Here is a 57,671-nt window from a genome sequence, read left to right as displayed (position 1 = left end):
TGCCCTTCGCCCGAGCAGCGCTGGCCGATCTCAAGCCCGGTAACGTTGCGACCAATCTCAACGATTTCGCCTGCGAATTCGTGGCCGGTGATCATCGGCACTGGTACTGTGGCTGCGGCCCAGTCATCCCAGTTCCAGATATGGATATCTGTGCCGCAGATGCCGGTTTTGTTTATGCGGATCAGTACCTCGTCCGGTCCAATCTCGGGCACTGGGGCCTGAACCATCCAAAGACCTTCCTCGGGCTTGGATTTTTCCAGTGCTTTCATCGTGTTGGGTCGCATCAAATCACCCCCAACTCTTTGCCGACTTTGCCAAAGGCCGCGAGCGCGCGATCCAATTCATCCTTTGTTAGAGCCGCATTCATCTGAGTTCTGATCCGCGCTTGACCACGCGGGACGACCGGGAAGAAGAAACCCGAAACATAGACGCCTTCATCAAACAACCGCGACGCCATGTCTTGCGCAAGCGTTGCGTCCCCCAGCATCACCGGGATGATTGGGTGCTCACCGGGCAACAGATCAAAGCCCAGCTTCTCCAAACCGGCGCGCCAGTATTTGGCGTTGCCGAACAGTTGGGCACGCAGCATGTCGCCCTCTTCAACCAGACGGATTGCTTCCATACCGGCAGCGACGATGGACGGCGGCAGCGAGTTTGAGAACAGATAGGGCCGCGCCCGCTGCCGCAGCAGGTCGATCACTGGCTGCGGCCCGGCGATGTAGCCGCCGATTGCCCCCCCAAGTGCCTTGCCCAGAGTTCCCGTCAGAATATCCACGTCAACGCCGAAGTGATCCGGCGTGCCCGCACCGTTTGGCCCCATGAACCCCGTGGCGTGGCAATCATCGACCATGACGATGGCGTCGTATTTGTCGGCCAGCTCGCGTATTTTCGGCAGATTGGCCAGATAGCCATCCATCGAAAAAACGCCGTCGGTGGCGATCATGATATGCCGCGCCCCGTCCTCGCGTGCCTGTTTCAACCAAGCCTCGAGGTCATTCATGTCATTGTTTAGATAGCGATAGCGTTTGGCCTTGCAGAGCCTTACGCCATCGATGATTGACGCGTGGTTCAGACTATCCGAGATGATTGCGTCTTCAGGCCCTAACAAAGGCTCAAATAGCCCGCCATTGGCATCGAAACAGGCAGCGAACAGAATTGAATCATCTTTGTTCAGGAACTTGGCCAGCCGTTGCTCAAGCTCGCGGTGAATATCCTGCGTGCCGCAGATAAAGCGGACCGAGGCCATGCCGAACCCTTTTGGTTCCATGGCGTTCTTGGCGGCGTCGATCAGGGCGGGGTGATCGGCCAGGCCCAGATAGTTGTTGGCGCACAGGTTGATGACCTGCTTTCCGCCCACAGTAATCTCACCGCCCTGAGGCGAGGTGATCATTCGTTCACGCTTGTACAGACCTTCGGATTCGATCTGCTTAAGGGTGTCCGTGATGTGGGACAGGAATGCATCTGCCATGGCGACCTCCGTTCAACTGAGTCGCGTTTCTAACATAACGGACGAATATCCCAAATAGGGGATTTACGAAATTACGGAAAAATATCCGTGAACGCGGATTATCGCTGAGTCAGGCGTTCTTTACAATTAGGAAAACACGCGCAGGGCTGTCGGCAGAAATGGAATGCGCAACGTCAGCGGCATATCGGGCTGTATCACCCTGCCTGAGTTCGCTCACTGCCGCGCCCGAAGTAACTCGAACTGACCCTTCCAACACGGTCAATTGTTCCCGTGCACCGCGCGCATGGGGTTGGCTGTTCAGGGCGCCGTTTTTGTCGAGCTGAATGTCATAGACCTCGTGACCGCCGGCCTCTTCTGGCGGTGAGAGGATCCGGATGCGGCAGTTCTCTCCCATGTTATCGATGCTGGGCACCTCGGAGTTTTTGAGAACCTCGATCTGGTCGGTAGTCTTCGCGTCTTCCAGCAACCCGGCAAAATCCACCTGCAGAGCTCGGGTCAGGTTCCACAGGGTCGAAATTGTTGGGCTGCTTTCTCCCCTCTCGATCTGGCTGACCATGGATCGCGATACGCCGCTGAGATTTGCGACCGCTTCGAGGGAAAGGCCCTGGGCCCGGCGCGCCTCTTTAAGGCGTGTCGGAAGGCGTGTCAGGATATCGTCTGTCTTGTCCGTCATGACGGAATTTCATGCGCCTTGAATCGATAGATGTCAATTCCGTCTGTGACGGGACGTCTCAGGCGACAGAGGGTTTCTGCGGGTGCATACTACGGCCAAACTCAGGAGGAATGATCCATGACCGATATCGTTATTCTGGATGGTGCACGTACTGCCATCGGTACTTTTGGCGGTGCGCTGGCTTCGACAGCGCCGATTGATTTAGCGACCGTGGCGACCGAAGCCGCGCTTGAACGGTCGGGTGTCGAAGGTGGGCAAATCGGGCATGTGGTTTTCGGTCATGTGATCAACACTGAACCCCGCGATATGTACCTTTCGCGCGTAGCAGCGATGCAGGCGGGCATTCCGAATGCGACTCCGGCGATGAACGTAAATCGTTTGTGTGGCTCCGGCGCGCAGGCGATTGTGTCAGCGGTACAGTCTCTGATACTGGGCGATGCCGATTTCGCTGTGGCTGGTGGAGCGGAGAGCATGTCACGCAGCCCCTACATCGTGCCTCAGGCCAGATGGGGCGCCAAGATGGGCGACGTCACCTCACTGGACATGATGTTGGGCGCGCTGAACTGTCCTTTCGGAACCGGTCATATGGGTGTGACGGCTGAGAATGTGGCCGACGAACATCAGATCAGTCGTGAACAGATGGATGCGTTTGCCTTAACCAGCCAGAGCCGAGCAGCTACAGCGATTGACGCTGGATATTTCGAAAGCCAGATCACGCCTGTGCAGGTGAAAGTCAAACGCGAGTTGGTTGACTTTAAAGTGGATGAGCATCCCAAGGCCACCACAGCTGAGGCGTTGGCGGGCCTTCGTCCAGTGTTCAAGAAAGAAGGACGCGTCACGGCGGGGAATGCATCGGGTATCAACGATGGGGCTGCAGCAATGGTTCTGGCGACGGCAGATGCTGCTGACAAGGCCGGATTGAAACCAAAGGCACGGATATTGGGATATGCACATGCTGGGGTGCGGCCCGAAGTAATGGGAATTGGGCCGGTTCCTGCAGTGCAGAACTTGTTCAAGAAGACAGGGCTGTCGGCGGGTGATTTCGATGTGGTCGAGAGTAACGAAGCTTTTGCCGCACAAGCCCTGGCCGTCAATCAAGAGCTTGGATTGGATGTCGCTAAGGTCAATCCGAATGGCGGTGCGATTGCGTTGGGGCACCCTGTGGGGGCAACTGGGGCGATTATCACCCTGAAAGCGCTGTATGAGTTGGAGCGTGTTGGTGGTTCCAAGGCGCTTATCACCATGTGTATTGGCGGTGGGCAGGGGATTGCCATTGCCATCGAGCGGCTCTGATTGAGGTCGAGCGGAGGGGGCTGTCTGCCCCCCATCGCGCCGGTGGCGCGATTCCCCCCGAAGATATTTGTGGCCAGATGAAGCAGGCGGGTTGTTGTTAGCCGAATGTCATCACGACAAGTGTGGCTGCGATTCCAACGGCTGCGCCAATGGCGGCAGGTAGAAGCAACGTTGTCTTGCCGGAAGTTTGCTGGTCATCTTTCGTGGTTTGCGCAATCAGGGCGTTTTCAACCAGCGCAGGCAAGCGTGGGCCGAATCGGGCCAGCACCATTGCGGTCTTTCCAAAATCTCTCAGGGCGGCCCGGGGGCCGATGGAGCTTTTGATATAATCCTCGACGACCGGGCGCGCGACTTCCCAGATATTCATATGATCGTCGAGTGATCGGGCAACGCCTTCGACCACGACCATGGTGCGCTGCAGAAGAATCAGTTCAGTTCGTGTTTCCATGCCGAAGCGCTCGGTGACCTCAAACAAATAGCTGAGCAGTCGGCCCATTGAGATATGGGTCGCGTCCATGCCGAAGATGGGTTCTCCGACTGCGCGCAGGGCGCGGGCGAATTCGTCGACATCCTGGTTGGCAGGGACATAGCCGGCCTCGAAATGGACTTCGGCTACACGTTTGTAGTCGCGGCGGATGAAGCCGAAGAGGATTTCGGCATAGACCCGACGGGTGTATTCGTCGATATGCCCCATGATGCCGTAGTCATAGGCAATAATGTCTCCATTCGCGGCGACCTTCAGGTTCCCTTGGTGCATATCCGCATGGAAATAGCCATCGCGAAGGGCGTGCAGCAGGAAAAGGCGCAACACACGTTCTGCCAGATCGCTGCGATTGTGGCCTGCAGCGTCCAGCGCGTCATTGTCGCCCAGCGGGATTCCATCGGCCCAGCTGAGTGTCATCACCCGGCGTGCGGACAAGGACCAGACGACCGGAGGCAGCCAGAACCCGGAATCATCCTTGGTGTTGGCGGCGTATTCCGAAGCAGCAGCGCTTTCTAGGCGCAGGTCCAACTCGCCGCGGACAACTCCGTCAAAATGCTCGATCACCTCCATAGGGCGCAAGCGACGAGCACCGGGGGCAAACAGGTCGACAATTCGGGCGGCGAAATAAAAGGCGTCTACATCTTTACGGAAGGCGCGTTCAATTCCGGGGCGCAGGACTTTGACGGCAACATCTTCACCCGTGCTGGCCAGCTTAGCTTTGTGGACCTGAGCGATTGAGGCTGCGGCGATAGGCTCACTGAAATCGCTGAACATTTCTGAAAGGGGTTGGCCCAGCTCTTTCTCGACCTCGGCCATGGCTTCGGCCTTGGAGAATGGCGGAAGCTTATCCTGCAAGACACGCAGTTGTTCAGCCAGTTCATTTCCAACCACGTCGGGGCGGGTCGAAAGGACTTGTCCGAACTTGATATAGGCGGGTCCAAGAGCAGTTAGGGCGCGGGTTGCGGGCGGCATCTGGGGATCCCCTTTGTACCCCAGCCACTGAAATGGTTTGCCCAGAACATGTGCGAGAATGCGGATAGCCCGAGGAGCTTCGAACGCGTCTAATACCACGTTCATGGCACCCGTGCGCTCGAGCGTTGCGCCTGTGCGGATCAGGCGGATAATGTTGTGTGGGCCGCGCATCTAGATCTTCCAGCCGGAATGCAGTGCCGCGATACCCATGCTGAGATTGCGGTACTTGGCGTTTTCGAACCCGGCGGCGCGGACCATGGTCAGGAATGTCTCCTGATCCGGGAACTTGCGGATCGATTCCACCAGGTATTGATAGCTGTCGTAGTCATTGGCGATTAGTTTGCCCATGCGTGGAATGACGTTGAAGCTGTAGAGGTCATAAAGCTTTTGCAGTCCGTCATTGGGCAGTTGGCTGAATTCAAGCACCATCAGGCGGCCACCGGGTTTCAGCACGCGATAGGCCTCGTTCAATGCCTCTTGCGGGCGGGTAACATTCCGGATGCCGAAGGAAATTGTATAGACGTCGAACGTATTGTCCTCGAACGGCAGGGACATCGCATCGCCCACCACCCAGTTCAGGCTGTCGGACATCTGGTCTGCCTCGGCGCGCTGGCGGCCTTCGACCAGCATAGGCTCCGTCAGGTCCAGAACCGTGGCATGGCCGTGGCCCGCGCGTCTCAGGAAGCGAAAAGAGATATCTCCGGTCCCACCTGCAACGTCCAGCAACCGTTGACCGGGGCGCGGGGCAAGCCAATCCATCATTGCGTCTTTCCAGACCCGGTGAATGCCCATCGACATGACATCGTTCATCACATCGTATTTCGAGGCGACCGAGTTGAACACGCCCTGTACGCGCCCGGCCTTGTCTGCCTCGCGCACGGTTTCAAACCCGAAATGAGTGGTCTTGTCGCTGTTGTTGGACATTTGCCTTGCCGTTCGTCGAATTTCGCCTCTGTTATAGGGCCATAAGAGGCGGGCACAATGCGGCCCTTTGGAATAGGAACCATCTAATGCCCGAATTGCCCGAGGTCGAGACAGTAAGACGCGGTCTATCCCCGGCGATGGAAGGCGTCGTAATCCAAAGGGCGGACGTAAACCGCCCCGATTTGCGCTGGCCTTTCCCCGAGCGGATGGCTGAACGATTGACTGGGCAGCGCGTCGACCGATTGCGTAGACGATCGAAATACATTCTGGCCGATCTGAACAGTGGAGAAACACTGCTGATCCATCTTGGTATGTCCGGGCGTATGACCGTATCTGGTGATCCTCTAGGGCAATTTGCCCACAAACACCCGATGCCGGAAAAGCATGATCACGTAGTCTTTCATATGGCCAACGGCACCCGTATCACTTTTAACGATCCGCGTCGGTTCGGAGCCATGGATCTGCTGCCGACAGCCATGGCAGAGGATCACAAGCTGCTGTCAGTTCTGGGACCTGAACCATTGGGCAACGATTTCCACGAACAGCACCTCATTGAGGCGTTCAAAGGTAAGAATAGCCCGGTCAAATCCGCGTTGCTTGATCAGGGAATCGTTGCCGGATTGGGAAATATCTACGTCTGCGAAGCGCTTTATCGCGGCAAGGTGTCGCCACGTCGCAAAGCCGGACAGATTTCTGCGCTACGCGTTGCGGCCCTTGTGCCGATCATTCGGAAGGTGCTGCAGGACGCGATTGAAGCGGGCGGGTCATCGCTGCGCGATTTCCGCCAAGCCGATGGAGAACTTGGATATTTTCAGCACAGCTTCGACGTCTATGGCCGCGAAGGCGAGCCCTGCAGAACCGAAGGTTGTGGCGCCGAAATCAAGAGAATCACCCAGTCCGGTCGCTCATCCTTCTATTGCGCGCAATGCCAAAGATAACTTGATCCAGCGAATTCGCGTGGTAAGGAATCGTACTTGAACGGAACAACCGGAAGCTTACACCTCATGGCTTTTGAGACGATCATCGTCGAAATCGAAGACCACGTCGCCCTAATCAAGCTCAACAGACCAGATGCGATGAATGCGCTGAACACCCAGTTACTGGGTGAGTTGTGTGATGCGCTGGAAGAAGCAGACAGCAACGACAAGGTGCGCTGCATCGTCATCACCGGTTCGGACAAAGCCTTTGCGGCTGGTGCGGACATCAAAGAGATGTCCGAGATGAGCTATGTCGATGTCTTCAACATCAACCTTTTTGCCGACGCGAATGACCGGGTTTCGGCGATCCGCAAACCGATCATTGCCGCTGTTGCGGGTTATGCGCTGGGCGGAGGTTGTGAGCTGGCAATGCTGTGTGATTTCATCATCGCGGCGGATACGGCCAAGTTCGGCCAACCCGAGATTAATCTGGGCGTCATCGCAGGACTCGGCGGCAGCCAGCGTTTGACACGATTTGTCGGCAAGTCCAAATCAATGGATATGAACTTGACCGGTCGGTTCATGGACGCGGAAGAGGCCGAGCGTGCGGGGCTGGTCAGCCGCGTCGTGCCTGCCAAGAAGCTGATCGAAGAAGCAACCGGTGCGGCGCAGAAGATCGCTGAGAAGTCGCAGATCACGGCAATCGCGGCCAAGGAAGCCGTGAACCGAAGCTATGAACTGCCATTGAGCGAGGGCATGCTGTTTGAGCGCCGGGTGTTTCATTCGATGTTTGCAACTGAAGATCAGAAAGAGGGCATGGCCGCGTTTCTGGAAAAACGTGCGGCTCAGTTCCGCGACAAGTAACGATAACGGACATTCAGTGAATTCAGGCGGGCTTGGTCCCGTTTTTTTTCTACTGAAGCTCTTGTGAAGAATCAGCTTGGCAAAACCTTTAAACTTGGGTAGAGATCGCCGTCATACATGCGCGTGCGGCCCGCTTGGCCCGACTCACACTCGTGATTTCTGATCCGGTGCGGATATGTCCGTGGCGCGCGACCCTAGATAACCGTACCGAACAAAAGGTCAGAGACACATGGCAAATTCGCCCCAGGCAAAGAAACGCGCTCGTCAGAACGAAAAGCGTTTTGCTGTAAACAAAGCACGCCGTTCGCGCATCCGCACACATCTGCGCAAAGTTGAAGAAGCAATCGCATCCGGTGACAAGGACGCGGCTACCGCTGCCCTGCGCGCCGCTCAGCCCGAGCTGATGCGCGGCGTCACCAAAGGCGTCTTCCACAAGAACACCGCAGCCCGCAAAATGTCGCGCCTGTCGGCACGCGTCAAAGCCCTGGGCTGATTCTTTGGGAAAACGCGTCAAGCGTTGATTTGCGAAAAAGGCGTCGCGCATAGCGGCGCCTTTTTCATTGTTGCCGGAAAGCCGCGTCTTCACGAAGTCGAGAGATTCTTTCGCCCTGAACCCCGAGTCAATATCAGAGTTTCGTTGCCCGGACCCATGGGCTCTTGCTACGACTGAGTCAGCGATTCACTCGCTTGGGGGGACAGGCTGTTCTGGGTATCTGACTGACGGGCATCAGTAGGAATCCGGAACGAATGTTCGAAAACCGGCTTCGGTCGGTTGGACGATCTGCTCTGGGTCTCGGGTTTTCCGATGATCTTGGCCCTGTCGAAAAATTGGATTGTGACGCGCCACCCTGTTTTCGGGGTTGTACCGACCGTTGGACAATGCGGTATCGGATTGCGCTGAACGTCAAAATGACCCGCCAGACCTCGTGGCCTGGCGCAAGGGTATCCTTGTGGGTGGACGCAATAAACCGGTATACCGGACTATTTTGATAAGGCTGACAGGCCAATAAAGAATGGGATGCGTGAGGCGCCGAATGACACAAGAGAAATGGGGACAGTTGCGGAACAAGTTGATGAAGGCTGTTGGTAAGAACAACTTCACGACCTGGATCGAACCTTTAGAGTTTCAGGGATTGCAAGATGGCGTCGCAGTATTTTCTGTCCCGACCAACTTCATGGGAAACTACGTAAGTCAAAATTTTGCGGATCTAATTCTCTATGAACTGAACACGGCGGGCGAGCCTGTTCAGCGCCTTGCCTTCCGCACCGCCGCCAATTCTCCGACCCGTCCGGCGCAGGCCGAGACCCCAAAACCCCAAGCCGTTCCGCAGCCCGCAGTTGTTGAGGCCTCGCATGATGCGCTTGAGGCGTTACAGGCGGCACCGCTGGACGCGCGCTTTACCTTTGACAGTTTTGTTGTTGGTAAGCCGAATGAGCTGGCTCACGCCGCCGCGCGCCGCGTTTCCGAAGGCGGGCCCGTAACATTCAATCCGCTGGTGCTCTACGGGGGTGTCGGCCTTGGTAAGACGCACCTGATGCACGCCATTGCTTGGGAGCTGAAAACCAAGCATCCCGAACTAAACGTTCTGTACCTGTCGGCAGAACAGTTCATGTACCGTTTTGTGCAGGCCCTGCGTGAGCGCCGGATGATGGATTTCAAGCATCTGTTCCGCTCGGTTGACGTGCTTATGGTTGATGACGTGCAGTTCATCGCGGGTAAGGATTCGACGCAGGAAGAATTCTTTCATACCTTCAACGCGCTAGTGGACCAGAACAAGCAGATCATCATTTCGGCCGATCGCGCGCCGGGTGAGATCAAGGATCTTGAAGACCGGGTAAAGTCGCGCCTGCAATGCGGCCTTGTCGTCGATCTTCATCCCACAGACTACGAATTGCGTCTGGGAATCCTGCAGAACAAAGTGCAGCAATACAGCAGCACTTATCCCGATCTGACCATTGCTGATGGTGTATTGGAATTCCTTGCACACCGCATCTCGACCAATGTGCGCGTGCTGGAAGGGGCGCTGACCCGGCTCTTCGCCTTTGCTTCGCTGGTTGGGCGTGAGATCGATATGGAATTGACGCAGGATTGTCTGGCCGATGTGCTACGCGCATCCGAGCGCAAGATCACTGTCGAAGAGATTCAACGCAAAGTCTCGGACTATTACAACATCCGGCTCAGCGACATCATTGGCCCCAAGCGTCTCCGGTCTTATGCTCGCCCGCGTCAGGTGGCGATGTATCTGTGCAAGCAACTGACCAGCCGGTCTTTGCCGGAAATCGGCCGTCGTTTCGGTGGGCGCGACCACACCACAGTCATGCACGGCGTCAAGCGCATCGAAGAGCTGAAGCTGACCGATGGCCAGATCGCCGAAGATGTCGAGATGCTGCGCCGAGCTTTGGAAGCCTAATCTGCGACCGTACTGGAAATGCCCCGCGCCCGTCTGGCCGGGGTATTTTCATGTGCGCAATAATCCACGATTGCGCGCGAACTGGCGGTGGGATGGCCGGTTGGCCTTGACGGTTTGATCATTCCAACCCAGAAATTCACAAAAAATCCTTGTGCCTCAGGGCGGAACCGGTAACTTGCCAGTCCCGCCCATGTACGCACTCAAGTCAGAGGAACTGAGGGTATGAAGATCAGCATCGAACGCGGCACCCTTCTAAAGGCCGTTTCGCAGGCCCAATCTGTTGTTGAACGTCGCAACACCATTCCGATCCTGGCCAATGTGCTGATCGAAGCCGAAGGGGATCAGGCGCTGTTCCGAGCGACTGATCTGGATATCGAGGTTGTCGACAAGGCTCCTGCGCAGGTTGAGAAAGCGGGCGCGACAACTGTCGCCGCCACAACGCTGCATGAGATTGTGCGCAAGCTGCCCGATGGGGCGCTGGTGACTTTAACCGCCGACAGTGCTGCTGGCCGGTTGACGGTTGAGGCCGGTCGGTCGAACTTCTCGCTGGCGACGCTGCCGAAAGAGGATTTTCCGGTTATGGCGTCCTCGGAATACCAATCGAACTTTACGGCGTCGGCTGCGCTGCTGCGGCGGCTGTTCGACAAATCGAAGTTCGCCATTTCTACCGAAGAGACCCGTTATTATCTGAACGGTGTCTACATGCATGTCGCTGATGGTTCTGAGGGCGGCAAGGTGCTGCGCTGCGTGGCGACCGATGGCCACCGTCTGGCGCGCATTGATGCGGATTTGCCGGAGGGTGCGACGGATATGCCGGGTGTAATTGTTCCCCGCAAGACCGTGGGCGAGCTGCGCAAGCTGCTGGATGATGATGAAATGGACATCGCCGTCTCGGTCAGCGAAACCAAGGTGCGGTTTGCAACGCCAGACATCACGCTCACCTCGAAAGTGATTGATGGGACTTTCCCTGACTACACTCGCGTCATCCCTCAGGGAAATACGCGCAAGCTAGAGGTTGACGCTGCCGAATTCGCGCAGGCCGTGGATCGTGTGGCGACCGTTTCGTCCGAACGGTCACGAGCTGTAAAACTGCAACTGGATGCGGACAAGCTGGTTCTGTCAGTGAATGCACCCGACAGTGGTGCGGCTGAGGAAGAGTTGGCTGTCGCGTATGGGGATGAACGTCTCGAAATTGGTTTTAACGCGAAATACCTGCTCGAGATCGCTTCTCAAGTGGACCGCGAGAACGCTGTCTTCATGTTCAATTCCGCTGGTGATCCGACGCTGATGCGCGAGGGCAACGACCAAAGCGCTGTTTACGTCGTAATGCCGATGCGCGTCTGATTGCCCCGACCGGGTGATCTCTAACGAAAGGGAGGGGTCATGGGATTGGCCCTGACCGAGCTTACGGTTTCGCATTTTCGGTCTCATAAGCTGGCGCGGTTGTCCTTGGACGGGCGACCCGTGGCGATCCACGGGCCGAACGGGGCCGGCAAGACCAACATTCTGGAAGCAGTCTCGTTATTTTCACCTGGGCGCGGGATGCGACGGGCAAGTGCCGCCGAGATGACGCGGCGGCCCGAGGCATTGGGGTGGAAACTGTCCGGTTTGCTGGAAGCTCAGGGTCAGCGGTATGAGATTGAAACGTGGTCCGAAGGTGGCGCAGCACGTCAGGTTCGGATTGATGACAAGGCGGCCAGTCAGATTGATCTGGGCAAGTTAGCGCGCGTTGTTTGGTTGATCCCCTCGATGGATCGCTTGTGGATTGAGGGTGCCGAGGGTCGGCGGCGGTTTTTGGACCGGATTGCGCTGAGTTTTGATCCGTCTCATGCCGAAGCCTCACTGACCTATGAAAAGGCGATGCGCGAACGGAACCGATTGCTGAAAGAGCAGGTTCGAGACGCCCATTGGTATGCGGCGCTGGAAGGACAGATGGCAGAGACGGGGCACCGTATCCACGCGGCACGAAGGGCGGCTCTGGAGCATTTGCGCGCGGCTCAGGATCAAGCGGAAACGGCGTTTCCTTCGGCGGAGTTGGAACTTGTCCAGACCGAAGGAGCGATGCCTGAAGCTACGGAAGATTTGCGCGAAGCGTTGAATGAAAGCCGGTTTCGGGATTTGGCTGCGGGACGTACGTTGGTTGGGCCGCATCGTTCAGATCTTTATGGAGTGTTTGCGGCCAAGGGTGTGCCCGCCAAAGACTGTTCCACCGGAGAGCAAAAAGCGCTGTTGGTTTCGCTGATCCTGTCGAACGCGCGGGCGTTGGCGGGCATGGTTGGGGCGCCACCGATTGTGCTGTTGGATGAGGTCGCTGCTCATCTGGACGCGGACCGTCGCGCCGCTCTTTACGATGAGATTTGTGCGCTGGGCGCTCAGGCCTGGATGACGGGCACCGGGCCTGAGCTATTTGCGGAATTGGGCGACCGGGCCCAAACATTGATTGTAACCGAGGGCGACGAAGGCTCGATTGTAACTGCTTAGGCAGGCTCGCTGACTTTACGCTCCCACAGGAAGCCGCGCATAACCTGGTCGACCGGTGTTTTGGCCATGTGGTTGACGTAGTTCGACATGGTTTTCTGCGCCAGTCCCAGAACCACGTCCAAAACCGCGCGGTGGGTATAACCTGCGTCGAAGAACGCCTGCAGTTGTTCTTCGGTCGGGTTGCCACGGGTTTCCATCACCTGCAGGGTGAAAGTGCGCAGTGCCTCAAGTTTTTCCGATGGAAGCGGAGTTTCGTTGCGCAGTGCCTCTGTGATCTCGTCCGAGACTTTCATCATCTTAGCGATTCCAGTGTGGGCGGGCACGCAGTAATGGCATTCGTTTTCTACGTTGATTGTCTGCCAGACAACGGTCTTTTCGTCATTGTCGAAGTCGGTCTGCAGGAACAGGCCGTGCAGAACCTGATAGCCTTCCAGGTGCTGTGGGCTTTCGGCCATTACTTTGTGCAGACCGGGCAGGCGCCCGAATGCAGCCTGAGATTTCTCAAGCAGCGGCTTGGATCCTTCTGGGGCAGATTCGAGGTCGTGGGACGGGAAATTGGCCATGTCAAACTCCTGTTTCTGGCGAGATGGTTCGTATTTAGGGTTTATTGAGTGATCACTCAAGTATATATTTGAGCGAACGTTCAAGTATTGGTGAGACCATGCCCCGCAAGCCCTCATACGACCGAGACGCACTAATCGCGCAGGCTCGTGATATTTTTTGGCGTCACGGCTGGGCAGGAACGTCGCTGAAAGACCTTGAGCGCGAGCTGAAGCTGAAACCGGGCAGCTTCTACGCGGCGTTCGGGTCGAAAGATACGCTCTACGCCCTGGCGTTAGAGCGGTATGCGCAGGATGGGGTTGCCAGCATGAGGACCTTGGCCGAGGAACTGGGGCCGCTCGGCGCGCTCAAGGCGCAGCCACGTCGCGTAATCGAGGCATCAGAGCTGCCGACCAAAGCCTGCATGTTGGCGAAAACTTTTGCCGAGTTGCAGGCCAAGGATCACGATCTGGCCACTCAGGCACGTACTCATATGGTTTCGATGAAGACTTGTTTTGCAGACCTGTTTCGCCGCGCGCAGGATGCCGGAGAAATCGCCCCTGATCATGACCCGGACCGCCTTGCCTCGCGCTATCAATCTGACCTTTTAGGGCTGCGATTATCGGCCGAACGCGACGATGTGAACGCAGCGGAGATCGCCGAAGATATTGCAGCAGACCTCGATCGGCTTTGATCTGCAAATAAAGCGGATCAGAACCACAAAATGTTGGGGGATCGCGTGACATTCCCCACCAGAAAACGTATAAGTTACCAAAATAATATAGGTACTAACGGCATGTCCGAAGACGCACAGGCACCCCAGGAATACGGCGCAGATTCCATCAAAGTTCTCAAAGGCTTAGAGGCGGTTCGCAAGCGCCCAGGCATGTATATCGGGGACACGGATGATGGCTCGGGTCTGCACCACATGGTATACGAGGTCGTGGACAACGGAATTGACGAGGCGTTGGCCGGTCATGCCGACCATGTGACCGTGAAAATCCACGCCGATTCCAGCGTTTCGGTCAGCGACAACGGTCGCGGTATTCCGGTCGATATTCACCCCGAAGAAGGCGTTTCGGCTGCCGAGGTCATCATGACCCAGCTGCACGCGGGCGGTAAGTTCGACAGCAACTCGTACAAGGTGTCGGGTGGTCTGCACGGTGTGGGTGTATCGGTGGTGAACGCACTATCCGATTGGCTGGAACTGCGCATCTGGCGCGCTGGCAAGGAGCATGTGGCGCGGTTTGAAGGTGGTGAGACTGCAGAACATTTGAAAGTTGTGGAAGAGTGCGGCGATCGCACTGGAACCGAGGTGCGTTTTCTGGCCTCGACCAATACGTTTTCAAATCTCGAGTATTCATTCGAGACTCTGGAAAAACGTCTTCGCGAGCTGGCCTTCCTGAATTCGGGCGTGCGGATCATCCTGATCGACGAGCGCCCGGCAGAGCGGTTGGAAACCGAGCTGTTCTATGAAGGCGGTGTCAAAGAGTTCGTTAAGTACCTTGACCGGTCGAAAACTCCGGCCATGCCCGAGCCGATTTACATCAAGGGCGAGCGCGACGATATTGGCGTCGAAATCGCTATGTGGTGGAATGACAGCTATCACGAGACGGTTCTGCCCTTCACCAACAACATCCCGCAGCGCGATGGCGGCACCCATGTGGCGGGCTTCCGGGGCGCGCTAACTCGGACGATCAACAACTATGCCCAGTCCAGCGGCATCGCGAAGAAGGAAAAGGTCAGCTTTACCGGCGATGATGCGCGTGAAGGCCTGACCTGTGTGCTGTCGGTGAAAGTACCTGACCCCAAATTCTCATCCCAGACAAAAGATAAGCTGGTGTCGTCCGAAGTGCGCCCAGCGGTCGAGGGTCTGATGAACGAAAAGCTGTCCGAGTGGTTCGAAGAAAACCCGAACGAGGCAAAGGGCATCGTCGGCAAGATCATCGAGGCCGCTTTGGCCCGTGAGGCCGCCCGTAAGGCGCGCGAACTGACCCGCCGCAAGACGGCGATGGATGTGAATTATCTGGCCGGTAAGCTGAAGGATTGCTCTGAAAAAGACCCGTCCAAGACCGAAGTTTTTCTGGTAGAGGGGGACTCGGCTGGTGGTTCTGCTCAGACGGGTAGGGATCGCCTGACGCAGGCGGTACTGCCCCTGCGCGGTAAAATCCTGAACGTCGAACGCGCTCGGTTTGACCGAATGCTGTCGTCACAGGAGATCGGTAACCTTGTGATGGCGCTAGGCACCGGCATTGGTCGCGATGAGTTCAACATCGAAAAGCTGCGCTACCACAAAATTGTCATTATGACCGATGCGGATGTCGATGGTGCGCACATCCGGACCCTGCTGCTGACGTTCTTCTATCGGCAGATGCCGGAATTGATCGAAGGGGGGTATCTCTACATCGCGCAACCGCCACTCTATAAAGTTTCTCGAGGTAAATCTGAGGTTTACCTGAAGGACCAGGCTGCGCTTGATGAATATCTGGTTAATCAAGGCGTCGAAGGTGCGGTTCTAAAGCTTGGTTCCGGTGAAGAATTAGTTGGCCAGGACCTGACCCGCGTCGTCGATGAAGCGCGTCAATTGAAACGTGTGCTGGATGCGTTCCCAACCCATTACCCGCGTCATATCCTTGAGCAAGCCGCCGTCGCCGGTGCATTTGTGCCAGGTGCTGTGGATGCTGACCTGCAAGGTGTGGCCGACAAGGTTGCGGCCCGTTTGGATCTGATCGCACTGGAATACGAACGCGGCTGGCAAGGTAGGATCACACAAGATCACGGCATCCGCCTGGCCCGTATCCTGCGCGGCGTGGAAGAGGTTCGCACCTTGGACGGCCCCATGCTCCGCTCGGGCGAGGCGCGCAAAACCGGCAGCTTCACCCAAAGCCTGCAAGAGGTTTATAACACTCCAGCGACCCTGATCCGCCGCGATCGGTCCCAAGTCATCCACGGTCCGCTGGATTTGCTGCGCGCGATTCTGGAAGAGGGCGAAAAGGGCCTGTCTCTGCAACGCTACAAGGGTCTGGGTGAGATGAATCCGGACCAATTGTGGGAAACCACACTCGATCCAGATGCCCGGACACTATTACAGGTTCGAGTTGACGATATGGTTGAGGCCGATGACCTGTTCACCAAGCTTATGGGCGATGTTGTGGAACCACGCAGAGAATTCATTCAGAAGAATGCGCTAAGCGTCGAGAATCTGGATTTCTGATCTAGTGTAGGGACGCGCACAAACCTTCACGCACCCCATAAGTTTGCACGATTTGCCCATAAGTTTGCACTGTTTCACGATAATAGTGCAGAGGAGAGCAAGTAAATCGCCTTATGCGGGTGTCGAAGGATAGGTTTCAGTTGCTCAAGGATTGAACACCTGATCGCGATACCAGATCAGGTTCTCCTTGTGCCCAGCAGTTTGACCAGAGATCTGCTTGGAATGTCCAGAAAACGAGCTCATTGCCGGTGCGGACAATTTACTCGAAAACCTAGGTGTCCCGTCGTCCTTGAAAGTCACCAGACCCTTGTCAAATGCTGTATCCCATGATGCTGACAGCAAATAGCTTTATTCGGATACCCTAAGGTCTGTAGCTCGTTCAGCTCTCTTTTCGGGCAGTGTTGCAAAGCGAATACCCTTTAAGAAGAGTTTGTCGCGCAAATCATTCATCCGACGCAAGTCATATGCGCTTCCTTCGGGCACGATCATGAGAATTTCTGGCACAAGCTTTTCGATAAGGGCCAAGTGCCCCAGTGTACCGATGATATCGCGGCGGTTTACTTGACTACGATATGCTTTTGTTTCGATTGCAAACCGGCGTCCGTCTGCACAATCCACGACTAGATCGGGGCTGACCGGTTCTATAACTTTGCCTGAACGAATGGTGACATGACTGGTGTTGAACAACTGCGCCCCAAAGCGTTCGAAGTAGTTGGTCACGATGGTTTCAAACTGCTGAGCTCTTTCTGGTGCAGAAATCGCAGCACTGGTAACTGAATTAGACGCCTGCTTTCTCTTTTTTCGTAGTTCGTCATACTTTTTCTTGAGCGCAACCTGACCGGAATGGCCCGCAAAGACTTCGGCGGCCGATTTCTTGGCTTCCGAAGGGTCCAATTCATTCATTTTCATCAGGAACATCACCAGGGTCATGCCGAGCCATGGAGGTTTCGCGGCAAAGATATCCGGGTAATTTTGCTTTAACCAAGCGCTTACATTCACAGTTTTCTTTAAGCTATCCGATTGTTTTCCTTTGATATTAGCTACACTTTGGAGAACTTCACTCGAAGTTCCGAGCCCGTAGTATTCTGGTTGGCTCATTGCCTCTGAAAGAGCTTCGCCAAGCTCGATCCAGTTTTCTCTTTTTGCCACGCCTTCAAGGCTGCCGGATTTTTCCGCCATTTTTTTCCATGTATTCTGTGTCCGAATATCCTATTCGGGTATTTCCATCAAGGATAGTACAAGATCTACCAGTGAAAAAAGACCCCAAGTCACACCCAACATCCCGCATCGTAAGAAAAGCGGGGCAAAAAAAGAGAGCAAATTACGTCAGTGCTCCGAAATGTGCTGGATACATCCAATTGGAGAGCACATTGGAGGCCACGACTGCTTTTGCGTTGGCGTTGGATCCGCGTGTAGCCAGTTTCCGGCCCCAACCTTGCACATATGATCTTCTATCGGGAAGGTCTTATGCGAAAAAAGAGAATCTTATCGATGAGTTTGTCGGAAAGCGCTATCGCCCCAAGCCTTATACACCCGACTTCCTCGTCAGAATGCGGGATGGTCGAACAGCTTTCGTTGAAACAAAAGCTGAAAGTCGGGTCAACGAGGACCTCCATCGGAATTTTTTGCCAAAGTTTTTCAAATCTGTTGGCCATCATTGGACACTGATTACAGACGAAACGCTGACGGAAATCGTGGCTCACAACGTCCGCACGCTGAAGGCTGTTATTGACAGGCCACCAACGAAGAAAACTCTAGAGGTCCTTTCTGAAGTGCCAAACGAAGGTGTCCGTCTTGGTCAGCTGATCTCCGAGTTTGATCTTGGTTCGGACGAACTCCTTTGCGCTATCCTTTCCGGGTTTCTTGCAGTGGATCTTCATAGTCGACGTCTTGGGCCGGCTTCGTTTGCGTGTTTGTCGCCAACTCCAAAAACCAATCATCTGGAGATCATCGAGCTATGACCCACGTTCAGCGACAGTATATTGGCTGGCATGTTCTGATCGAAGAACAGACCTTCACCGTAGAAGAAATTGGAGTGCGCGACGGTTCAGTCTCCCTGACTGACAAGGACGGTGTTTATTCGCACATCAGCTTTGAGAGATTTAGAGAACTCATTCATTCCGAGATGGCGTTCGATCCGAACGCAGATGCCAGGTCACTGCGCCGAATGCTCAACGCTTCTGAGCAGAAAGAACTAAGCTTCAAAAAACGTGTTATCACAGCGATCAGAGTGCATCGAGGAGGTGGTCTCACTTGGCAGGCAGCCTACAATCGACTTTTACTAGACTTCTTGGATGACAAATACACGTCTTTCCGAGCTAATGGTTTTCCCTCACTAAGGACTGTTCAATCCTGGGATAAGCTGGACCGTTCAAAAGGCGATGCAGGGCTTCGACCCAAACACACGAACAAAGGCAACCGAGCGCCCAGATACGACTTCTTGTTTGAAGAAGTCACTTACGATCTGCTCGAAGAACGGTTTCTGACTTCGGATCGCATGACGCTTACGTCTCTCGCAAGGCTTGCCAAAGCAAAGTATCAGAAAAAATGTGAAGAACTGGATCTCAAGCCCGGGCCATGCGGTAGCAAATGCGTAAACGCAATTATTCAGCTATTGCCACATGCAGATGTTGTGAAACTTAGGCTCGGCAGTGCGGAAGCAAGAAAACAATACTTGCTCGCGATGAATCTTCAGAAAGTTGAAGTTCCGTTCGCACGTCTCGAGACAGACTCCACCACTTTGGACATGTGGTGCGTGGATGATGACGGAGATCCAGTAGGACGTCCAACAGTGTGTGCGGTCATCGATTGCGCAACGGGCCTGATTCTGGGTCTTCAAGTGTCTTGGGGCGCTCCATCATCCAGTCTTACCGCGAGAACCATGAAGGAGGTTTTCGTACCCAAAACGGATGCGTTCTTTGATCGCTACAAAATCCAAAACAGGTTTCAGGCCGTCGGTACGCCACAATTGACGGTATCAGACCAAGGCTCAGAAAACTCTGGCGATATTATTGGGTCAGTCCTGTCGGCCTCGGCACAAGACTGGTTGAAGTGCGTTCCAGGCCAGCCAGATAAGAAGCCATTCATTGAGAGGTTTTTCCGAGAACTAAGTCGATTTATTACCCAGTTTCAGGGGGCCTCCCAAACTTCAGAAATTGGCGCGAAAAAACGCACAAAAATCGCGGAAACAGAAGCTGTCTATACCATTCGCGAAGTCGAAGAAATGCTCCAAAGGTGGCGCTATGACATCTACGCTCAAAAGCAAAGACGGCGAGTGCAAAACATCCAACGGACCAATGAGTCTCCCATTGCCGCATGGAACAGACTGAGTAGACGCCACTTACTTCCCCCCGCGCCATCTGCGGTCCAAGTCAGAGAAATGTTTATGGTTGAAGAGGCAGTTCGTGTCGCCGAACGAGATGGCATCATGTTCAAGAACATTCGGTACGCCTCGTGCGAGCTGAAGAACTATCTTGAGCGCGTTGGAGTAAGAAACAAGGTTCAGATCCGGTACGACCCAAATGACATCCGAGAAATCGCTGTCTGGGACGAACTGGCTCACGAACACTTTTTTGTCCCTACAAAGAGAGAAAACTGCCCCGCGTTGTCATTTGCCCAGTTGGATGCCGCACGAAAAGCGTTGCGCACGCCTGACGTGGAGGAAATCGAAACACAGGCAATTCTAGCCGAACTTCAAATCTATGAAGACTTCAAAGACAAGGCCGACAAACTTACGTCGAAAAAGCGCCGGGCAAAGCAGATCGCAGCGACCCGCAACAAAGAGCTAATTGAACGTTCGGATCACCTACCCGGTGAAGATCCCACCAACTCAGCCAAACGCAAACGGATCAAGCCGACAGTTAGCCTGCCCGGGAACATGCCGAAGAAATCAACCCGGAGGCACAGTTGAGTCACCAGAACTACAGTTACGTCCTGAAACAAGCCGTCTATCACGCCTTGTATCAACAAACGCGCAGTGAACTGATTGAAGCCATTAGCCTTGCACAGCGGCTCGGTGGGTCAATCGTGCCCTTCCTCGGTCCAACAAGATGCGGAAAAAGTCGGATGCTCGAGGATCTGCGGGATACTATCGGTAAGCCAACAACTGAATACCAGGGATGGGTCTATGACAGCGATTTTGTCATCGGTTCCATCCCCAACAAGCCAAATGATAAAATGCTTGTTCGATCCATGCTGGCTTCGCTGGAACTGAGCGGTAAGAGAGGGTCATCTGCGTCAGAGATCGAGGCACAGCTATACAAGGAAATCACGAGCAAGGGCATTCGTGTCATTGCGATGGACGAGTGCAATCACTGCGCTGAACGTGGTGAACGGCTGTCAAAGCGGGGCGTTACCGACCATTTCAAACGCCTCGTGGACAACACAGGTGTGACGCTGGTCCTCTGCGGGTTGCCCAAATTTCAGAGAATTCTGGATGAGAACGAACAGTGCCGTGATCGGGCAATGAAATCCACTTACATGTTGCCCTATTCCTGGTCCGTTGAAGAGGAAAAGACCAACTTCGCTGGCGCTATCGCAGCGCCACTCAACAGCTTGCAAGAAGCCGGCCTAGAGTTTGACTTTGACCCTCATGACATTGTGGTGCGCCTTTACGGAGTGTCTGGCGGCCGCGTTGGGATCGTTATGCGCGTCTTGCACGGGGCAATCGCCTACATCGAGAATGATGTGTTGAGCTACGCCAGCCTCGCCAAGGCAGCGAACTCCGTTCTTCAAGCCCAACACCGTCCAGATTTTTTCTTTGAATCTGATGATATCGAAGAGCTGGATTTGGTCCGTTCGTTCGTAAACGTCATGAAGGAAGCCGACCTTGAGCTTGCACCTTCCACGACGGAAGAATTTTCAGTGTTGGAACACTATTGATGCTGGCCAGAACAACAAATCCACAACCTGATGAAAGCCTCCTCGGCTTCCTTCGCAGATTGTCTGCTTTCAACGCATTCATCGACACGGGGGATTTCTTCTCGGAGCTTGGTATTAGGTACGGACGCCCTCTGATCGAGAGCATTGATGACTTGGAGCGCAAATGTGGATTACTTGCGGGCGAGCTCGCGGCAATCGCACCGGAAGCCAAGCCAAAAGACGCATGCCGCGAGTGGCAATATGAACGGCACCGGTCTGACCCAGTGTGCCCAATCTGTATCGCAGACGGTAAGGTCTATCACCAAAGCTGGCGTCACACGCTGGTAACTGCGTGCCCTGAGCACACGTGCAGGTTGGAAGATACCTGCCCGCGATGCTCAGAGGCTCTTACGCCCGAAAATGGAGGGCACGGAAAATGTTCTTGCGGAACGGATTTGTCGAGACTTCCAGTTCAGACAGCGCCGCGACATGAGGTTCTAATCTCGCAGTTGATTTCGGGCATTCCATCAAGTGAAGTCTCTGGTCTTCCGAAGCAGTTGGTGTCCAGTCCTCCAGCAGATATCGGCCGTTTTGTTCATTTCCTAGCCTCGTCCTTCTCAACAAATCGAACGGGCAAGGCTCTTAAGACTAAATTGCCGAGAACAGTAGAGGAGGCTGTTGTGCTGCTTGAGCCGGTTGCTTCATTATTAGAAAACTGGCCAAACGGTTTTGAAGATCACGTTCGCGAACGTCTGGTAAACGCTGACCCAGCATTGAACTCCGCGCCTGCAAGATTGGGAAATTGGTATCAGCGGTTCATGCAATTCAAAGATCCCGCATATGAACCATTTCACAAGGCTTTGGGTGGAGTTGTTTCAAAAGAGTTCAGCGGAACCTATCTCGGTTCATTTCAAGTCGATGAATCAAGAGAATGGGTGTCTGCCAAGGAAGCTGCTCAAGAGATTGGGATCACGTCGCAGAGGCTGGTTGAGGCGGTTCAAAAGAAACAGATTGCCGGCAAACAAAGCCGGAGCGGATATGGGCACACTCATACTGTTATTCCTCGGCTAGAAGTTCATAACATCCTCGCTGATCGAGAAAGATACTGCGACGGCACTACAATCCGAAACCTACTTGGAGTTTCACGAAAGCAGCTTGAGCTTTTGCGTGAAGCTGCTGTGGTCAGCGAAATTGCTTTGGAAGATCGTCCCCCGTTGATTGACGGTGGCTTTGACAGAATTGCCCTTGCAGATCGGCTGGCTCGTATCAGTGCCTCCGCGGTCCAACGGGATGGTGAGACGATCAGTTTTGTGGATCTAAATCTTCGCAGAACAACGGATCGTTCGGTGCTCATCCAAATTTTTCAGCGCATCTTTGATTGTGAGATCGTGCCTGTAAACGCGAATAGCGAAGTCTTGTTAGGTAAGTTCCAGTATCTGAAAAGCGACGTGGAAAGAGAACTGAGTAAAGGGCGCTTCTCAAAAGACTGGACAGCTCAGGATGTTGCCAGGATCACTGGTTGGAAACCTCAATCAGTCGTGCACTGGTGCAAGCTTGGTCTGCTCGAAGCTCGCGAAGTTTCGCATGGTCCGAACAAGGGTTATTTGATCTCGCCGGAACAGCTAGCGCGGTTCCAATCTACTTTCGTGCCTGTCGCAGTACTTGCTGGGTCACGCCGCACAACATCGCGGCGCTTGCTCGGCCTTCTCGCGAAAAGTCAGATCGAGACTTATGGCGCACAAAAGGAAGCCCAAACAAGCAGAGGCCATCTAGTACGCCTGTCAGACCTCATGACTTTAGCCAATTCCGGAGGACTTCCATCTCTGGATGCCGAAAGCTGTACGGCAAGTCTGAGAAGCCATGAGGCGAAGATGGCTCGTAGCCGAGTCCACCCCAACTAACCTCCCTATCAAAAAGGAACATCTGATGAGTAAACATCTTAGACATAACGAACTCTTCACTGGAGATACGCGCAACCAAGTACACTTTCAGTGGTTACCTTGAGCCCAAGGTACAAAATGTTTCACCGGATACTAAGGTCAGCTATGCGCAGAAACCGGACATTGCAAAGTCTTGTAGACGGCCCAGAGCTGCCACTCGGCGCTGCACTGCGCGTTGATCGTTTGGGAGTCCTGAACGCAGCTGCGCTGATTCATTTTGGTGACGACAACTATTGCAGTTTGAATATAGAATTGCGCATCTCTTTGAGGATGAGGTGTTCATCGATCCAAAGCTGCAAGGATTCGAGCATCTCGTTCGTATGGATCCTCACGGAAATGAACGGCCCCATCTTCGACCCAAGCAGTCCAATAGGTTAAAAGGACCGGCATGGGCTCGGGTAGGTTAACGCGCGTTGTCTTCCCGCTATCCAAAATGGATTGCATCTTTTGCCGGCTCCAGTCGGGCTCTCCCTCCATCAAAAGGCTGGCAAATTCGAAAGGATACTCAAGACGAACGCAGCCGGAACTTAGGTTCCGCTCATTTCGGTCGAAAAGACTGCGGTCGTTGGTATCATGCAAGTATACAGCGTATTTATTAGGAAACATGAACTTGACTAAACCTAACGCATTGTCTGGGCCCGGCCGCTGAACCAAAGTCACGGCGGGGTTCTTTGCTCCCCAGTTGACAGCGTTGGCAGGAATTGTCTGCCCGTCTTTGTTCCGAACTACGTAATTGTTGCGCGCCAGATAGGCTGGATCCTTGCGGATCCGCGAAAGCTTGTCTTTCCGAAAAATCGAGGCGGGAACGGTCCAAGTCGGATTGAATTCCATGTATTGGATTTCATCTCGGAACACTGGGGTTTTTCGGTAGGCTGATCCTGTGATCGACCGAGTGGTCCAAACCGTCCCATCGGACTTGACTAAGTAAGTACGGGTTCCTGCAATATTTACTAGCACGAATTCTTCGTCGATTTCCCGCATGAGCCAGCGGCCTCGCTCCAGGCTGAGGCGCAACTTATTTATGCGATCTTCGACAGGTTTGTTGAGAGACGCGAAAGTCTTACCACCAACGACGCCATCTGCTTCCAACCCATGACGATTTTGAAAGGTTTTTACCTGTTGCACCAAATTATCGTCATAAACCCAAGCTGGATTTATGCCGTTTTGGCTGATTTCTGGAAATTCATTTGTTCCATCGTAGCCTTCTGTCGCTAACCTTTTGCGCAGTTCGGCGACGGCAGGATCCACCATTTCCGGCTTCAGAACCGTTTCTTCGGGGACTTTGTTCCAGCCTCCCTTTGATGCAATAGCTCTGTATTTGCGCAATGCATCAACGAGCATCGTATATTGCGCGTTGTCGATATCGATGCGTTCAATCAAAGCGCTGAAGCCTTCACCTTGAAGAAATTGGCTCAATACAATGGAAGGGTCTTGTTGAATTACTGGTTTTGAGAAGTTCCAATCGTCGTCCAATGCATTTGGATCGACTTTTCCAAAAACCAAATGATGCACGAGTTTTACTGCGGCGTCGGTCGCCAAAATATCGAACAGTGCTTTATTTGAGGTATCGCCACCCTGTGAGTCTTTGAAAGCGGATCGAAGCTCTTCTAGTTTGAAGTCACTCGGCGTAAAGCCCTGATCAATTGCTCCATCCAACTCCTCAAACAACTCGTCAACCAATTCAAAACTTGTCCAAGCTGGCGCAAATTCTCTGTCTGTATAGAAACGAGGCACAAGGATTCCTGCGTCCAAACTCTTGCTGTTTGAAAGTGTACTACTCGCATTCGTATTTGACCTTAGAAGCGCTTCTATCTGTTCCGAGACTTGGTCTGCTGCGCCTAAATTGGGGCATGTCATCAGCGTTGCAGTCAGTGCAGTTGTAACTACTGATTTAAGACCTTTCATCATCCGCTCCGCCACCTTCAATCTATATATTGGCTCTCCATCGGAAGATACTCCAACATTATGTATAATCAAATTGGAATTTATTGGTCTCGGATCTTGCTCGCGCCGCATCGACGACAATTATTTGCGAATGGCTGCGTTGCCCGTAGAACAGACGGCGGGTGAAAACTTGAGAACGTCTGCTCTGGGCTGAAACAGTCGTTGCCGATTGAAGCAATGAGCGATTGCTTAGAACCTTTCGAGAACAGTGCGCCAAAATTGAATCTACCTTTGGCACGTTTTGTCTGCGGTAGTTTGCGAGCTTTGGCATTTGGACCAACTCTACGACTTAACACCAGCTTTCTTCAGGCCTTCGACCAAAAGCGCATTGTGTTCGGGCAGACGGAAGAGGATCAAAGCTCCGGAGACAATGCTGTCTAGGAACGCTGGGGCGAAATCCGCCAGCGCCTGCTCATGTGGCAGGCCTGCTTCGGCACGCCCGAGGTGGGCGGCACTGGCGATCATAAGAGCCCGGCGGATCGGCGCACGCGGCGTCATCTGAATCGCGCGCTCACCCCAACGCATTGCGTCTTCAAAATCAGCGTCGGCGAAGGCAGCTTGGGCGAGCGCCAGATAGGCGTCTCCTACCCACAGATCAGTGTCGCGTGGGGAAAGCTGGAGGGCAAGGTGGGCATGTTCGCGCGCCTCTGTGGTTCGCCCGACCAAAGACTCATGCCAGGCCATGAAGAAGATGTTCCGGGCAAAGTTCGGGTTCAGTGTGAAGCCCAAACTGAAGTCGGCGTTGGCCCCGTCAAAATCCCCACGGAAATGACGAACCACACCGCGAACGCATAAGGCGCGAGGGTCGAGTTGACCACCAAGAAACAGAGGTTCAACACTTTTCTCAGCTAGGCCCAGGTTTTCGGTGGGGTCCTCATCGAACTGGTATAGATAACGCATCAGGTAGGCAAACGCTTTGATCCAATGCGCCTGGACATTGCGCGGGTCGAGATCAATGGCGCGATCAGAGGCCGATATGACCTCATTGAACTTATCCTGAGAGTAGAAGCCTCCTGCGTAGAAGATCGCCATTGCACGTAGTGAGAGGTCGTAGGAGTTGAAGTCGATATCTCGAGCCACAGACGCGCGATCTATTTCGGCAATGGATATCTGGGGGGCGATGGCGCCGACCACGCTGCGTGTAATCTCATCCTGTAACGCGAAGATGTCGTCTAGCGTGCGGTCGTAGCGCTCGGCCCAAACATGGGCTCCATTTGTGCAGTCGATGAGTTGGGCAGTAATGCGTACGCGGTTTTGGGCTCGACGTAGGCTACCCTCTAGCATGTAGCGAACACCGAGTTCACGAGCGACATCTATATGGGTGACGGGGCGACCCCTGAACGAAAACGAGGAGTTGCGGGCGATGACGAAAAGCTCGGGAAAGCGCGAGAGCTCTGTGATGATGTCTTCGGAAACGCCGTCACAGAAGTATTCCTGTTCTGGATCATTGGACATGTTCTGGAAGGGCAAGACAGCGATTGAGGGTTTGTCAGTGGGTTGCGATTGGTTTTGCGTGGAATCAGATTCGCCATCCATCGCCAATTTGTAGGCGCGAACTGGCTTGGAGATGTTTTTGAGCGCTACTTCGCCAAGGTCTATGATGTCGTGTTCAATTTTGCCTCGAACCTGCCGGCATGCGTCGTCAGACAGAATGACACCGCCTGGGTCAGCGACGCCTTCGAGTCTGGCGGCAAGATTAATACCCTCGCCATAAATGTCGCCCTCGTCCAAGATTACGTCTCCAATGTGCAAGCCTATTCGGAAGCTGATCCGGCTTTCGGTGGGGCTCTCGGCTTCGGCGGCGTGCAGCGCCTTCTGGAGCGTCGCTGCGGCCTCAACGGCAGAAACGACCGAGCTAAAAAGTGCAAACAGGCCATCACCGGTAAGCTTGATAATCTCACCTCCGGCACTCTCGATACCTGGATTGATGATGTCCCGGCGTAGGTCTTTGAGACGCGCAAGTGTTCCCGCCTCGTTAGCCGCCATAAGCCGTGAGTAGCCGACCATATCGGCGGCAAGTATGGCGGCAAGTCGGCGTGTCATGCGCATTTCCCAATAGCAACCTTTATTCGAATCTATCAAGTTTGGTAGTAGTGTACCAACTTTCGAAAATGTCCGGTTTGGGCTATCTACGGTCCTTCGGTTAAAGCGGGCCAATGGCGGCGAAGCCCGCTTAGCGGAAGTTGGCCCAATTTTGCCGAATGTCCGGTCCTGTTGAAAGCAGACAACGTACACAGATGGACCGATTTTGTGGACTTGAATGTCAGCTTATGCCGAAAGCGGTCGCTCCGTAATACTTGCGCAAGTTCCGCTTTGCGGACTTTGCAGCCATCCGCATTCTTAGTTCAAAGAACCGCAGTCAGCCCGAAGCGGACATTCACAACCAGACTTTGCAAATCCAGCTTCGCGGACAAAACCGACTTTTGTAGCCACGACTATTGCTCATACTGAAAGTGCTCGCATCCTCAGCGATAGATTTTTCGGTTAAGCAGTGATTTTCCCGTTTGCGGCCATTCTATTGGACTAATCCAGCCCGAGTTCAGCAATCCTTTCGCTGTAATCAGCGTTGAAAATCGAACGCCAGCGAAGCGGGTTGTCAAAAAGAAAAACCGAAATTCCGTTTTTGAATTTTTGTAACTTGCACGATTAGCAAAAACGACATCGGGTCGCTGACAGGAAAGATAAAATGAGGAAACAGGTTTGACTAGTTCCCAGTCCATTGAGCACTTCTCATGCACGAACGTCGAATACCAGAATGGCTTCGCCATGCGCCAGCACCCAGCCTGCGGGGATTCGCCATTCTGGCGGGAACGGAGGCGATTGCCAGGGGTATTTTGATCTCTGTCTTTCCGGTAGCGATGTACAACGCGCTGAAGGATGCGCGATTTGTATCCGAAATTTATTTCGCCATTGGCGCGGTATCACTCTTGATCGGTCTTCTGGTTCCCTACCTGATCCGGTTTGTTCCACGGAGATGGGTCTATGTGTTCGGCACTCTTTCGTACGTCGCGGGTGCGGTTGTGACGACCGTTGCCACCCCTGCTGCCGTTATTGCGGGGCTCGCACTCACGACTTTCGCCGTTGTGACGACATTTGTGTGCTTCAACGCCTATGTACTCGACCATGTTGCCAGGATTGAACTGGGACGTTTTGAGACATCTCGGCTTTTTTACAGTGCGCTGGGTTGGACGGCTGGGCCTGCACTTGGCGCGATATTGTACGAATGGTGGCGACCTGCACCGTTCCTGATTGCAGCCGGCGCGGCGATTGTCATGCTGCTCATCTTTCTTGTTATGCGCCTCGGAAACGGCAGGCTCATCACCAAAAGTCAAAGCACTCCCGCAAATCCGTTCGCCTATTTCGGGAGGTTTTTTGCGCAACCACGATTGGTTGCCGGATGGGTATTCGCAGTCGTTCGTTCCTGTGGTTGGTGGGTTTATGTCGTATACTTGCCCATCTATGCGGTTCAGAACGGGCTAGGCAGCCAACTAGGAGGGGTTGCTTTATCGATTTCCAATGCCGCCCTGTTTTGCACCCCACTGATGCTTCGTTTCATGCAGCACAGTTCGGTGCGCGCAGCAGTGAGAACCGGATTCCTCATGTCCGGGCTGCTATTTCTTTTTGCTGGAGTTCCATTCGGAATCCCTGAAGTCACAATCGCATTTTTAATGATGGGCTCGATTTTCCTGATCTTGCTCGATGTTTCCGCAGGTTTGCCGTTTCTTCTCGCAGTCAAACCGTCCGAACGAACTGAGATGTCAGCAATTTACGCGAGCTTTCGCGATGTTTCGGGTATTATTACACCTGGTGCCGCCTGGCTGGTTCTTATCGTGGCGCCGCTCTCTGGTGTGTTCGCCGCGGGTGGCGTAGGTTTGCTTTGGACGTGGGTTCTGGCTCGTAAGCTGCACCCCCGGTTGGGTCAGACACGCATATCTGTCGAAAGTACTTCAAAGGAAGCTGGCAAAGTTGCTTCTGATATGGTGAGCCCGCCAAACTTGGTCCATGAGAAATCAGTCGCCAGTCACTTACCGACGGATACATAATAGAGGCCAGCCACTGAGTGACCAAAGCAACTCAGGCGTCAGTACCGTGCGGATTCCAAGATTTAGCAGAGACGTTGGACTACAACAATTGCCACTTCAGCGCATATGTTAAAGGCAAGCCTGCCTCTTTCGGCTCTATTTCCCACACGAAAGGAATCGTTAGCCTTGTAGTTTCGGACCCTTAGTCAAACGCGTACGGAAATCATCACCGAAACGCCGGGCCATGCGCCCAGACCGTCAACGAATACCGATCACCATTCTCAACCGGTGTCACCTGATGCAACAAGAAGCTGGGAAAGATGGTCGCGCTGCCCTGATGCCGACTGGCCGTTACAGCATAAGCGCCCGGCATTATCTCCAAGTCGCCGCCGTCGTACATTCCGGGTTTGCTGAGTTGAACGACCAGCGACAGCTTTCTTTTTCGGGCGACTGGCCCATCGCCGATATCGGAATGCCACGCAAAATGACCACCATCTGATGCTTTATAGCAGGCAATCTGCGGACTTTCGGCGAACTCGCTCAGATCGAAGCCAAACTTGTCGGTGTTGAAGCGACGGACAACATTGATCAGGCGTGACATCACCCAATCAGAGCCATCGACGTTGTCCAGCCAGGTCACATCCGCTCTGCGCAGATTATGATCCTTGTTTTGCCCGACAAGCAGAGCCTCGTTCGCCGGGGCTTTTTGCGATGCAGCAACAATCTGCTCACATTCCCGCGCGGTAAATGCACCGGGAATCGAATGAACTTCCAGCATTCTGTACACCATTTTTGATTGGTACTGGATTTTGCCAAAACGCACAGATGGCGCTGCGCTGTTTTCGACCTAAGAGGCTGAAAGCGACGTAATTTTTCTACAATCTCAATTGTTTTCGGACGCGCTACCCAGAGTGGGAATTCATCTTCGGCGCTCTCGGACCCCAAACGGTATAAGATGCGGGATCAGGGGACGCGAGTATTGTGTCGCCTGTGACTAAAATTTCCAATGTTCAGGCTTTGGATTTCCTTCGGCCTCCTTTGCATCGGTGATTATGCCCGCGCAAAGGAAGATTACCGTTTGCGTCCCATTCGTAATCGCTCGGGCGCGAACGTCGTTCCCGGTTTTCTTTTTCCGGGTCGAATTCGGACGGGTCCCATATCTCGGCGGAATCGTCCCAATCTTGTGGGCTTTGCAAATCCTGCTGTTTTGCTGCCGAGTGCTTCACGATCCCGAACCGTTGTGACGCAATGAAACGCCTTATGTGTTCGGTAACGCGATCAATCCTGCGCCTATCCATCGATACCTCCTTTCCCTCCACTTCGTTATTTTAGGAGATCAAAGCTCGTTTTCGGAGTGCCAAACCTTATGATTTTTTCTCAACTGTGTTATCGATGATCTGAATAGATGTTTGTTTTCAGTATATTGTCTCTTTGAGGGACAATCCCTTCAATTTGGCAGACTTTTATAACTCCCTATACTGATCTGGTCTCGATGCACGGCCGTGGAGAGGAAAATGCGTTTGCAAAGGTCTTTTGGTTGGAGGTACTGGACCATCATGGGCGGCGTTTTGATGGTCGTGATTACCGCTGGTTTAATTTTCGAATCTGGCAAAAAGCAGCCCGCAGCAACCGAAGCCCTGGAGGCCTCCGAAAACTGACAATTCGCCTTCTACATGGTAAGCCGCGATTAGTCCGCCATCTCAGGCCGTGACGGGAAACTGTTCTTTTGCAAAGGCACTCAATAGCTGGGCGGCCTTGCAAGGGAGGCTTTCAGGATCATCGTCTGCAAAAACAGCATAGGCGGCATAGGCAAACCGGGGAGCATCCTCAATCACCCTCAACCAACCGGTTTCGACTTCCTGCGCAACTACCCGCCAGGGGAAAAATCCGGCTCCCGGCTGGGCTTTCAAATAGTTCAGGCCGAGAGTTCCAATACCAAGCTGCAACATTGGCGTTGGAATTTCCGGAAAGTTCAGCAGGTGATCAGCACGGAATTCCGGCCCCCAGTCGATCAGAACATAGTTTTCTTCAAATGGGCTTCGCGAGGTATCGAAATCGCTGCTCACGAGTACAAAATCATCTTCGAACAACTGCATTGCGGTCAACCCGACAGTGTTCCGCGGATCATACATCACAGCCAAATCCAGCGCGCCCGCAGTCGTTTGGCTCAGCAGTGTTTCAGTTGAAACCGTAGACCCGTGAACCGCCACATTCGGAAACGCTTGCATGAACTCTGGCATCGCGTCGATCAGAAACCCATCCCACAAGCTGGGTACGGCACCAATTTCCAGTGCAGCTTCTACAGCATCAGGCAGGGAGGCGTCGATCCGAGCTTGTGTCCAGCACCTGACAAGTGCCTGCGCGTGTTTATGAAAGCGGTGCCCGGCAGGAGTAAGTGTAGCACCCGATTTTCCGCGCTCGAACACTGGTCGTCCAAGCTGTTGTTCGAGTGACCGAATGCGCATGCTCACTGTTGATTGTGTAACGTAAACCTTGTTGGCAGCCTCCAGAAAACTGCCCGTTTCGACAATCGCCAGAAATGTTCGCGCGAGTTCAATATCCATGGGGTATCTATTCGAATTTCAAATATAATGCATGAAGCAATTTCGCTATTCAACTAAAACAGTATGTGGCAGATTTGGCTCGTAGCATGAAACTGTTGCCGCTGTTCGGTTGCGACCCCAGGGTCTCAGAGTCCCCCATCTCGAAGTGAGTGTCGAAGAACGGCTCCCGGCAGCGCCAAGCATCTTTCATGCTACACGACCTGCCTCACCTGATTGGGAACGTATTGGCCTGCGTTTCCTAGATTTCCAGTGTCGCCGGCTCACGATCTTCTGATCGGCTTGATTTCCATTGAAGCCATGTAGCGACGGTCCACAGTTCCAATATGTGACAGCACCTCCATCTCGAAACTTTCCTTGAAGGTAAAGGGCCCCAAATGGCCGGCACCTTTCAGAACCTTTAGCTCAGCAAGCTTACCTTGGGTTGCCAGAATTTCTGCGATGCGCTTTGTGTGCGCATGAGTCTCCGATCCGAGCATGATCGTAGAGGGAATTCCTTCATGAAAAATATTTTCTGGATCAGGTTCATTCAGAAGCGCATCGAAATCGCTTGGGGCTTTGTGAACCCAATTAATCATAGCGCACCTGCGTTCACGGCTCAGGGCTTGCCAAGAGCCAAGTCCTCCCCAAAAATCGGTAAAAACCTGTGCGCTAAACTCTTCGCATCCCTCTTCTATGCCAGTTCGTATTGCGTTTGTGAGGCTTACAATCTCGGAACACAATGAACCGTCAGCCGCGTTTCCGGCTTTCAGTAGGCTGAACAAAGTTGGTTCATAGAGACAAAGTGATCGAACAAGGTCGGGTCGAGCTCTGGCGATATGCAACGCCAGCGCTCCTCCATACGAGTGTCCAATCAAGTGAGCGGGTCTGCCAAGCTTCTCAATCTCAGTGATGATCGAAGCAGCTTCGTGTTCCAATGTGAACGGCCCGTCGGGGATTTTATGACCCCGAGACAGGGTTCCAATTAGGTCGGGCGCTATTGTTTTGGTTTCATCGCTCATCCGGGCAAACAGAGTGCGCCACTGGCTTCCGTCAGCACCGGAACAATGTAGCCCCACGCAGGGAGCGGGCGAAATTTGGGACCGGGACGGCGAAGCGTGTAGTGATGCGTCAAATTGTTTATTCATGTGATGACCTCCAATCTGAATTTCACAATGGTGTCATTCATCTGTCCTTCAACCTATCGGACACATGTCCCGGCTAGACTCAAAACGACGGGAAATTGTTGGGACATTTGCCCCAAATTGACTAAAAAAGGACATGCGAACCGTTAGATACACTTCCTCAAGCGATGGTACGTCGCTGGCGTGGAGCAAATCCGGAAACGGCCTGCCCATGGTAAAGGCGGCTAATTGGCTTACGCATCTCAGTTATGATCTCGACAGTCCAATTTGGTCTCACTGGATCGAAATGTTAGAAAGTCAATTCACCCTTGTTCGCTATGATGAGCGAGGCTGCGGATTATCTGACAAACGAGTTGAGAATCTGGGTATTGATTACTGGGTTGATGATCTCGAAGCTGTAATCGACGCCGCTGAAATAGATGAACCAATTTATCTTCTGGGTATTTCTCAGGGTGCGGCGACTTCTATCGCGTATTCGCTCATGTATCCCGACAGGGTCGCTGGGATGATACTTGTTGGCGGCTATGCAAGGGGCAGTAACCACCGCGGATCGGTTGCCGCCAAAAACTACAAGACTGTAATCGATATATTTCGCTTGGGTTGGGAGAATGACAACCCAGCGTTCCAAGATGTATTCACATCAAGATTTCTTCCTGGCGCGGCAGTCGAACAGCGCTCATGGTTCACAGATCTTTGCCAAAAGACCGTTTTGCCTGAGACAGGGGCCGACCTGCTTATGGCGCGCGCTGACGTAAATGTTGAGAGCCTTCTGCCAAAGGTTTCAGTGCCGACACTGGTGATCCATTCAAGGGATGATCAGGTTATTCCGTTTGAAGAAGGGCAACGTCTCGCTCAGAAAATTCCCGGAGCGATAATGTCTGCTTTGGAAGGGAAAAACCACATTATCCAACGCGATGAACCTGCTTGGCGCGCTTTTTCCAAGAGTTTGCTTGAGTTCACATCTTCCGGTCAAACGACGGACTTTAACGATTTGACAAAACGCGAACAGGACGTGCTGAGACTTATCTGTCAGGCAATGAGTAGTAAAGAAATTGCTAGAAGTCTTCAAATGAGTGAAAAAACCGTTCGAAACCACACAAGTAAAATCTACGCCAAACTTGAACTGCAAAACAGACAGCATGCAATTCGCACGTATGGGCATCTGTTCTGATTAGAGCATGAAGCTGCAAACCTATTAATCTGATCTAACGTGGCAATAGTAGCTCTGTCCGCGTAGCAGTCGTTCACGCCGAGTGCAGCGAAAGACCGCTGTGAGCCCATTTTTCCAAATACTGCACAGTGAATCGATGGCAGCTTTGCGCAGAAAGCGGCCTTTGCAAAGTCTAACGAACGGCCCAAAGCGTGGTAGGCCTGTTGCGTTGAGAACCGCTGAAATCAACCCAAAGCGGACGACGAAAAGATGGCCAATCGGCAAAGGTTTTTTGCGTTTTCCTAACAGCGGCTACTCAATTGCCTTGCGAAATGTCTCGGTCAGCCGTTTGTTCAATCCGTGATGAGGTTCGGCTGAAGAACCGTAGTGCAACTCCGCCAAGGCAGCGATGTCATTGAAAATGACTACGGAGCCGCCCTCTTCATTCGCATAAACCAATAGTTTTTGGCAAAAGGCATCCAAACCAATTGCCGGAAAGTCCGCCATAGCCACACCACCGGGCGCTGGTCCGCCGAACAGTAAGAGAACGGCATCCGGCAGCTCCGTCCCCAGTTGGGACGCTTCGGCCGCAAAATCGATTTCTCCAAACCAGACAGTATCGTCCTGCCCCATCACGGCTGTCCTGAGACGTTCGACTGCCTCTGGTACGCTGAGCTGAGATCGCAGCTCGATGATCCCGTAACTGATACCCACGGTCGTCTCCCATCCCATGAACGACCGTGGGTTTTTTCGCCAATTCCATTGGTTCGTGTCTGGAAATGACTAGGGGCTGCACCCAAAACAGAACTACAAAAGCTCGTCGCTGCATTTACAGAAGTATTTTCCATCTCGTGGATGCTTTTTGAGTAATTGTTTGGAATAGCTCCAAAAAAGTATCAACCAACATAAGCAACCAAACAATTCTAAGAAGGTGCTCGGTTAACTCGCGACCAAAGCTCTCCATCTCGAGGGGTGTGCGCATTGCATGCTCCGACTTTTAAGAAGTTGGATCTATCAAATATCCAAATTGGATACATAAATAGAGCAAGCATCGAAATATCAGAATGTTTCCCGTAGTGAGTGCGGGCGTCATTTGATTACCTAGCACTTTCCTACAGCCCCGCGTTGATCCTATCCCAGGGTAATCGACGCGGGGCAACAGATAGAATCACCTCTACAAGCAAATAGTCTGCAACTTTGTCATTGTTCCAGTTCACTTTGTTTATTGATCCTAAAAGAAAACGTATAAAGTGATCAAACTAGGTTAGCTTCCCGCCCTACTCGGGTTGGACGCGGTTACTCGTCGCATCCAACCTGAACTTTAATTTGTGAGCAATGCAGACGCCAGCGGCTTGCTTTTGCAGACGACCATTCAAGTATGACCGGAATTCCTTTGGCGATAGTCAGAGGGTGCCAATCCCGTTACCTTCTTAAATGCGCGGCTGAAATTATTTGCGGTTTCATATCCTAGCATGGAGGAGATACTGGAGACTGTCTCGCGCGTATCTGTGAGGAGTTCCTCGGCCCTTGCTACCCTGATATCGTTGACGATTTCGCGAAAACGAACCCCTTCGCTTGCTAACTTCCGTTGTAGTGTGCGAACGCCAAGATCGAGCGAACGCGCGGTGGCATCAATCGACATTTCCTCCCGATGAAGTTGTTGCCAAACCACTTCCTCGACTTGACCTCTAAGTGTTTGAGGTGGGCCGCCCAATCGTTCGCGTGAAATATCTCCGACAGTTGTCGAGCCTCCGCTAAGTTTTTTGGGCGCGGCTTCGGAGCTCAAAGCCGAAGCTTCAAACTCAACCCCAAGGCGGGTGGCGTTCCAGATTACAGGACAAGCGTAAGTGTCTTCTGCCTCGACAAACCCAGGAACTTTCGGGAAGTCCAAGAGCACGGCCGATGGCTTCCAGTCGTTTCCTAAATACGCGCGAAATATGCTCAGAAAAACCCCAACGGCCGAGAAACCGATGTCCGGATACGCGAAATGCGAGCGAAGTCCAAAACGATAACAGTAGCGCACGCTAGTGCCCGAAGTTTCAAGCCACGCGCGATCCGTGGACGAATGAAATGGCATGACGGCAGAAGCTCGTATTAGCGCTGCCCCCAGCGTTGGAGCAGAAAGAACGTAACTTCCCCAGGCGCCGTAGTCAGCGACAGTGAGATACGGTGACCACAACAATCCGATGTTTTGTTGTCCCGAGGATCGTGCGGCTTCGTGCACAAAGGTCGCCAAGGCATGCTCCGAGATGTAACCGCCTCTTTCCTCAATGAAGTGAACAGGAAGATCGGCAGAGTCAAAAGTACGCAACAGGCGTCTTTCCCCAGCGGCCTCAAGCACAAACTGGGGCATCGCGCCCAAGGCCTTGGCCGAAATCATCGGTGGTAGGTTCAATCCGTCAACCCGCTTGTTCGCCCGCGTGTCGTGAAATGATACGCATCGGCTGAACGGATGTGCAAGCTTTCCACAAACAGCAGGGAGCATTGCGCCATGAAAATACTTGGGCCATCACACAGCGGTTTGTCGACGCGTCTTTTTGGCGTGGCGCTTATTGTGGGTATTTCTTCCTCGCCAGTTCTTTCCCAGTCTTTCAATGACACGGGTGACATCCTTGCACGATCAGCCGAAGTCGAGGACATTGACTACAAGATCATGGTGCAGCGCGCCACTCAGACTGCAATCTGGGGAATGCCCGCCGCTGGTATGATCGATTTTCTGAAGGGCATTCGCCGCGACCTCGGTGGCGACTACAACGACATCATTTATCTCAATAAGCCGTTCGATTCCAAACATGGGTTTCTTACGGCTAACGATGTTACGGCCTATGCTTGGGCTTCAATGACCTCGGAACCCGGTCCCCTTGTCATTGAAGTCCCCGCTGCCACCGAAAAGGTGAACTACTTCGGTACAATCGTGAATGCTTGGGATGTTCCTATCGTGGACGTTGGTCCCGATGGTTTCGACGAAGGTGCCGGCGGCAAGTACCTCATGCTACCCCCAGGCTACGAAGGGGATATGTCCCTGGAGGAATTAACTGAGGCGGGATACCTTCCCTTTGAAACAGATACCTACGAATATGGTTTTTCGTTCCGGCCAAAACTGACGAATGGCGGAACGGACGCCGATGCGGCCGAGTACGCTCAGACGATCAAAGTGTACTACCTGTCCGAGGCCGACAATCCGCCACCCAACAACTATCTCGAAGCGTCAGAAGTGCCGTACGACTCGCTTCCATACTACAACGAGACATTCTTTCAGGACCTGAACGATTACGTTCAAAACAACCCGATCCGTCCACAAGACAAGGTTATGGTGAATTTTCTGAAAGATCTCGGGATCGAGAAGGGAAAGCCTTTCGAACCAAGTGAACTTCAAATGCAGGCAATGAACGAGGGATTGTTGCTCGCGTACGCCTCGATGCAGAACTACTTTGTGACGCCCGGGAAAGCCATGATCCCACTTTGGGTCGACGATAGCGGCGAGATGAGGAGCCAGTGGTTGATTTGGGATTTCGCGGATGGTCAACCCGAGGCTGGTTTCCCCTATGAGACTGAGACCGAAGTCCTTGTGGATGCGCGTGCGGGCGGTAGTTATTTCTGGATTACATACCTGCCGAAACAATTGGGCGGAGGTACATTTTATCTGACAGGCCTGCGCGACAGCGACGGGGAAATGTACGATCACAATCAGACCTATAAACTGAACGTCCCAGCGGATACACCTGCCGACGATTTCTGGTCCGTGATTGTTTATTCGATGGAGACCAAGAGCTTCATTCGGAACGTTGATCCTGTCGGTTTGTCCGAGCGCGACACTGATGCGATGCAGGCTAATGAAGACGGTTCTTACGACATCTTTTTTGGACCAGAAGCACCGGAAGGTATGGAAAGCAACTGGATACCAACCACAGAGCCGTACTTCCTTTTGTTTCGTCTATATGGGCCGCAAGAAGGATGGCTGGAGAGTGGCTGGATGCTGGGCGATCTAGAAAAAGTAAACTGATCAAAACAAACAGTAATTCCCAATGGAGCGAACAATGAAAACAAAGTCGTTAGCTGTGCTGACTGCCCTGGTACTCGCATCGCATTCTTCAGCCCAAGAATTCAAAGCCGACGTTCCTGAGAATGTTCTTACACCAGACAAGGTCGAGACCCAGACGCTTGGTGATCTGGAATTCTTCGATGGTATGCCATCACCTGAGACGGTGGAGAAAGTCTTCGACAACCTTGATCTGATCAGAGCAACGACGGCTTTCCTGGATGGCATGAAGATCGCTTCGCTTCGAGCTATGTTTCAGGGATACGAAGACTTGGGCGTCAGTCCCAATGACGTCGTGATTGCAGAAGACCTGCTGGACGCGCGCTCCATCTGGCTGACGCCCAATACAACCACAATCTACATTGGTTCGAATGTCGATATCTCGGATGGCCCGATGGTGATTGAGGTTCCGGCAGGCCTGCTTGGGTTGCTTGATGACGCCGCGTTTGACTATGTGACGGATATCGGGGCGCTTGGCGCGGATAAGGGAGAAGGTGGCAAGTATCTACTTTTGCACAACGACGATGAAACGCCGGTGCCCGAGGGCTACTTCGAACTACGCACAAAGACATATGAGCACTGGTTGTTGCTAAGACGCTCGCCAGACGCAGACGGAGATACGGCTGGCCCTGTTGCCGAGATCAAGGCGGGTCTGAATATCTATCCGCTTAGTGAAGCGGACAATCCTCCCGCGGAAACTTTCCTGAATATCTCCGGTGTTCAACACAACACTGTTCACGCGAACAACGAAGACTTCTTTGAAGAGATCCACGTCGCACTCGAAAACAATCCAATTGGTGCGTTCAGTCCGGAAATTGTAGGAACGTTTGCTTCCATAGGGATCAAGAAGGACGAGCCCTTCGAACCCGATGCCCGTATGCAGGCCATTTTCAAGGAGGCAGCAGCAATCGCAAACGCCACGGCGCGAGCGATCACGTATGCCTCGCGCGATCCAGGAGTGTTCTTTTATGACGACCGGCAATGGAACTCACCGTTCCAACGCCAGAGCTATCTTTTTCTTGAGGACGGCGCGCGCATCCTCGATGATCGGTCGTACTTTTTCTATATGGCAACGGGCATAACGCCTGCGATGACCTCGCCACCGGTCGGGACGGGGTCTGTCTATGCGATGACAGCGCGAGACAGCAACGGACAGTACCTTGACGGCTCAAAAACCTATAAGGTAACGCTACCGGCGCCGGTTCCCGCCAAAAACTTTGCGTCGTTTATGTTGTATAGCGGACAGACTCGGTCAATCCTTGAAACTGACCAGCAATCCGGTGGTATCGACTCTAATAGACCGGGGATAAAACCTAATGAGGATGGGAGTACCAGCATCTATTTTGGTCCAGAAGCCCCAGAAGGTTGGGAGAACAACTGGGCGCAAACCATGCCCGGGCAAAGCTTCAACGTGATGATGCGCCTCTACGGCCCGCTCGAGCCTTGGTTCGACAAGACCTGGCGTCCCGGTGATCTGGAACTGGTAGAATAAAGCGACAACCGCGACTATCGGGCGACGCTACTTTTTGGCGTCGTCTGACATTTTTTCGGTGTCCGCTTCGGGCTCGAAGCGGTCGCTCGTAGAATTTGGGCGAACGTCTGCTGTGTGGACAAAGCAGTCATTCGTAGAACCTCTAAAGACGAAGATGCAAATGCGTGATAGCTCCAGATTATGGCAACGACATCTGCGCGAAATCGACCATCCATTCCTTACACATTTGCCATTTTTGGTGTTCTTTCTGCTTCAATCTGTTTCGGCCTGGTTCCCTACTTCAGCCGCAGCCTAACCGAACAGGGCGTTGCACCCTAGGCCAGGCGCGTAAAACAACCGCTAGCGCTGCGCGGGCTTACTCTGGCGCCGAACCAACGGTTAAAATCTTCCCATTGCTCCAAACTAGAGCCTCGTAACAAACCTCGGCTCCTGCGCCTCCGCACCAACCACCGTCTCGTCCAATAAGCAGTATACGGTCAGGCCCCCAGTCAATAAGACGCCAACCCGTTGCCTGCCACGACATGATCTCACCGTCGACGATAAGATAGAGTGTCAGTCTTCAGCTTCATAATACCTTCCAAACCGTAGGCGGTGAATAGCGCCTAGGTCGCCTTTTCTGCTTGTAAGCTTATCGGAATGACGGGGTCTGCCATGCCACTCTTGTACACTTCATTTTGGAGTTTTTGCTGACTAAGCGTGGTTTGGGTTGAGTTTTGCCAACTAGAATGCACTTTTGATTGAGTTTTGGTGCGTTCAAGTTGATCGAGCTACGCTAAGTCAATCGACAATTGAGCGCGTATAGTGAACAGTGCAAACTTATGGGCAAATCGTGCAAACTTATGCGCAATATCTGTGCAAAATTATGGGCGACGACACCCAGATTTTCTGAATAAAATCAATGATTGGAATGCAGCGTTACGCGCGTCCCTACATCTAGTGTAGGTTTGCGCATAACACTTCGCGCACCCCATAAGTTTACGTAGTTCGCCCATAGTTTTGCGCTGCGCGTTTGTCTGCATTAGCGACGAATTCAATCAGTTTATGGCTTAGTCGTCGCGGTTATGGCCCTTTGCATTGCTCAATCCCGCAAAGGGCCTCCCTAAGGAACCTTGGATTCTCGCGAAGGTCTGCGATGCGCAGTTAGCAGACATTGCAAATCTGCAAAGTCCACTCTCAATCCGCCAAAGGCGCGATCCTGATCGATAGCCGATTTTTCGACCTTTGCACGCTTTCGAGGCGGAAACTCATTAATTGGATTGTAACGTTCGTTTAGAGGCTAAGAAGCATTGGACCTTTGCTGTTGACGGCAAAAAAACAAAAACGCTTTTGACCATAAGTGAATTCATTCGACGATCTCCACCATGAGACCTTCCGGAGATCGAACCACTGCTTCATAATACCCGTCGCCCGTTCGCCTCGGTTTGGACACTAACAGCCCAGCGTGTTTGAAGCGATCTGCGACCTCATCAACTTTCGATACACCACCTACTGAAAAGGCAACGTGTGCCCAGCCACCTTCCTCGTGCGAGCGAGGCCTTACCCATGGTCCTTCCATTAGTTCGATGCGAACGTCATCGTTTGGCAGCGTGGCGAAGCGGGAGGCAAAGCCGGGGCGGTTCACACTCTCATACCGGTCGCTGAGTTCCGCTTCGAAAAACTCTACCCAAAATTTCGAGGAGCGCTCCAAGTCTGTTGTCCAAAGAGCAACGTGGTTCAATTTCATCCCAATCTCGCTCGCATCTATTCAGTATTGACGGACGTCGCATAACAGCATATGCGGTTTTTTGCAATATCCTGAAGGTTTCTGCATGAATCTGAATGTCCCAGACACACGACAACTCGAACTGGCTCGGCGCTTGCAGGAAGGTCAGCAAGTCATTGCGGTCGAGGCTGCTCTAGAATTTGACGTGTCAGTTGATACGATCCGGCGGGATATTCTCGCCCTCGAAGCAGAGGGAAAGGCCCAACGCGTTCGCGGTGGTGCAGTGCCTTTATCCACTCCGGCACCGCCGTTGCATAAAAGACTATCGGGAGATGTTGCGCCTAACCGGAAGCTGGTTTCAGCCGCTATCCGAGAGATCGGCAGTGCGGCGACACTCCTGATCGATGGAGGTACTACAACGCTTGCCATAGTCGAACACCTGCCCCAGGAAGAGGGTCGCCTTGTGATCACACCGTCGCCCTGGATTGCGATTGGCTGCCAGCAAAAGAACGTTCCGGTCTATGTTTTGGGTGGTAGCCTAAGGCCGCAAGGCGGCATTGCGACAGGAGGCACCGCAATCGAACGGGTTGGGGATGTCACGGCAGATGTTGCCATTCTGGGAGCGTGCGGTTTGGATGCTGAGTTCGGTTTAAGCTCGGACGATGCAGAAGAAGCCATGATGAAGAAGGCAATGCACCGCGCCGCAAGCCGCACTATTGTTGTAACTAGTCACGCGAAGATCGGCCTCAGAGCCCGTCATCGAACAGTAGCGCTCTTAGAGATAGATGCTGTTGTCACAGATTCACACAACGCGACAACAGATTTGATCGCATCCCATACGCGTGTGGTGACCAAATGAGCGATAGTTCTCGTGTAAGTGAACTGACCCCGAGAATTGGCCGGCCGACTGATCATTCGGCTACAAACTCGGCGCGTTTAGCCACACGTTTGGCCTTTTTTACTGCGGGTTTTTCTTTGGCCTGTTGTGCGCCCCTTTTCCCCTTTTTCAAAGAATCCGTTGACGTCGACAAAACTCAATTTGGGTTACTCCTGCTTTGTCTTGGATTTGGATCCATAGTCGCCATGCCGGTTACCGGTGTCTTGGCAGCGCGCAGTGGAGCGCGTCCACTTATTTTGCTTGGAGGCTATGGTTTGATCGCCATGCTTCCCCTTCTGGCACTATCGCAAACGCCAATAGCTTTGGGTGCAGCTTTATTCGTTTTCGGAGCGTCACTTGGGACCATCGACGTTGCAATGAATGTACATGGCGCGGAAATTGAAGCTATCGAAAGTCGCCCCCTTATGTCGAACTTTCACGCCCAATTCAGCATTGGTGGGTTTTTCGGAGCTGGTTTGGTTACACTGTTGTTGTCATTCTCCATCCCAGTGCTGACTTGTTCCATTCTGGGGGCTATCGTGGCGTTGGCTTCTATGCTGCTGGCCCGCTCCCGGTTTTTGGAGGTCAGTGGCAAAGATCCGGAACCCATTGTCGTTCCGCGTGGGATTGTTTTGCTATTAGCCATTTTGGCCGCAATCACGTTTTTGGTCGAAGGTGCCCTGCTGGATTGGGGCGCTCTTCTGATCATTGATCTTGAACTCGCCGAACCCGAGAGCGCTGGCGTGGGCTATATCCTGTTCTCAATCGCAATGGTACTGGCCCGCCTGACTGGTGACCGAATTGTTGAGCGATGTGGCGAATATCTCGTTCTGATGGTTGGCGGATCACTCGCGATCATTGGTATCGCGAGCATTCTTCTGTCGACCAATTCGGTTGTAGCCCTGCTTGGGTTCGTCTTGATCGGGCTCGGAGCCGCAAATTTGGTGCCGATCCTATTCAGCGTTGCTGGACGTCAAAACTTGATGCCACCTGGGATTGCTATCGCCTCGGTTACTACTACGGGATACGCGGGCATCCTTATGGGGCCAGCGTTGATTGGTTTCATATCTGGGGCATCGACGCTGGCGACGGCATTCTGGATGCTTGCGCTGCTAATGGTATCTGTTCCGATTTTCGCGAGACTGGTGGCAAAAGTCTGAACCCAACATAGGCAATAGCCGCGATACGTTTCATCATTATCTACGTAGTGTTTCCAGTATCATATTTCGCGTATTGACGTCGTTTTGGAAAATCCTGTCGGCGAAAACTCATGCCATACGCATTTTAGCGACGAGCCGTTTTGCTTATTCTGGTTTTCCCAACTGATCGCGCGCAACGGCTCGGAGAAAAAGCGTATGAGTACTCGCGACTGGGGCGGCGAAAACAACAGTATTAAGGCTGTTAACCCTTCGGCTCGCTTCACGTCCGCTAACTCAACTTGGTGAATAAAGATCAAGCACGGATAGCACACGTGAACGAGTCTCACGATCTTTCACAAAAAAACGTTCTACGACGCTGCGGGCAGGGAAGTCTGGCCAAGTGTCCAGCATTTCGACAATTGCCTTCTCCGCCCCCACAGTATTACCTGTTTCGTGATAGGCGGTGGCGAGCAAAAAGAGGCTTGGCGGACTCACAGGATGGCCTCGCTCTGCTGCTTTGGAAAAGGCATCGATGACTTCACCATAGTTCTCCAACATAAGTTGTGCAGCCCCATAGATGTTGTTGTATGCGAAACGACCCACGCCTAGTCGAGACCGTTGTGGATTAGAAACTTCGGCCATTAACACAGGATCATCTACAACTAGGGCCGTGATGCCTATCAGATCCAAAGTATGTCCGTCTTGAGGGCTAAGATCCAAGGCAATTCGGGCACGTCTAAGCGCTCCTTCACTATCTCCAGTCACAGCAAGGGTCCAGCCATGAGCGGCTTGCGACCAACCATCCAAGGGATCTAGCGTGGTAGCGCGTTCTGCCATTTCCAAAGCTTCAGCAACTAAAGCGGTTGAAGCGTCAGCATCGCTTGTCAGAAGTGACTTAAGTGTGAGCACCTGGGCCGAACCCGCATAACCTGCAGCAAGTTGCGGATCGAGGTCAATCACATACCGAAACGTTTCCAAGTTAATGGCTTGCCGTCGGAGGTCGAACAAAGGAAAAAACAATCCCCGTGTTTGCTCAGCTAAGTTTGCAGCCTGAACACTGGTGAATGACTTCTCCCGAAGCGCAGCCAATTCTGCGGGGTATTTATTGGTTGCGAACTGTGTGTTCGATTGGGAACCGCGTAGTCCAAAATATCCTAGGACACATGCCAACAAAAGCGTTGTTCCGATGAGCGGTAACAGGAATTTGCGACGCCAGAAACCGCCAGAGTGCGATGATGCCGACTGGCTTTGCCCGCTACTTGGCTTCGTCGCGACGGATGGTTCAAATTGTGGTCGATACCCCCCGGTTTGCATAGTTATGCGTAAAGGGTCTGATTTGCCCGCGTCACTGTAGTAGTTCTCCAACGCACGCCTAAGGCGACGGGCCTCAACCCGAACGAGGTTTAGTGCCCCACCGGTCTCGTCAAGCTCCTTATCGTAGACATCTGTCGCGATAACTTTGCCCTTTATGGAGCGCCCGTGACCGTCAAGTTCCTGTTCGACAATGTATCTTAGGAAGGACTGCAGCCTGGGTGAGCCAGCAAACTCTGCGGATGAAAGGACCCGCTCAAGTGTTCGCCTAATTTCTTCAGCCTCTATCATTTCCCCAGACTCACATCCATTTTCTTATTTTTTTCAGTGTTTTAATGACCATCCCGCCTCTCTGAATCTAAGCTGAACTCACCCCTAGCTCACCGTAACTCACTTTCTTTCCGCTCCACCCACCTTCTAACATATTGGCTAAAGTGAATACAAAAAGGCCACACTCAACCATGAACTGCAGGGAACTCCACGCCCTCATACCTGAGTATTCCGAGGCGGCTCTGTCCCGAGCGCTAAGGAACGAAAATATACGTGAAGCGGTGGAAGACCTTGATGAAGTTCTTAAGCATGTAGCCCTCTCACCAGAAAAGTCTCCTGTACGAAAAGAATGGGAGACTGTTCGAGACGAGCTGCTGTCCGAAATTCGACGACTTACGCAGAGGCTCAGCGATGCTAGTTGATATCGGCGATGGTTAGGAAACGCAGGTCCTTGTCTTCAGGAACCAAGAAAAAACAAAAAACTGTGCACCAAAAAAACTCTCGGAGGATCCAAAAATGAGCCAATCACGCAACCCTTACGGGCAACGCCCCGGCGGTGGCATTACGCTGCCGGAGTATTTCCGGCCGACACCCGGCTGTACAAGCAACAACTTTTTCCCACCCAACGAGCTTTTGCCAAAAGGCGAGATGCGGATTTGTTTTCCGGGTAGCACGCCTTGGCCTCCGACGATGGTACAGTCCGGCACATGCATTGTCTTGGAGCTGGGGAACGGTACTCCATTCCCGCGCCGCCTGTTCTTTGATTTCGGCAATGGCTGCGTAAGGAATATTATTCAGCTTGGCATTTTGCCGCCGATGGTGCGCGACATCTTCATCAGCCACTTGCACGTCGACCACTATGCAGACTTGCCCTACTTCATGCCGTTCCGCGCATGGTCGGGAGGCTGGCGCAATGGTTTGCGCATTTTCGGCCCATCAGGTGACCGGCCAGAGACGGGCACCCAATATATGGTCGACAAGATGCATGAGATGATGACATGGCATCTTGAGAACTTTGACCACTGCCCGATTGGCGCCGGCTACGACACCGAAGTTGTTGAGTTCGACTACAAAGACGAAGGCGGCGTGGTTCTGGAAGAACCCGGTTTGAAAGTCACGCACTGGGCGCGAAGCCACGTGAAAAGCGGTGCGTCAGCATATCGCGTGGATTGGGAAGAAGCCGGATTGTCCTTTGTCTGGACAGGCGACGGGCGCCCTGATGAAAGCACAATCGAGTTTGCGAAAGGCTGCGATATTTTCGTGACCGAAGGACAAGCCGATCTACCGCAACTACTCAACTACAAATACGGCACGCCCAAAGAAGTTCTGGAATTCACTCTGGATACCTACCACACGCCTTACTATGCGGCGGGATATCTGATGAACGAAATTCAACCTCGGGCCGGTGTGATCTGCCACTACACCGAGGAATCGGCGGGCGAAGCCATCGCGGAAATTCGCGCGCACTGGGATGGTCTATTCCTCTTTGGTGGACCAGACACCAAGGTAATCAACGTCACAAAGGATCGTATCTGGGAACGTATGGCCCTGCGTCCGGAAATGCCGGCGATGCAGCCACCAGATCCCAGAACGATACCGTTCCCGGATGGCGAGATGCCGGATTACATTCAGATTCCGAAACCGCGTTTGCCGCGTGAGGAACAACAGGATGCCTTCCTGCGGGAACGGGAACTAGATCCGGCCCTCTACATGCCTGAGGACGTACTCCGTCCACTGACGCAGCACTACGACGAAGAAACTTTCCGCTTCGACCTCCACGCCCTGATTGCTGCGCGCGATCATACGGATTGATCTGATTATTGACTAAAAATAAGCGCCGCGTTTCTTAGCCACGCGGCGCGATCACAGTTCTTGCAAAAGGATGTAGCCATGAACAACGCCCCAAAAGAACCTGTCCCGCTGACGATCCTAACAGGGTTTCTGGGTGCGGGAAAAACTACTCTGCTGAACCGGATTTTAAAGGGTGAACATGGGTTGAAAATTGGCATTCTTGTGAATGATTTCGGCTCGATCAATGTCGATGCAGAACTGGTTGTCGACGTCGAAGATGGGATGATTAGCCTCGCGAACGGCTGCGTCTGTTGTCAAATCCGAGATGATCTCGTTGAGTCGGTCGCAGCGTTGATCGAGCGTGATGATCCCATTGAGTACATACTGCTTGAAGCCAGCGGAGTTGCAGATCCGGCAAGCATCTATATGACCTTCGTGGATTCAGCATATCGCGATCTGATACGGCTTGACAGTGTGACGTGTGTCGTCGACGCCGATCAAGTCTTTACTTATGACGACCCGGACCTTGCCAAGCTCAAGCTGCAGCAGATCGGATTTGCGGATCTTGTAATCCTTAACAAAGTTGATTTGGCAGGAGTCGAGGAAACTGCAAAGGTAAAGAGGTGGATAGACGGCTTCTTCTCAAGGGTTCGCATCGTTCCTGCCGTCAAATGTAACGTTCCACTCGAAATCCTGCTGTCTGTCGGTCGTTTCGATGTTTCTCGCGCAATGGCTGATCAAGCGCATAGCCACGACCACGAACATCATCATAAGCACAATCACGGTTCTTTCTTCAGCACCTGGAGTTATACGCGCGACGCGCCATTGCAGCGCAAAGCATTGGAACGAATGATCAAGAGAGAACTGCCTTCAAATATCTATCGCTGCAAGGGATTTGTTTACCTGGATGACGACCCGAACAGCCGTTATTTGCTGCAAGTTGTCGGGCGGCGGGTCGAGTTGACGAAAGACCGCCCTTGGAGGGGCGAGGATCCGGCAAACCGGATCGTTGCCATCGCACACAAAACAACTCTTGATCAAGCGCACTTGTGTGAGTTGTTCGATGCTTGCTCTGGTTCGTCTGTCGGGAACGAAAATAGCGAAGTTGTAACTGTCGCAACAGGATAGTTACCATGCATGAGTTGGAAATCCTGATCGTTCAAGCGGCGAGCTACATCCAGGTTCTATTCGAAGCGGCGAGCGTCATCGTTGTTGCTGCTGGAGGCATCGCCTTTGCACGAGCGTTCATTATGCATCGGAAGTCGGATGCCGAGCCTGTCGCACGGCGCATCCTTGGAAAATACCTGATTGTGGCGCTCGAACTGCAACTAGGCGCGGATATTATAGCGACTGCAACAGACCCAACAATCGAAGAATTGGCGAAACTGACAGCCATCGCCTTCGTCCGAACCTTTCTCGACTATTTCCTCGTTCGGGAAATTCGCGAGGAGAGAGTCGAGGATAAACCAAGTGAAACCTGATTTTCTAACTGAGGCCTCCAATGGACTTTGACGACGAGGACATGCCGCAGCGTTCTAACAATCAGTTGGCCGGCGAACGAACAGATCTGGCGTTCGAGCGGTCCCGGCTCGCTTCGGACAGGACGACCATGGGATATATGAGAACGGCTACGTCGCTCGTTGGTTTTGGCTTCTCTATACCCGCACTATTCAGAATTTTGACTGATGTACCTGGGTTGGAAGAGGTTCCGATAGAACATGCACGTTTTGTCGGATTATTCATGCTGATACTGGCGGTAATAATGCTATCTGTCGCCATCATACAGCAAATTACTTTTCTTAAGCGGATCTCTGATATCTCCGGAAAGCCATTTCCGATTTCACCTGCGCTGGTCTCAGCCGGGTTGATCTTGGCGGTCGCTATTTACGCTACGATCAGCATCCTTTGGAATGTGGAACCGCTGTGATGGAGTCGCCGCTGCCGTTTGAGCAATCCGTCACCCTATTCATCCATATCTTCATTACTCTAGCCATGCTTTGCATCGGGATGAGTGCAACGCTGCGCGAAATGGGTGCAACGGTTCTGGAACGTGAAAGACTAACGCGCCTTCTTGCTGCAAATGTCTTCATACCGCCCGTCATTGCAATCCTGATTATCGGGGTCTTCCCACTACCACGATCAGTTAGCGCCGTTTTGTTTTTGTTGGCAGTCGCCCCCGGCGGCATCAACGCGGTCCAATTTTCGACCAAAGCGCCGGGACAAGTCAGCGCGGCCGGGGCCCTGCTGGTTTTACTTTCAATCATCGGCTTGGTTCTTGCGCCGTCGGCCGCTCAGGTCGTTTTGCCAACCGCCGCGCTGGAACGTGTCGCTTGGGACCAACTAATGATCCGCATCGTGGGTGTGATCGGAATTCCCTTGCTTCTTGGGTTTTTGATCCGACGATTTTACCCGGATGTCGCCGAGCATATCTACAAACCGGCGATGCTTATATCGACAGTCTCCTTCATTGCATCTGTCGTAGCAAGCATCAGCATCCGGCAGGAAGCCGCTGTTGGATTGGGGCCTTCGAGCCTGATCGCGATATTGGTTTTCATTCTGTCCCTAATGGCGCTCGGCTGGTTTTTAGGCGGCGAGAATAAGGAGTATCGGCAGGTCCTTGCGACCTGCACAAACCTTCGCAATGTCGGTCTTGTCTATCTACTTGTGGATGCGTGCTGCTTTGATCCGGCCTATTCAACGAGCGTTCTGGCCTTCATGATGCTGATGGTTCCAATCAACCTTGTATTCACTATTGCCTGCGCAGTGGCAAGAAAACGGCATAGCCAATCTGGTAGTGATGACAGAGGCACCAATGCATGACGATTGGGCGAACGACATCGCGAAAATATCTTGCAACCATGCTCGCTATTGCTGCTTCCACTTCTTGGGCTCAGACCGGAGAAGACGAAAAACTATCGGATGATCCGACAAAGATCGTAACGAAAATCGGCGTTCGTTATAGTGACTTTGGCACCGTATTCGGCTCGGTTGCTTTCGGGCCCGTAACGAAGATCAACGTCTCGGTCTCAGAAGACGATCAGTGGCGCGTTGGTGGCTCTTATCTCTTCGATTTTGGAATAGTTAATTTCTCAGCGTCCGAGCAAGAGCTGGAAGGTGGCGTCAAACAAACGCAATACGCCATAGGGACCTTTGTGCCGCTTGCCGCGTTGGGCTTTCAGCCTAAAGGATGGCTTTTGTTCCCGGCACTGGGAGCAAACTATACCGACGGTCGGATCGGCAATAGCGATATTGAGTTTGCTGATGCCTTTCCCGCTGAAATTGCCAGCAAGGGCGGGTATATCGGTATACTTGGCCTCAAGCCATTGTCAGAACGATGGGTTGTGAAGACCGGTGGTGTCCTATCTGCCGGTTCCAACGATTACTCTGGGTACACCGTTGGTGCGGGCGTTACCTTCAATGCGTCGCCGAACGACAGCATCAGCGTATTTGGCAGCCATATCGACAACACTTTCGGAACACGTGATCTGGTTGGTATCAGCTATACGCACGAGTTTTGACGGCAACTGAACAAAAGAAACACGGTGAGGGCAATTCACGATGCTCATTATTCTCGGTCTTTATTTTGGTATTGTTTGGCTGGTTTTTGCGAAGCTCAAAATCCTGCCTTGGAACGGGTTCTTCAAGACAGTCGTGTACGGTGGAGCTTTGGTCATCGCGTTGGTTGTTGTTGGAGCCTTAAACCACACGACACCATCCGGGACTGTGTCCGTGCAAGGTGCTGTCATCAACATTGCACCGAACGTATCCGGCCCAGTCACTGAAGTAGCGGTCACGGCAAACCAACCGGTGGCGAAGGGTGATGTGTTGTTTCGAATAGATGACACCACCTACGCGGCTGAAGTTGCCCGACTTCAAGCCTCGCTCGCATCAGCACAGTCCGCAGCAGACCAGTTACAGACAGACTATGCGGCGGCGCTTGCAGAAATTGATTCTCTTGAAGCCCAACTTTCTTTCGGTGTGCAGCGTCGCGATGACATCGTCCAGCTTACCGGACGCGGTGCTGCAGCTGAGTTCCAATTGCAGGAAGCCGTTTCAACGATTGAGCAACTTGAAGCCGGGCTGCGAGCAGCACAAGCGCGTAGGCAGAGCCTCGAACGACGCATCGCGGCTCAGGTGGACGGAGTCGACGTCGGTGTCGTTGAAGTTCAGGAGGCGCTGGCCCAAGCTGAGTGGGCGTTGCAGCAGACGGTCGTTCGAGCGCCGGATGACGGTGTTGTAACGGCGCTCTCACTCCGCCCAGGCAATCGTGTTACGACGTTACAAGGCGCCGTGAATTTTCTACTCCCTTCAGATCGGCTGCTCATTGCGGCGTTGCCGCAAAGCAGCTATCCCAACGTGGCCGTTGGCGATACGATCCGGATTGCTTTGGGCACTATGCCAGGTCAGGAATTTGAGACCACAATACGGTCAATCCCTCCGGGAACACGAGAGGGCACGTTGGATACGAGGGGCGGGCTGCCTAGCATGCGCGAACTTACAGGCGCGTCGAGCTACATTGTAACTATCGATATCCCAGAAGGCCTTCCGTCTGATCGTGCAAAGCTTGGTGTGTCAGGAACCGCTTTGGTAATAACCGAAGGGGCTGGCGCAATCTCAGTGCTGGCGGAAATCCTGTTTTGGATCAACAAGAAACTCAACTACATCTGAGCCCAAATTCGACAAAAGGGGCAACCCGGCCTTGCAAACATAGGAAACTAAATGCGGCTGATCAGAGTATGCTTGATTGCGACAACAGTGATTGCACTCACCGTAGTTTGCTTAAGGTTGGCTTTTCCGCTGCCTGAGCAGAATTTTTCGCGGCAAACGCTGAAACTGGACGCCGATTGGGCTGGAGCATTGGGCGAAACCATTCAATATGCTCTTAATCGCAACCCCGGTCTCGACGGAGTTCGGCCTTTGGGCGATGGACGCGCCGCATTTGCAGCCAGGGCTATCCTTGCGAGAGAAGCTACCTCCTCAATCGATGCGCAATACTATATATGGCAAGATGACGTAACAGGTCTCATGCTCCTTGACGAGCTTAGGGCGGCAGCAGAACGCGGTGTTCGCGTCAGACTACTGGTCGATGACAACGGTATCTCAGGGTTGGACGATCTACTTTCAGAGCTAGACACGCTCCCCAACGCGAATGTGCGTATTTTCAATCCGTTTACGCTGAGAAAACCCAAGTTGCTCTCTTACGCATTTGACTTCAGCCGACTAAACCGGCGGATGCACAATAAGTCGATGACTGTCGATGGGGTCGCAACGATTGTTGGGGGGCGCAACATCGGCGACATCTATTTCGACTATGGGGGTGGAACGCACTACCTTGATTTAGATGCGATTGCCATCGGGCCGATTGTGGACGATGTTTCGAAATCATTCGACGCTTATTGGAACAGTGCATCTTCTTACGATGCTGGACTATTCTTAGATCCTCCAGCCGTAGGCAGTCTGCAAGCTAAGGCGGATGCGGCACGGCGAACCGCCGTTGGCGCAGGTTACCAAAAAGCAATTCAGGAAAGTGAACTGGCCGACAACATCGCAGCACATACTCTGAAGTTTGATTGGAGCGAGGTTACACTTTTTGTCGACGATCCGGCGAAGGGCTTGGGCGAAGTCAAAAGTGAAGACCTATTGGTCGAACAACTGATCGAATTCGCTAAGAGCTCACGGACTTCACTGGACCTTGTTTCGGCATATTTTATTCCTGGCGAAAGAGGCTCTAAGGTCTTGGAGGAGTTGGCCAAGTCAGGTGTTAGGGTCCGTATCTTGACCAATTCTTTGGACGCGACAGACGTCATGCCAGTTCACGCTGCGTATATGCGTTACAGATATGATTTGTTGAATAGTGGAGTAGAACTGCTGGAGCTACGAGCCTTGCGGCGGGAACATCGCGACAGAAGCCTGCCAGAGATCCTAGCTGGGTCGGCATCAGGGCTGCATGCAAAAACCTTTGGGGCGGATGGCGAGCGGATCTTTATTGGCTCTTTTAATCTCGATCCAAGGTCTGCGCATCTCAACACTGAAATGGGCATCATGATCGAAAGTCCAACGATTGCTGCATCACTGACAGAGCAATTGAACAAACCGGAATTTTCTTATCGCGTTAAGCTCAATAACGGCAACGAAATGATTTGGGTTCAAGAAGAACAAGATGGCACAGTCACTGTGCATACTACGGATCCGGAAACCAATGGCCTACAGAGAGGTCTTACTACAGTCGTCAGGTGGCTACCGGTAGAATGGATGCTGTGAGCAGTTTTTTGAATTGGTTGTATTATTGAAAAGGTCATGCTCCCTCTTCCATTCCGTACCAATGCGCCGATAAACGCAGAAAACAAATGGCTGAACAGATTTCTGGACTGTGACATAGATGATCTTCGCCGAGGTTGGGTGTGGGTGAACTAGTAGTTGAAACGCAAACCTAAGCCGGCACCTTTATCGTAGGGGCGGTCGGAACCTATGCCGATGAGGAAATCAGCATAAATTGCGATGCCAGGACTGAGGTTCTTGCCAATCTGGAACTCAGCGGTAGCTGGCCAAGCATCGTTCTCCCAGTCATATGGTGCTTTGATATCAGCCTTGGCCCAGTACCCATCGCCAAACGGTTGTAGCGCAATCAACCGCATCGCGGTTTGGTTTATGTCCGTCGGGCCATTGTATGAAGCAAAATGCTGGAGCAGTGGGATCAGCGTCAGCCCTGATTTTGTGTTTGCAAAGGCGAACCCGCCAAAAGGCGCAATTTGATCGGACCCGGTTCCGATCCCTTTTTCCGGGTCGCCAAAGTCCAGTATCCACTCCAGACCAATGGCCGACTTGATGGCCCACGTTTCGTTGAGCGGTCTCTGAGAAGGGAAATAGATCGCTTTGAGGCTCAATTTCTCAAAGTCATTGAACCGAGTTCCAGTCACATCCGTTGAGTTGTAGTGCAACTCATATTTCAGTTTCAGATCAGGCCGCAGCATGTATGCGCCATCTATAAAGGCGTCCTGCTTGTCAGCACCGTTGCCCAAATCAAAATACTGATACCGGATGTCCGTGTTATTGACTGCGGCCAAAGGGTTTGAAGCGTTTTCATCGGCGATTGCTGAGGCCGCAACAATGCCAGTCGCCAATGCAAGGACAAGCGCTTGGATTTTCATATTGTTTCCAGAATTTTTGTTGTGGATGCCAAGCCCCACATCAAGCATATTATCATCTGATGCGGGGCTTGCATGACTCTTATCAGCTTCACCTTTTAGTCGGGCTGAATGTCCCGCTTGGCGACAAAGGCATCCACCGCTGCGACGGTTTCAGGACGAAGGTTCACGATACCTTCATAGGGACGTCCAGTCGCGGCTGGTTGATCGGGGTACATTTCCTTGAATTTCAGGTGGCGGGCAATAATGCGGTTAAACTCATGTCCAGCCCATGCTCCGATCTCGGTCGATACGCTCTGTTCTTCGCGGGGGTCGCGGAACAGGTTGTAGAACTTGGCCACGATAGCATTTTCACCTTTGGCCGGAACTTTGAGTTTGATGTGTTCCTTTACCACCTCTTTCAGCGAATTGATCGAGTAGATCAGTACATGATCCCTGCGCCCATGCGTATCGCCAATAAACATCAGGGACGTCTGATCGACACCGTCAATGATCCGGTCGCGGGGGATGGCATCCATCGCTCCGCCGATACGCGCAATTGACGTGAACAAATCAGAGATATGAATAATGTCAGATACAATTGAGTCTCCCTCGATCAAGCCGGGCAGGCGGGCAAACGCGTCCACCCGAACGCCTCCTTCAGACGTATCGGCCTTGCCGCCGCGGAAGACCAGCGGCGAAAACCCACTGCCGGGGGCATATTTGGTGAAGTGACCGTTGTCGCCCATCAAAACGATCAGGGTATTATCCCTGAGCCCCAGCGCATCGACTTCGTTCAGAACGACCCCTATCCATTCATCCAACTCTTCCATGCTTTCAACGAATGTACCGCCGTTGGGTGTCGTGAACGCTTCTCTCGTCGTGCGCGTTGTCGACAGAGGGACAAGCGGCCAGTATTGCAGGAAGAACGGTTCATCCCGTTCTGCTAGCAGGCGCAACTGCTCCATCGCCTGTGCCTGATAGCGGATGTTCATTTCATTATATTTGTCCTGGGTCCATTTCTCACCCGGTTCCATATGGACTTCGCGGACCTCCCCGCCAATAACAGCTTCAAGGCCGGTAATCATGTGTCCCGGATCAGGGCGAAACCAATCATCCAGCGTGTATTTGGAGTTGTAGTTGTCTTCCCCTATGGCCATGGTGATTTCTTCCTTGGCTGCATCTTCGTTGAAGATGGCCAACTGGCCCTGCTGATGGATGGGGAACGCGGCGTAGTCAAAGCCCTGATAAGTAGGCCAGGATTCCTGAATGTCGCCCATGTGCCATTTGCCAACATGCGAGGTGTTGTAGCCTACGGATTTCAGAACTTCGGCAATTGTGACTTCTTCATCGGCAAGGCCAAAACCTGAAATATCGACGGCGGTATCGCCCATCCCATTGCGATACGGCTGGCGACCCGTCATGAAGGCGACCCGCGACGGTGTGCAGGACGGCTCGGTATACATGCGCGCAAACCGCATGCTTTCCTCTGCGAGCGCGTTGATATTGGGCGTCGAATACCCGCGTATCGCGTTCATCTCGGGCATACCCATGTCGCCAAAACCCATGTCGTCAATAAGGATGTAGAAGATGTTTGGAGGGTTCCCTCCGTTTTTCTCACGAAAATCGGCCAGCAGTTGGTCAACCTGTGCGTCGTTCTCGACCCAAACGGCTTCGTTTTGCTGCTTCAGCACATAGTATTCCGCATCATGCACGATATTGCTGTCCTGAGCTGCCGCCGTGATAGCGGAGCCGGCAAAGACCAGCGCGGAGAGGAACAGTTTTGATTTCATGAGATACCCCTGTTTCATGATATACTTGTTTTCAGACCTTCAAGGATCAGATGATGGCAAAAGGTTGAAAGGGAGAGTTCGCTGTCTTCAGCCTGTGAGCGCAACAACTCTTTTTCGCTTTTGGTTAGCAGCGTTACGACGCGTTCGGTGCGCACAGTATCTTCAGGCAACGATGGGCGTCCGAACCTCTTCCCTCTCGATTTGTCTGCTTTGTCTTGCAATTGTCCACGCCTACATATTCGAATAACATTTCATGAAAACTACCTGCGGGGCGGAATGGACGACATCAAAAAACGATCAGCCCCCAAAAAAACCTGCGCCCCAAACACACTTTTTTTGCAGGACCCTTCGCAATTCCGCGAGCTGTCCCAATGGGATGTCGAGCTACGTCAAATTGAAGAGGGAACTATGAACTCTTCGGTATCCGTTTGGGCAGGTCTTGACCTTCAAATGATTGATTTGTCGTTTGATAAGGCTGTGTACCAAACCGGAGTTTCTCGCCCTGACATTCTAGCGTTTGGCTTACCAGACAAAGGGAGTGTACGAACTTGGCTTAACGGCTCACCCTCAGACACCGCTCTGATGAATTTTGGTAGCGGAGACCCTTTTGAAGGCGTGAGCAATTCAACGCTCACAGGCCTGACCTTTGGCATCGACATCCGAAGGGCTCAACGGATCGCCGACGATTGCGGTCTTGATATCAGCACCGTGCGAAATGACGCTTTAAGATCCTTCGTTAGCGACGCTGGCAAGCTGCATTACTTAGTCAAAAACAAAGCGCGCTTTCTAATTGGATCAGCGGCCGGACCAAGCTCTGATAGTGAAGAGAGTGATATGATCTTAGAGCTTCTGGAAATGCTGGTGGTAGGCGAAAAATGGAGTGATCGGCGAAACAGTAAAAATAGAACCCGTTTAGCACAACAAGCCGTTGAGTTCATGCGGGCCCATTTGATGGATAACGTGTCAATCGGTGAGGTATGTGCAGATATTCAGGTATCCACATGCACTCTTCGTCGCGCGTTTCAGGAAACATATGGGGTGAGCCCCAAGCAGTTTTATCTAAGAGCCCGTCTCGGTGCTGTGCGCCATGAACTGGTATCCTGCTCGCCAGAGGAGAGTATATCGGACATCGCAAACGCTTACGGATTTTGGCACATGGGTCAGTTCGCGCGAGACTACAGAGCACTCTTTGGACAACTGCCGACACAAACGTTGTCAGGCAAAATGAACTGAAACAGAGCTTGGCAGTCCGCGGCCTAACTTGTCCGCAACACTAGAATTGCAAAGTCGGATTTTGAAGGTCCGCTTAGGGCTGCCACCGGTCATTAATGTGAAAAGTAACGAAAGGCGACAACAAGCCCAATGCGGGCTTTGCCAACCTTTCAAATCAGCATCATCCCCGACCATTTCAGTTCGAGTTTCAATCCCTAGCGGGCAAGGCAACCTCGCCTTCCCAGTCAGAAATACGGTGCGGTAGCGCCAGGAATTTTGACGCCACACGTGTTTTGGTCGTTCCACTTCCAGTCATCCCCGAATATTTGCCGGTGGAGGAAACAATCCGCCAGTTGTTGACGCCGAAGGCAACAACCTCCCATCTCATGGTGAACGTGTCCTCTTCTTCACCATAAACACAGACGCCACCGCCGCTGACACCGCTGGGTCCGCCGAAACCCGAGCCCACGCACCGGACAAAACCAGGATCGATTGGTCCCTCGTCAACGGTATAAGTCCCATAGTTGTCCTCTTTCCAGAACACGTCCTCGCCCGCGGAAATTTGCTCTTGGTTGACGACATAGAAGTTCGTTGCCGACACTTTCTCTGCAGCAGTCAGACAATGAGGCGCAAAGAGAACTGCGGGGATAAGCATTGAACGCAACATGTTGTTTCCTTCGACAGTGGGGCAAAACCAGCATGATAGAGACTACGAAATTTATTGCTAGGAAAGGAACGCATAGCCGGACCTGAAAAGTCAGCTTCGTCCCGCATCTCAGAGATTGCAAAGCTTAGTGATGAAGGTCCGCTTTGGGCTGACTGCGGTCCTTTGAATTAAGAATGCGGATGGCTGCAAAGTCCGCATCTCGGAAGTCACCTTGCTTGGAATTGAAGGTCTGCTTTGGGCTGGTTGCGGTCAACCATACTCATAGTAGAGACTGGTGGTACATAGTTCCGCAGAGCAGTGCTGGCGAAATGCTTGTCCGGGGCGCTTTGGTTCCTAGCAGGAGAGGCGCTTAGAAGAAGCACGCACTACTACAATGACAGTCGCCATAGACTTCTTATGTCAAATATTGGTT

48 protein-coding genes (1 of these 48 running past the window's edge) are annotated in these 57,671 nt (G+C 52.9%); 28 read left to right on the top strand and 20 right to left on the bottom strand.

Going from position 1 to position 57,671, the window contains the following annotated elements; genetic code table 11:
- The 3 genes from tdh to ACRZ91_RS17650 form a co-directional block, all read right to left on the bottom strand.
- Positions 1-269, bottom strand: partial view of an L-threonine 3-dehydrogenase gene (gene tdh, locus ACRZ91_RS17660; protein WP_480907521.1) — the beginning only. It extends 760 nt beyond the left edge of the window; 269 of the gene's 1,029 nt are visible here — the first part of the coding sequence; the start codon lies at positions 267-269; the stop codon falls past the left edge of the window.
- Between the two features lie 14 nt (positions 270-283).
- On the bottom strand, positions 284-1,468 hold the full coding sequence (locus ACRZ91_RS17655; RefSeq protein ID WP_480907432.1) for a glycine C-acetyltransferase: 1,185 nt from the start codon (positions 1,466-1,468) through the stop codon (positions 284-286).
- A gap of 109 nt (positions 1,469-1,577) precedes the next feature.
- Entirely contained in the window at positions 1,578-2,141 is a 564-nt protein-coding gene (locus ACRZ91_RS17650) for a helix-turn-helix domain-containing protein (RefSeq protein ID WP_480907430.1), read from the bottom strand.
- A gap of 117 nt (positions 2,142-2,258) precedes the next feature.
- On the opposite strand from ACRZ91_RS17650, the gene ACRZ91_RS17645 reads away from it, so the two are divergent.
- Complete coding sequence (locus ACRZ91_RS17645; RefSeq protein ID WP_480907428.1) at positions 2,259-3,434, top strand: acetyl-CoA C-acyltransferase family protein; 1,176 nt, start codon at positions 2,259-2,261, stop codon at positions 3,432-3,434.
- A 97-nt stretch (positions 3,435-3,531) separates the two neighbouring features.
- Here ACRZ91_RS17645 and ubiB read toward each other — a convergent pair whose 3' ends face one another.
- Together ubiB and ubiE are read right to left on the bottom strand one after the other, a co-directional pair.
- On the bottom strand, positions 3,532-5,061 hold the full coding sequence (ubiB, locus tag ACRZ91_RS17640) for a 2-polyprenylphenol 6-hydroxylase (protein WP_260023706.1): 1,530 nt from the start codon (positions 5,059-5,061) through the stop codon (positions 3,532-3,534).
- Complete coding sequence (ubiE, locus tag ACRZ91_RS17635; RefSeq protein WP_480907426.1) at positions 5,062-5,814, bottom strand: bifunctional demethylmenaquinone methyltransferase/2-methoxy-6-polyprenyl-1,4-benzoquinol methylase UbiE; 753 nt, start codon at positions 5,812-5,814, stop codon at positions 5,062-5,064.
- A gap of 86 nt (positions 5,815-5,900) precedes the next feature.
- Between ubiE and mutM the strand changes: the two genes are divergently transcribed.
- The 6 genes from mutM (at position 5,901) to recF (ending at position 12,487) form a co-directional block, all read left to right on the top strand.
- Positions 5,901-6,752, top strand: a complete 852-nt coding sequence (gene mutM, locus ACRZ91_RS17630) for a bifunctional DNA-formamidopyrimidine glycosylase/DNA-(apurinic or apyrimidinic site) lyase (protein ID WP_480907424.1) — start codon at positions 5,901-5,903, stop codon at positions 6,750-6,752.
- 66 nt (positions 6,753-6,818) lie between these two features.
- On the top strand, positions 6,819-7,595 hold the full coding sequence (locus ACRZ91_RS17625; protein ID WP_010442544.1) for an enoyl-CoA hydratase: 777 nt from the start codon (positions 6,819-6,821) through the stop codon (positions 7,593-7,595).
- Positions 7,596-7,824: 229 nt separating this feature from the next.
- Complete coding sequence (gene rpsT, locus ACRZ91_RS17620; RefSeq protein ID WP_010442545.1) at positions 7,825-8,088, top strand: 30S ribosomal protein S20; 264 nt, start codon at positions 7,825-7,827, stop codon at positions 8,086-8,088.
- A 541-nt stretch (positions 8,089-8,629) separates the two neighbouring features.
- Positions 8,630-10,006 (top strand): chromosomal replication initiator protein DnaA, encoded by a 1,377-nt coding sequence (gene dnaA / locus ACRZ91_RS17615; RefSeq protein WP_170473663.1) that lies wholly within the window; start codon positions 8,630-8,632, stop codon positions 10,004-10,006.
- 222 nt (positions 10,007-10,228) lie between these two features.
- Entirely contained in the window at positions 10,229-11,350 is a 1,122-nt protein-coding gene (dnaN, locus tag ACRZ91_RS17610; protein WP_170781811.1) for a DNA polymerase III subunit beta, read from the top strand.
- Between the two features lie 39 nt (positions 11,351-11,389).
- A complete protein-coding gene (recF, locus tag ACRZ91_RS17605) occupies positions 11,390-12,487 on the top strand; it encodes a DNA replication/repair protein RecF (RefSeq protein WP_480907422.1) in 1,098 nt (365 codons plus the stop codon).
- Here recF and ACRZ91_RS17600 read toward each other — a convergent pair.
- Positions 12,484-13,050, bottom strand: a complete 567-nt coding sequence (locus tag ACRZ91_RS17600) for a carboxymuconolactone decarboxylase family protein (RefSeq protein WP_480907420.1) — start codon at positions 13,048-13,050, stop codon at positions 12,484-12,486. The two genes, recF and ACRZ91_RS17600, sit on opposite strands and share 4 nt — an antisense overlap.
- A 98-nt stretch (positions 13,051-13,148) precedes the next feature.
- On the opposite strand from ACRZ91_RS17600, the gene ACRZ91_RS17595 reads away from it, so the two are divergent.
- Complete coding sequence (locus ACRZ91_RS17595) at positions 13,149-13,721, top strand: TetR/AcrR family transcriptional regulator (protein WP_480907418.1); 573 nt, start codon at positions 13,149-13,151, stop codon at positions 13,719-13,721.
- Positions 13,722-13,823: 102 nt separating this feature from the next.
- Positions 13,824-16,241, top strand: coding sequence for a DNA topoisomerase (ATP-hydrolyzing) subunit B (gyrB, locus tag ACRZ91_RS17590; RefSeq protein ID WP_480907416.1), 2,418 nt, complete (start codon positions 13,824-13,826; stop codon positions 16,239-16,241).
- A 348-nt stretch (positions 16,242-16,589) separates the two neighbouring features.
- Here gyrB and ACRZ91_RS17585 read toward each other — a convergent pair whose 3' ends face one another.
- Positions 16,590-17,420: a hypothetical protein gene (locus tag ACRZ91_RS17585; protein ID WP_480526639.1), complete on the bottom strand. Its 831-nt coding sequence runs from the start codon at positions 17,418-17,420 to the stop codon at positions 16,590-16,592.
- A 71-nt stretch (positions 17,421-17,491) separates the two neighbouring features.
- Between ACRZ91_RS17585 and ACRZ91_RS17580 the strand changes: the two genes are divergently transcribed.
- Genes ACRZ91_RS17580 through ACRZ91_RS17565 form a run of 4 tightly spaced genes read left to right on the top strand, consistent with a single transcriptional unit; the run spans position 17,492 to position 23,002 of the window.
- Complete coding sequence (locus ACRZ91_RS17580; protein WP_170526191.1) at positions 17,492-18,202, top strand: TnsA endonuclease N-terminal domain-containing protein; 711 nt, start codon at positions 17,492-17,494, stop codon at positions 18,200-18,202.
- Entirely contained in the window at positions 18,151-20,151 is a 2,001-nt protein-coding gene (locus ACRZ91_RS17575) for a Mu transposase C-terminal domain-containing protein (RefSeq protein WP_480907414.1), read from the top strand. Before ACRZ91_RS17580 ends, ACRZ91_RS17575 begins: the two co-directional genes overlap by 52 nt.
- Complete coding sequence (locus ACRZ91_RS17570) at positions 20,148-21,122, top strand: TniB family NTP-binding protein (RefSeq protein ID WP_480907412.1); 975 nt, start codon at positions 20,148-20,150, stop codon at positions 21,120-21,122. The genes ACRZ91_RS17575 and ACRZ91_RS17570 overlap by 4 nt, the downstream gene beginning before the upstream one ends.
- Positions 21,122-23,002, top strand: coding sequence for a TniQ family protein (locus tag ACRZ91_RS17565; protein WP_480907519.1), 1,881 nt, complete (start codon positions 21,122-21,124; stop codon positions 23,000-23,002). The genes ACRZ91_RS17570 and ACRZ91_RS17565 overlap by 1 nt, the downstream gene beginning before the upstream one ends.
- A gap of 318 nt (positions 23,003-23,320) precedes the next feature.
- On the opposite strand, the gene ACRZ91_RS17560 is transcribed toward ACRZ91_RS17565, so the two are convergent.
- Together ACRZ91_RS17560 and ACRZ91_RS17555 are read right to left on the bottom strand one after the other, a co-directional pair.
- Positions 23,321-24,946, bottom strand: a complete 1,626-nt coding sequence (locus ACRZ91_RS17560; RefSeq protein WP_480907410.1) for a L,D-transpeptidase family protein — start codon at positions 24,944-24,946, stop codon at positions 23,321-23,323.
- 321 nt (positions 24,947-25,267) lie between these two features.
- Complete coding sequence (locus ACRZ91_RS17555; RefSeq protein ID WP_480907408.1) at positions 25,268-27,028, bottom strand: adenylate/guanylate cyclase domain-containing protein; 1,761 nt, start codon at positions 27,026-27,028, stop codon at positions 25,268-25,270.
- A 689-nt stretch (positions 27,029-27,717) separates the two neighbouring features.
- On the opposite strand from ACRZ91_RS17555, the gene ACRZ91_RS17550 reads away from it, so the two are divergent.
- Positions 27,718-29,028 (top strand): MFS transporter, encoded by a 1,311-nt coding sequence (locus ACRZ91_RS17550; RefSeq protein ID WP_480907406.1) that lies wholly within the window; start codon positions 27,718-27,720, stop codon positions 29,026-29,028.
- Between the two features lie 205 nt (positions 29,029-29,233).
- Here the strand turns inward: ACRZ91_RS17550 and ACRZ91_RS17545 are convergent, their stop codons facing one another.
- The 4 genes from ACRZ91_RS17545 to ACRZ91_RS17530 all read right to left on the bottom strand — a co-directional run bounded on the left by ACRZ91_RS17545 (position 29,234) and on the right by ACRZ91_RS17530 (position 32,695).
- Positions 29,234-29,785, bottom strand: a complete 552-nt coding sequence (locus tag ACRZ91_RS17545; protein ID WP_480907404.1) for a 2OG-Fe(II) oxygenase — start codon at positions 29,783-29,785, stop codon at positions 29,234-29,236.
- Positions 29,786-30,017: 232 nt separating this feature from the next.
- Positions 30,018-30,305, bottom strand: a complete 288-nt coding sequence (locus ACRZ91_RS17540; protein WP_480907403.1) for a hypothetical protein — start codon at positions 30,303-30,305, stop codon at positions 30,018-30,020.
- A 402-nt stretch (positions 30,306-30,707) separates the two neighbouring features.
- Positions 30,708-31,571: a LysR family transcriptional regulator gene (locus tag ACRZ91_RS17535; RefSeq protein ID WP_480907401.1), complete on the bottom strand. Its 864-nt coding sequence runs from the start codon at positions 31,569-31,571 to the stop codon at positions 30,708-30,710.
- Positions 31,572-31,831: 260 nt separating this feature from the next.
- On the bottom strand, positions 31,832-32,695 hold the full coding sequence (locus ACRZ91_RS17530) for an alpha/beta fold hydrolase (RefSeq protein WP_480907399.1): 864 nt from the start codon (positions 32,693-32,695) through the stop codon (positions 31,832-31,834).
- 208 nt (positions 32,696-32,903) lie between these two features.
- On the opposite strand from ACRZ91_RS17530, the gene ACRZ91_RS17525 reads away from it, so the two are divergent.
- Complete coding sequence (locus ACRZ91_RS17525) at positions 32,904-33,863, top strand: alpha/beta fold hydrolase (protein WP_480907397.1); 960 nt, start codon at positions 32,904-32,906, stop codon at positions 33,861-33,863.
- Between the two features lie 291 nt (positions 33,864-34,154).
- Here the strand turns inward: ACRZ91_RS17525 and ACRZ91_RS17520 are convergent, their stop codons facing one another.
- Together ACRZ91_RS17520 and ACRZ91_RS17515 are read right to left on the bottom strand one after the other, a co-directional pair.
- Complete coding sequence (locus ACRZ91_RS17520) at positions 34,155-34,556, bottom strand: DUF302 domain-containing protein (RefSeq protein ID WP_480907396.1); 402 nt, start codon at positions 34,554-34,556, stop codon at positions 34,155-34,157.
- A 658-nt stretch (positions 34,557-35,214) separates the two neighbouring features.
- Positions 35,215-36,237 (bottom strand): helix-turn-helix domain-containing protein, encoded by a 1,023-nt coding sequence (locus ACRZ91_RS17515; RefSeq protein ID WP_480907394.1) that lies wholly within the window; start codon positions 36,235-36,237, stop codon positions 35,215-35,217.
- A 96-nt stretch (positions 36,238-36,333) separates the two neighbouring features.
- Between ACRZ91_RS17515 and ACRZ91_RS17510 the strand changes: the two genes are divergently transcribed.
- Both ACRZ91_RS17510 and ACRZ91_RS17505 read left to right on the top strand, forming a co-directional pair.
- A complete protein-coding gene (locus ACRZ91_RS17510) occupies positions 36,334-37,845 on the top strand; it encodes a DUF1214 domain-containing protein (protein WP_170660759.1) in 1,512 nt (503 codons plus the stop codon).
- 34 nt (positions 37,846-37,879) lie between these two features.
- The gene (locus tag ACRZ91_RS17505) at positions 37,880-39,373 is read left to right on the top strand and encodes a DUF1254 domain-containing protein (RefSeq protein WP_170660758.1); all 1,494 of its coding nucleotides are present in this window, start codon (positions 37,880-37,882) and stop codon (positions 39,371-39,373) included.
- A 1,342-nt stretch (positions 39,374-40,715) separates the two neighbouring features.
- Here the strand turns inward: ACRZ91_RS17505 and ACRZ91_RS17500 are convergent.
- Complete coding sequence (locus ACRZ91_RS17500) at positions 40,716-41,096, bottom strand: VOC family protein (RefSeq protein WP_480887169.1); 381 nt, start codon at positions 41,094-41,096, stop codon at positions 40,716-40,718.
- A gap of 85 nt (positions 41,097-41,181) precedes the next feature.
- Here ACRZ91_RS17500 and ACRZ91_RS17495 point away from each other — a divergent pair, with 85 nt between their 5' ends.
- Together ACRZ91_RS17495 and ACRZ91_RS17490 are read left to right on the top strand one after the other, a co-directional pair.
- Complete coding sequence (locus tag ACRZ91_RS17495; protein ID WP_480602575.1) at positions 41,182-41,934, top strand: DeoR/GlpR family DNA-binding transcription regulator; 753 nt, start codon at positions 41,182-41,184, stop codon at positions 41,932-41,934.
- Positions 41,931-43,112: an MFS transporter gene (locus tag ACRZ91_RS17490; RefSeq protein ID WP_480593082.1), complete on the top strand. Its 1,182-nt coding sequence runs from the start codon at positions 41,931-41,933 to the stop codon at positions 43,110-43,112. The genes ACRZ91_RS17495 and ACRZ91_RS17490 overlap by 4 nt, the downstream gene beginning before the upstream one ends.
- A 273-nt stretch (positions 43,113-43,385) precedes the next feature.
- On the opposite strand, the gene ACRZ91_RS17485 is transcribed toward ACRZ91_RS17490, so the two are convergent.
- Positions 43,386-44,693, bottom strand: coding sequence for a tetratricopeptide repeat protein (locus ACRZ91_RS17485; RefSeq protein ID WP_480907391.1), 1,308 nt, complete (start codon positions 44,691-44,693; stop codon positions 43,386-43,388).
- Positions 44,694-45,188: 495 nt separating this feature from the next.
- On the opposite strand from ACRZ91_RS17485, the gene gntH reads away from it, so the two are divergent.
- From gntH to ACRZ91_RS17445, 8 genes are all read left to right on the top strand, one after another.
- Positions 45,189-46,484 (top strand): guanitoxin biosynthesis MBL fold metallo-hydrolase GntH, encoded by a 1,296-nt coding sequence (gntH, locus tag ACRZ91_RS17480; protein WP_152456705.1) that lies wholly within the window; start codon positions 45,189-45,191, stop codon positions 46,482-46,484.
- A 78-nt stretch (positions 46,485-46,562) separates the two neighbouring features.
- On the top strand, positions 46,563-47,591 hold the full coding sequence (locus tag ACRZ91_RS17475; protein WP_480907389.1) for a CobW family GTP-binding protein: 1,029 nt from the start codon (positions 46,563-46,565) through the stop codon (positions 47,589-47,591).
- Between the two features lie 5 nt (positions 47,592-47,596).
- Positions 47,597-47,944, top strand: a complete 348-nt coding sequence (locus tag ACRZ91_RS17470; RefSeq protein ID WP_152456707.1) for a DUF1622 domain-containing protein — start codon at positions 47,597-47,599, stop codon at positions 47,942-47,944.
- 20 nt (positions 47,945-47,964) lie between these two features.
- A complete protein-coding gene (locus tag ACRZ91_RS17465) occupies positions 47,965-48,390 on the top strand; it encodes a YidH family protein (RefSeq protein ID WP_152456708.1) in 426 nt (141 codons plus the stop codon).
- On the top strand, positions 48,390-49,283 hold the full coding sequence (locus ACRZ91_RS17460; protein WP_480602567.1) for a bile acid:sodium symporter family protein: 894 nt from the start codon (positions 48,390-48,392) through the stop codon (positions 49,281-49,283). The genes ACRZ91_RS17465 and ACRZ91_RS17460 overlap by 1 nt, the downstream gene beginning before the upstream one ends.
- Positions 49,280-49,981 carry a hypothetical protein gene (locus ACRZ91_RS17455; RefSeq protein ID WP_170576206.1) on the top strand — a complete coding sequence of 234 codons (702 nt, stop codon included), beginning with the start codon at positions 49,280-49,282 and terminating at the stop codon, positions 49,979-49,981. Before ACRZ91_RS17460 ends, ACRZ91_RS17455 begins: the two co-directional genes overlap by 4 nt.
- Positions 49,982-50,021: 40 nt before the next feature.
- Positions 50,022-51,131, top strand: coding sequence for an HlyD family secretion protein (locus ACRZ91_RS17450; protein WP_480593094.1), 1,110 nt, complete (start codon positions 50,022-50,024; stop codon positions 51,129-51,131).
- 51 nt (positions 51,132-51,182) lie between these two features.
- Entirely contained in the window at positions 51,183-52,724 is a 1,542-nt protein-coding gene (locus ACRZ91_RS17445) for a phospholipase D family protein (protein WP_480593096.1), read from the top strand.
- Between the two features lie 149 nt (positions 52,725-52,873).
- Here ACRZ91_RS17445 and ACRZ91_RS17440 read toward each other — a convergent pair whose 3' ends face one another.
- Positions 52,874-53,611, bottom strand: coding sequence for a hypothetical protein (locus ACRZ91_RS17440; RefSeq protein WP_480907386.1), 738 nt, complete (start codon positions 53,609-53,611; stop codon positions 52,874-52,876).
- Positions 53,612-53,706: 95 nt separating this feature from the next.
- On the bottom strand, positions 53,707-55,380 hold the full coding sequence (locus ACRZ91_RS17435) for a sulfatase-like hydrolase/transferase (RefSeq protein WP_170334738.1): 1,674 nt from the start codon (positions 55,378-55,380) through the stop codon (positions 53,707-53,709).
- Positions 55,381-55,656: 276 nt separating this feature from the next.
- Between ACRZ91_RS17435 and ACRZ91_RS17430 the strand changes: the two genes are divergently transcribed.
- A complete protein-coding gene (locus tag ACRZ91_RS17430) occupies positions 55,657-56,613 on the top strand; it encodes a helix-turn-helix domain-containing protein (RefSeq protein WP_170334736.1) in 957 nt (318 codons plus the stop codon).
- 187 nt (positions 56,614-56,800) lie between these two features.
- Here the strand turns inward: ACRZ91_RS17430 and ACRZ91_RS17425 are convergent, their stop codons facing one another.
- The gene (locus ACRZ91_RS17425; RefSeq protein WP_170337121.1) at positions 56,801-57,259 is read right to left on the bottom strand and encodes a hypothetical protein; all 459 of its coding nucleotides are present in this window, start codon (positions 57,257-57,259) and stop codon (positions 56,801-56,803) included.
- Positions 57,260-57,671: the final 412 nt, after the last annotated feature.

This window comes from Ruegeria sp. O11, assembly GCF_056535285.1.
This window is presented reverse-complemented; position numbering and strand designations above follow the sequence as displayed.

Coding starts and splice junctions, on each gene's coding strand:
- ACRZ91_RS17645 (WP_480907428.1), top strand. CDS start 2,259: ATGACCGATATCGTTATTCTGGATGGTGCACGTACTGCCATCGGTACT.
- ACRZ91_RS17435 (WP_170334738.1), bottom strand. CDS start 55,380: ATGAAATCAAAACTGTTCCTCTCCGCGCTGGTCTTTGCCGGCTCCGCT.
- ubiE (WP_480907426.1), bottom strand. CDS start 5,814: ATGTCCAACAACAGCGACAAGACCACTCATTTCGGGTTTGAAACCGTG.
- ubiB (WP_260023706.1), bottom strand. CDS start 5,061: ATGCGCGGCCCACACAACATTATCCGCCTGATCCGCACAGGCGCAACG.
- ACRZ91_RS17560 (WP_480907410.1), bottom strand. CDS start 24,946: ATGAAAGGTCTTAAATCAGTAGTTACAACTGCACTGACTGCAACGCTG.
- ACRZ91_RS17465 (WP_152456708.1), top strand. CDS start 47,965: ATGGACTTTGACGACGAGGACATGCCGCAGCGTTCTAACAATCAGTTG.
- dnaA (WP_170473663.1), top strand. CDS start 8,630: ATGACACAAGAGAAATGGGGACAGTTGCGGAACAAGTTGATGAAGGCT.
- ACRZ91_RS17485 (WP_480907391.1), bottom strand. CDS start 44,693: ATGATAGAGGCTGAAGAAATTAGGCGAACACTTGAGCGGGTCCTTTCA.
- recF (WP_480907422.1), top strand. CDS start 11,390: ATGGGATTGGCCCTGACCGAGCTTACGGTTTCGCATTTTCGGTCTCAT.
- gntH (WP_152456705.1), top strand. CDS start 45,189: ATGAGCCAATCACGCAACCCTTACGGGCAACGCCCCGGCGGTGGCATT.
- ACRZ91_RS17565 (WP_480907519.1), top strand. CDS start 21,122: ATGCTGGCCAGAACAACAAATCCACAACCTGATGAAAGCCTCCTCGGC.
- ACRZ91_RS17440 (WP_480907386.1), bottom strand. CDS start 53,611: ATGAAAATCCAAGCGCTTGTCCTTGCATTGGCGACTGGCATTGTTGCG.
- ACRZ91_RS17530 (WP_480907399.1), bottom strand. CDS start 32,695: ATGAATAAACAATTTGACGCATCACTACACGCTTCGCCGTCCCGGTCC.
- ACRZ91_RS17450 (WP_480593094.1), top strand. CDS start 50,022: ATGCTCATTATTCTCGGTCTTTATTTTGGTATTGTTTGGCTGGTTTTT.
- ACRZ91_RS17475 (WP_480907389.1), top strand. CDS start 46,563: ATGAACAACGCCCCAAAAGAACCTGTCCCGCTGACGATCCTAACAGGG.
- ACRZ91_RS17510 (WP_170660759.1), top strand. CDS start 36,334: ATGAAAATACTTGGGCCATCACACAGCGGTTTGTCGACGCGTCTTTTT.
- mutM (WP_480907424.1), top strand. CDS start 5,901: ATGCCCGAATTGCCCGAGGTCGAGACAGTAAGACGCGGTCTATCCCCG.
- ACRZ91_RS17430 (WP_170334736.1), top strand. CDS start 55,657: ATGGACGACATCAAAAAACGATCAGCCCCCAAAAAAACCTGCGCCCCA.
- ACRZ91_RS17540 (WP_480907403.1), bottom strand. CDS start 30,305: ATGGATAGGCGCAGGATTGATCGCGTTACCGAACACATAAGGCGTTTC.
- ACRZ91_RS17650 (WP_480907430.1), bottom strand. CDS start 2,141: ATGACGGACAAGACAGACGATATCCTGACACGCCTTCCGACACGCCTT.
- ACRZ91_RS17535 (WP_480907401.1), bottom strand. CDS start 31,571: ATGGATATTGAACTCGCGCGAACATTTCTGGCGATTGTCGAAACGGGC.
- ACRZ91_RS17595 (WP_480907418.1), top strand. CDS start 13,149: ATGCCCCGCAAGCCCTCATACGACCGAGACGCACTAATCGCGCAGGCT.
- ACRZ91_RS17505 (WP_170660758.1), top strand. CDS start 37,880: ATGAAAACAAAGTCGTTAGCTGTGCTGACTGCCCTGGTACTCGCATCG.
- ACRZ91_RS17460 (WP_480602567.1), top strand. CDS start 48,390: ATGGAGTCGCCGCTGCCGTTTGAGCAATCCGTCACCCTATTCATCCAT.
- ACRZ91_RS17525 (WP_480907397.1), top strand. CDS start 32,904: ATGGTAAAGGCGGCTAATTGGCTTACGCATCTCAGTTATGATCTCGAC.
- ACRZ91_RS17625 (WP_010442544.1), top strand. CDS start 6,819: ATGGCTTTTGAGACGATCATCGTCGAAATCGAAGACCACGTCGCCCTA.
- gyrB (WP_480907416.1), top strand. CDS start 13,824: ATGTCCGAAGACGCACAGGCACCCCAGGAATACGGCGCAGATTCCATC.
- ACRZ91_RS17455 (WP_170576206.1), top strand. CDS start 49,280: ATGACGATTGGGCGAACGACATCGCGAAAATATCTTGCAACCATGCTC.
- ACRZ91_RS17425 (WP_170337121.1), bottom strand. CDS start 57,259: ATGTTGCGTTCAATGCTTATCCCCGCAGTTCTCTTTGCGCCTCATTGT.
- ACRZ91_RS17545 (WP_480907404.1), bottom strand. CDS start 29,785: ATGCTGGAAGTTCATTCGATTCCCGGTGCATTTACCGCGCGGGAATGT.
- ACRZ91_RS17445 (WP_480593096.1), top strand. CDS start 51,183: ATGCGGCTGATCAGAGTATGCTTGATTGCGACAACAGTGATTGCACTC.
- ACRZ91_RS17555 (WP_480907408.1), bottom strand. CDS start 27,028: ATGACACGCCGACTTGCCGCCATACTTGCCGCCGATATGGTCGGCTAC.
- dnaN (WP_170781811.1), top strand. CDS start 10,229: ATGAAGATCAGCATCGAACGCGGCACCCTTCTAAAGGCCGTTTCGCAG.
- rpsT (WP_010442545.1), top strand. CDS start 7,825: ATGGCAAATTCGCCCCAGGCAAAGAAACGCGCTCGTCAGAACGAAAAG.
- ACRZ91_RS17585 (WP_480526639.1), bottom strand. CDS start 17,420: ATGGCGGAAAAATCCGGCAGCCTTGAAGGCGTGGCAAAAAGAGAAAAC.
- ACRZ91_RS17470 (WP_152456707.1), top strand. CDS start 47,597: ATGCATGAGTTGGAAATCCTGATCGTTCAAGCGGCGAGCTACATCCAG.
- ACRZ91_RS17500 (WP_480887169.1), bottom strand. CDS start 41,096: ATGAAATTGAACCACGTTGCTCTTTGGACAACAGACTTGGAGCGCTCC.
- ACRZ91_RS17600 (WP_480907420.1), bottom strand. CDS start 13,050: ATGGCCAATTTCCCGTCCCACGACCTCGAATCTGCCCCAGAAGGATCC.
- ACRZ91_RS17655 (WP_480907432.1), bottom strand. CDS start 1,468: ATGGCAGATGCATTCCTGTCCCACATCACGGACACCCTTAAGCAGATC.
- ACRZ91_RS17490 (WP_480593082.1), top strand. CDS start 41,931: ATGAGCGATAGTTCTCGTGTAAGTGAACTGACCCCGAGAATTGGCCGG.
- ACRZ91_RS17550 (WP_480907406.1), top strand. CDS start 27,718: ATGCACGAACGTCGAATACCAGAATGGCTTCGCCATGCGCCAGCACCC.
- ACRZ91_RS17495 (WP_480602575.1), top strand. CDS start 41,182: ATGAATCTGAATGTCCCAGACACACGACAACTCGAACTGGCTCGGCGC.